General features: G+C 37.0%; 56 protein-coding genes, 1 pseudogene and 2 other annotated features (1 of these 59 only partly in view). Of the genes and pseudogenes, 46 read left to right on the top strand and 11 right to left on the bottom strand.

The features are described from left to right. Positions 1-223, bottom strand: the 5' portion of a protein-coding gene (ytvI, locus tag QBK89_RS04455; protein ID WP_284139817.1) for a sporulation integral membrane protein YtvI. It extends 893 nt beyond the left edge of the window; the window shows 223 of its 1,116 coding nt (coding positions 1-223); the start codon lies at positions 221-223; the stop codon falls past the left edge of the window. A gap of 308 nt (positions 224-531) precedes the next feature. Here ytvI and citZ point away from each other — a divergent pair, with 308 nt between their 5' ends. From citZ to QBK89_RS04345, 22 genes are all read left to right on the top strand, one after another. After that, complete coding sequence (citZ, locus tag QBK89_RS04450) at positions 532-1,650, top strand: citrate synthase (protein WP_284139816.1); 1,119 nt, start codon at positions 532-534, stop codon at positions 1,648-1,650. A 163-nt stretch (positions 1,651-1,813) separates the two neighbouring features. Next, positions 1,814-3,085 carry an NADP-dependent isocitrate dehydrogenase gene (gene icd, locus QBK89_RS04445; RefSeq protein ID WP_284139815.1) on the top strand — a complete coding sequence of 424 codons (1,272 nt, stop codon included), beginning with the start codon at positions 1,814-1,816 and terminating at the stop codon, positions 3,083-3,085. A 21-nt stretch (positions 3,086-3,106) separates the two neighbouring features. Continuing rightward, positions 3,107-4,045: a malate dehydrogenase gene (mdh, locus tag QBK89_RS04440; protein ID WP_284139814.1), complete on the top strand. Its 939-nt coding sequence runs from the start codon at positions 3,107-3,109 to the stop codon at positions 4,043-4,045. Between the two features lie 211 nt (positions 4,046-4,256). Beyond that, on the top strand, positions 4,257-4,733 hold the full coding sequence (locus QBK89_RS04435; RefSeq protein WP_284139813.1) for a MaoC/PaaZ C-terminal domain-containing protein: 477 nt from the start codon (positions 4,257-4,259) through the stop codon (positions 4,731-4,733). Between the two features lie 128 nt (positions 4,734-4,861). Further along, positions 4,862-5,554 carry a response regulator transcription factor gene (locus tag QBK89_RS04430; RefSeq protein ID WP_284139812.1) on the top strand — a complete coding sequence of 231 codons (693 nt, stop codon included), beginning with the start codon at positions 4,862-4,864 and terminating at the stop codon, positions 5,552-5,554. After that, positions 5,551-6,927, top strand: a complete 1,377-nt coding sequence (gene pnpS / locus QBK89_RS04425) for a two-component system histidine kinase PnpS (RefSeq protein ID WP_284139811.1) — start codon at positions 5,551-5,553, stop codon at positions 6,925-6,927. The genes QBK89_RS04430 and pnpS overlap by 4 nt, the downstream gene beginning before the upstream one ends. 69 nt (positions 6,928-6,996) lie before the next feature. Beyond that, positions 6,997-7,134, top strand: coding sequence for a hypothetical protein (locus QBK89_RS04420; RefSeq protein ID WP_284139810.1), 138 nt, complete (start codon positions 6,997-6,999; stop codon positions 7,132-7,134). Between the two features lie 75 nt (positions 7,135-7,209). Continuing rightward, positions 7,210-9,846: a DNA polymerase I gene (gene polA, locus QBK89_RS04415; protein ID WP_284139809.1), complete on the top strand. Its 2,637-nt coding sequence runs from the start codon at positions 7,210-7,212 to the stop codon at positions 9,844-9,846. Positions 9,847-9,858: 12 nt separating this feature from the next. Continuing rightward, positions 9,859-10,683: a DNA-formamidopyrimidine glycosylase gene (gene mutM / locus QBK89_RS04410; RefSeq protein WP_284139808.1), complete on the top strand. Its 825-nt coding sequence runs from the start codon at positions 9,859-9,861 to the stop codon at positions 10,681-10,683. A 37-nt stretch (positions 10,684-10,720) separates the two neighbouring features. Further along, on the top strand, positions 10,721-11,320 hold the full coding sequence (gene coaE, locus QBK89_RS04405; RefSeq protein WP_284139807.1) for a dephospho-CoA kinase: 600 nt from the start codon (positions 10,721-10,723) through the stop codon (positions 11,318-11,320). A gap of 182 nt (positions 11,321-11,502) precedes the next feature. After that, on the top strand, positions 11,503-12,531 hold the full coding sequence (locus QBK89_RS04400) for a glyceraldehyde-3-phosphate dehydrogenase (RefSeq protein ID WP_284139806.1): 1,029 nt from the start codon (positions 11,503-11,505) through the stop codon (positions 12,529-12,531). 198 nt (positions 12,532-12,729) lie between these two features. Further along, a complete protein-coding gene (locus QBK89_RS04395; protein ID WP_284139805.1) occupies positions 12,730-13,113 on the top strand; it encodes a cytosolic protein in 384 nt (127 codons plus the stop codon). 40 nt (positions 13,114-13,153) lie between these two features. Then, positions 13,154-13,618, top strand: a complete 465-nt coding sequence (gene nrdR / locus QBK89_RS04390) for a transcriptional regulator NrdR (RefSeq protein WP_284139804.1) — start codon at positions 13,154-13,156, stop codon at positions 13,616-13,618. Between the two features lie 39 nt (positions 13,619-13,657). Next, entirely contained in the window at positions 13,658-15,019 is a 1,362-nt protein-coding gene (locus QBK89_RS04385; RefSeq protein ID WP_284139803.1) for a replication initiation and membrane attachment family protein, read from the top strand. 20 nt (positions 15,020-15,039) lie between these two features. Continuing rightward, the gene (gene dnaI / locus QBK89_RS04380; RefSeq protein WP_284139802.1) at positions 15,040-15,966 is read left to right on the top strand and encodes a primosomal protein DnaI; all 927 of its coding nucleotides are present in this window, start codon (positions 15,040-15,042) and stop codon (positions 15,964-15,966) included. Between the two features lie 205 nt (positions 15,967-16,171). Beyond that, a complete protein-coding gene (gene ytxC, locus QBK89_RS04375; RefSeq protein ID WP_284139801.1) occupies positions 16,172-17,023 on the top strand; it encodes a putative sporulation protein YtxC in 852 nt (283 codons plus the stop codon). A gap of 62 nt (positions 17,024-17,085) precedes the next feature. Next, positions 17,086-17,314 (top strand) — a binding site (T-box leader). 96 nt (positions 17,315-17,410) lie between these two features. Continuing rightward, positions 17,411-19,354, top strand: coding sequence for a threonine--tRNA ligase (gene thrS, locus QBK89_RS04370; RefSeq protein ID WP_284139800.1), 1,944 nt, complete (start codon positions 17,411-17,413; stop codon positions 19,352-19,354). Between the two features lie 100 nt (positions 19,355-19,454). After that, positions 19,455-19,583, top strand: a sequence feature (ribosomal protein L20 leader region). 52 nt (positions 19,584-19,635) lie between these two features. Beyond that, positions 19,636-20,139 carry a translation initiation factor IF-3 gene (infC, locus tag QBK89_RS04365; protein ID WP_284139890.1) on the top strand — a complete coding sequence of 168 codons (504 nt, stop codon included), beginning with the start codon at positions 19,636-19,638 and terminating at the stop codon, positions 20,137-20,139. Between the two features lie 29 nt (positions 20,140-20,168). Next, positions 20,169-20,366, top strand: a complete 198-nt coding sequence (rpmI, locus tag QBK89_RS04360; RefSeq protein ID WP_284139799.1) for a 50S ribosomal protein L35 — start codon at positions 20,169-20,171, stop codon at positions 20,364-20,366. A 59-nt stretch (positions 20,367-20,425) separates the two neighbouring features. Continuing rightward, a complete protein-coding gene (rplT, locus tag QBK89_RS04355) occupies positions 20,426-20,782 on the top strand; it encodes a 50S ribosomal protein L20 (protein WP_284139798.1) in 357 nt (118 codons plus the stop codon). Between the two features lie 74 nt (positions 20,783-20,856). Beyond that, positions 20,857-21,126: a DUF1294 domain-containing protein gene (locus QBK89_RS04350; RefSeq protein WP_284139797.1), complete on the top strand. Its 270-nt coding sequence runs from the start codon at positions 20,857-20,859 to the stop codon at positions 21,124-21,126. Between the two features lie 110 nt (positions 21,127-21,236). After that, a complete protein-coding gene (locus QBK89_RS04345; RefSeq protein WP_284139796.1) occupies positions 21,237-21,809 on the top strand; it encodes a TVP38/TMEM64 family protein in 573 nt (190 codons plus the stop codon). A 200-nt stretch (positions 21,810-22,009) separates the two neighbouring features. On the opposite strand, the gene QBK89_RS04340 is transcribed toward QBK89_RS04345, so the two are convergent. Continuing rightward, entirely contained in the window at positions 22,010-22,321 is a 312-nt protein-coding gene (locus QBK89_RS04340; protein ID WP_284139795.1) for a hypothetical protein, read from the bottom strand. A gap of 439 nt (positions 22,322-22,760) precedes the next feature. After that, positions 22,761-23,165 carry a sigma-w pathway protein ysdB gene (locus QBK89_RS04335; protein ID WP_349774620.1) on the bottom strand — a complete coding sequence of 135 codons (405 nt, stop codon included), beginning with the start codon at positions 23,163-23,165 and terminating at the stop codon, positions 22,761-22,763. 180 nt (positions 23,166-23,345) lie between these two features. Here QBK89_RS04335 and dut point away from each other — a divergent pair. From dut to QBK89_RS04315, 4 genes and pseudogenes are all read left to right on the top strand, one after another. Beyond that, positions 23,346-23,789 (top strand): annotated as a pseudogene (gene dut, locus QBK89_RS04330) (dUTP diphosphatase); the annotation flags it as partial. A 152-nt stretch (positions 23,790-23,941) separates the two neighbouring features. Then, entirely contained in the window at positions 23,942-25,027 is a 1,086-nt protein-coding gene (locus QBK89_RS04325) for a M42 family metallopeptidase (protein ID WP_284139793.1), read from the top strand. A 229-nt stretch (positions 25,028-25,256) separates the two neighbouring features. After that, positions 25,257-25,637, top strand: a complete 381-nt coding sequence (locus QBK89_RS04320) for a VOC family protein (RefSeq protein WP_284139792.1) — start codon at positions 25,257-25,259, stop codon at positions 25,635-25,637. Positions 25,638-25,693: 56 nt separating this feature from the next. Continuing rightward, on the top strand, positions 25,694-26,257 hold the full coding sequence (locus QBK89_RS04315; protein WP_284139791.1) for a dihydrofolate reductase family protein: 564 nt from the start codon (positions 25,694-25,696) through the stop codon (positions 26,255-26,257). A 136-nt stretch (positions 26,258-26,393) separates the two neighbouring features. Here QBK89_RS04315 and QBK89_RS04310 read toward each other — a convergent pair whose 3' ends face one another. The 6 genes from QBK89_RS04310 to sspI all read right to left on the bottom strand — a co-directional run bounded on the left by QBK89_RS04310 (position 26,394) and on the right by sspI (position 32,318). Further along, positions 26,394-27,023, bottom strand: a complete 630-nt coding sequence (locus QBK89_RS04310) for a lytic transglycosylase domain-containing protein (RefSeq protein WP_284139790.1) — start codon at positions 27,021-27,023, stop codon at positions 26,394-26,396. Between the two features lie 95 nt (positions 27,024-27,118). Beyond that, on the bottom strand, positions 27,119-27,793 hold the full coding sequence (locus QBK89_RS04305) for an ABC transporter ATP-binding protein (RefSeq protein ID WP_284139789.1): 675 nt from the start codon (positions 27,791-27,793) through the stop codon (positions 27,119-27,121). Then, the gene (locus QBK89_RS04300) at positions 27,768-28,925 is read right to left on the bottom strand and encodes an ABC transporter permease (protein WP_284139788.1); all 1,158 of its coding nucleotides are present in this window, start codon (positions 28,923-28,925) and stop codon (positions 27,768-27,770) included. Before QBK89_RS04300 ends, QBK89_RS04305 begins: the two co-directional genes overlap by 26 nt. Further along, a complete protein-coding gene (locus tag QBK89_RS04295) occupies positions 28,925-30,145 on the bottom strand; it encodes an ABC transporter permease (protein ID WP_284139787.1) in 1,221 nt (406 codons plus the stop codon). Before QBK89_RS04295 ends, QBK89_RS04300 begins: the two co-directional genes overlap by 1 nt. Positions 30,146-30,193: 48 nt before the next feature. Further along, positions 30,194-31,792, bottom strand: a complete 1,599-nt coding sequence (locus QBK89_RS04290) for a flagellar basal body-associated FliL family protein (RefSeq protein ID WP_284139786.1) — start codon at positions 31,790-31,792, stop codon at positions 30,194-30,196. Between the two features lie 301 nt (positions 31,793-32,093). Beyond that, a complete protein-coding gene (sspI, locus tag QBK89_RS04285) occupies positions 32,094-32,318 on the bottom strand; it encodes a small acid-soluble spore protein SspI (protein WP_284139785.1) in 225 nt (74 codons plus the stop codon). A gap of 104 nt (positions 32,319-32,422) precedes the next feature. On the opposite strand from sspI, the gene QBK89_RS04280 reads away from it, so the two are divergent. The 3 genes from QBK89_RS04280 (at position 32,423) to pheT (ending at position 36,997) form a co-directional block, all read left to right on the top strand. Further along, entirely contained in the window at positions 32,423-33,172 is a 750-nt protein-coding gene (locus QBK89_RS04280) for a TrmH family RNA methyltransferase (RefSeq protein WP_284139888.1), read from the top strand. A gap of 346 nt (positions 33,173-33,518) precedes the next feature. After that, entirely contained in the window at positions 33,519-34,553 is a 1,035-nt protein-coding gene (gene pheS, locus QBK89_RS04275) for a phenylalanine--tRNA ligase subunit alpha (RefSeq protein WP_284139784.1), read from the top strand. A gap of 14 nt (positions 34,554-34,567) precedes the next feature. After that, entirely contained in the window at positions 34,568-36,997 is a 2,430-nt protein-coding gene (gene pheT / locus QBK89_RS04270) for a phenylalanine--tRNA ligase subunit beta (protein WP_284139783.1), read from the top strand. 134 nt (positions 36,998-37,131) lie between these two features. Here pheT and rnhC read toward each other — a convergent pair whose 3' ends face one another. Continuing rightward, a complete protein-coding gene (gene rnhC, locus QBK89_RS04265) occupies positions 37,132-38,064 on the bottom strand; it encodes a ribonuclease HIII (protein WP_284139782.1) in 933 nt (310 codons plus the stop codon). Positions 38,065-38,257: 193 nt separating this feature from the next. Between rnhC and zapA the strand changes: the two genes are divergently transcribed. The 12 genes from zapA (at position 38,258) to uvrC (ending at position 51,540) form a co-directional block, all read left to right on the top strand. After that, positions 38,258-38,521 (top strand): cell division protein ZapA, encoded by a 264-nt coding sequence (gene zapA / locus QBK89_RS04260; protein ID WP_284139781.1) that lies wholly within the window; start codon positions 38,258-38,260, stop codon positions 38,519-38,521. Between the two features lie 3 nt (positions 38,522-38,524). Next, positions 38,525-39,076: a CvpA family protein gene (locus QBK89_RS04255; protein WP_284139780.1), complete on the top strand. Its 552-nt coding sequence runs from the start codon at positions 38,525-38,527 to the stop codon at positions 39,074-39,076. A gap of 177 nt (positions 39,077-39,253) precedes the next feature. Continuing rightward, positions 39,254-40,972 carry a DNA polymerase/3'-5' exonuclease PolX gene (gene polX / locus QBK89_RS04250; protein WP_284139779.1) on the top strand — a complete coding sequence of 573 codons (1,719 nt, stop codon included), beginning with the start codon at positions 39,254-39,256 and terminating at the stop codon, positions 40,970-40,972. A 30-nt stretch (positions 40,973-41,002) separates the two neighbouring features. Further along, entirely contained in the window at positions 41,003-43,342 is a 2,340-nt protein-coding gene (locus tag QBK89_RS04245; protein ID WP_284139778.1) for an endonuclease MutS2, read from the top strand. 16 nt (positions 43,343-43,358) lie between these two features. Continuing rightward, on the top strand, positions 43,359-43,772 hold the full coding sequence (locus QBK89_RS04240) for a DUF350 domain-containing protein (protein ID WP_284139777.1): 414 nt from the start codon (positions 43,359-43,361) through the stop codon (positions 43,770-43,772). 178 nt (positions 43,773-43,950) lie between these two features. Continuing rightward, positions 43,951-45,639, top strand: a complete 1,689-nt coding sequence (locus tag QBK89_RS04235; RefSeq protein WP_284139776.1) for a long-chain-fatty-acid--CoA ligase — start codon at positions 43,951-43,953, stop codon at positions 45,637-45,639. Between the two features lie 194 nt (positions 45,640-45,833). Further along, positions 45,834-46,421, top strand: a complete 588-nt coding sequence (locus tag QBK89_RS04230; protein WP_284139775.1) for a TetR/AcrR family transcriptional regulator — start codon at positions 45,834-45,836, stop codon at positions 46,419-46,421. Positions 46,422-46,498: 77 nt separating this feature from the next. Beyond that, positions 46,499-47,272 (top strand): enoyl-CoA hydratase, encoded by a 774-nt coding sequence (locus QBK89_RS04225; protein WP_284139774.1) that lies wholly within the window; start codon positions 46,499-46,501, stop codon positions 47,270-47,272. Between the two features lie 58 nt (positions 47,273-47,330). Continuing rightward, positions 47,331-48,104, top strand: coding sequence for an electron transfer flavoprotein subunit beta/FixA family protein (locus QBK89_RS04220; RefSeq protein ID WP_284139773.1), 774 nt, complete (start codon positions 47,331-47,333; stop codon positions 48,102-48,104). Positions 48,105-48,130: 26 nt separating this feature from the next. Continuing rightward, on the top strand, positions 48,131-49,105 hold the full coding sequence (locus QBK89_RS04215) for an electron transfer flavoprotein subunit alpha/FixB family protein (protein WP_284139772.1): 975 nt from the start codon (positions 48,131-48,133) through the stop codon (positions 49,103-49,105). 175 nt (positions 49,106-49,280) lie between these two features. Further along, complete coding sequence (trxA, locus tag QBK89_RS04210; RefSeq protein WP_284139771.1) at positions 49,281-49,595, top strand: thioredoxin; 315 nt, start codon at positions 49,281-49,283, stop codon at positions 49,593-49,595. A 166-nt stretch (positions 49,596-49,761) separates the two neighbouring features. Beyond that, the gene (gene uvrC / locus QBK89_RS04205) at positions 49,762-51,540 is read left to right on the top strand and encodes an excinuclease ABC subunit UvrC (protein WP_284139770.1); all 1,779 of its coding nucleotides are present in this window, start codon (positions 49,762-49,764) and stop codon (positions 51,538-51,540) included. Positions 51,541-51,836: 296 nt separating this feature from the next. Here the strand turns inward: uvrC and QBK89_RS04200 are convergent, their stop codons facing one another. Beyond that, entirely contained in the window at positions 51,837-52,274 is a 438-nt protein-coding gene (locus tag QBK89_RS04200) for a DUF2507 domain-containing protein (protein WP_284139769.1), read from the bottom strand. A 310-nt stretch (positions 52,275-52,584) separates the two neighbouring features. Here QBK89_RS04200 and QBK89_RS04195 point away from each other — a divergent pair, with 310 nt between their 5' ends. The 5 genes from QBK89_RS04195 to adhP all read left to right on the top strand — a co-directional run bounded on the left by QBK89_RS04195 (position 52,585) and on the right by adhP (position 57,517). After that, a complete protein-coding gene (locus QBK89_RS04195) occupies positions 52,585-53,196 on the top strand; it encodes a succinate dehydrogenase cytochrome b558 subunit (protein ID WP_284139768.1) in 612 nt (203 codons plus the stop codon). A 68-nt stretch (positions 53,197-53,264) separates the two neighbouring features. Further along, positions 53,265-55,016: a succinate dehydrogenase flavoprotein subunit gene (sdhA, locus tag QBK89_RS04190; protein WP_284139767.1), complete on the top strand. Its 1,752-nt coding sequence runs from the start codon at positions 53,265-53,267 to the stop codon at positions 55,014-55,016. A 22-nt stretch (positions 55,017-55,038) separates the two neighbouring features. Continuing rightward, positions 55,039-55,806, top strand: coding sequence for a succinate dehydrogenase iron-sulfur subunit (gene sdhB, locus QBK89_RS04185; RefSeq protein WP_284139766.1), 768 nt, complete (start codon positions 55,039-55,041; stop codon positions 55,804-55,806). An 83-nt stretch (positions 55,807-55,889) separates the two neighbouring features. Next, a complete protein-coding gene (locus tag QBK89_RS04180) occupies positions 55,890-56,330 on the top strand; it encodes an acyl-CoA thioesterase (protein WP_284139765.1) in 441 nt (146 codons plus the stop codon). Between the two features lie 164 nt (positions 56,331-56,494). Continuing rightward, a complete protein-coding gene (adhP, locus tag QBK89_RS04175) occupies positions 56,495-57,517 on the top strand; it encodes an alcohol dehydrogenase AdhP (protein ID WP_284139764.1) in 1,023 nt (340 codons plus the stop codon). The last annotated feature ends 154 nt before the right edge of the window (positions 57,518-57,671 follow it).

The raw sequence follows: 57,671 nt of genomic DNA, 5'->3' as shown, positions 1-57,671 counted from the left end.
ATGAAGCAACGAAAAACATAACAATGATCGTTGCAAACGTCCGAGGGAATTTAAGTGATTGTTCTAAAAAGGAAACGATAGGATGAATAATAAACGCAATGATCACAGCAATAACAAATGGATAAACATATGGAAGGGTAGAAGTGATGAACAATATCAATATTACAATGCTGATTAAAACTAAAAAGCTTCGATAAATTTGTCCTAATGAATGCTTGTACATTTTAACACCTCGTTTTATAGAACCCCTTATAATCTTACATATGAGAAATCAAGCTCATTTAGAATCGTTGTCCAACAATTGATCGTTGATTTTCTTTCGTCATCCATTCAGAAACGTCTAATAAAAGATAAATCGTTTAAGGGAACGAACTTATCGGAAAATAATCGCTTTCAATTCACATTGGTTGAATAATCATTTATAATGGTGGATGGGGATGACAATGTCGTTTTTTCGTAAATATATTGTCAAAAAAAAGTAACATCTTTATTTGTTACAGTACAATTTATAGAAAAAGGAGAGGGTTGGTTATGACATCAACAAAAGGTCTTGAAGGGGTTGTAGCTACTCAATCATCAATAAGCTCAATTATTGACGATCAGCTTACGTATGTTGGTTATCGGATTGATGATTTAGCCGAGCACGCTAGCTTTGAAGAAGTAGTTTATTTGTTATGGAACCAAAAGCTCCCAAATAAAGCACAGTTAGATGCTATCAAACAAGAGCTTGCATCGAATATGGAGCTTCCAGAAGGGGTACTGGAGCATTTACAATCTTATGACCTATCATCCGTGCATCCGATGGCGGCATTGCGCAGTGCCATATCCATTCTTGGATTATATGATAATGAAGCAGATCTAATGACGGATGAAGCAAATAAAAGAAAGGCTATTCGTCTCCAAGCTAGAATTGCAACAATCGTAGCAGCATTTGCTAGACTTAGAGATGGCAAGGAGCCTGTAAAACCAAAGAAGGACTTAAGCTTTGCGGCGAATTTCCTTTATATGCTTAACGGGAAAGAACCAGAAGCGATTGAAGAAGAAGCAATAAACAAAGCACTTGTGCTTCATGCGGATCATGAATTAAACGCATCGACTTTTACAGCAAGAGTGTGTGTAGCAACACTCTCTGACATGTATTCCGGTGTTACCGCAGCAATCGGGGCATTAAAGGGACCACTTCACGGTGGAGCAAATGAACAGGTAATGAAAATGCTTTCTGAGATTGGTGAAGAAGAAAATGCGATTCCTTTTATCCAAGAACGGTTAGCTCGTAAAGAAAAGATAATGGGGATGGGGCATCGTGTTTACCGTAACGGGGATCCACGGGCAAAGCATCTAAAGAAAATGTCTAAACAGTTAACAGAGCTTACTGGGCAACCAAAATGGTATAACATGTCTGTTGAAATTGAAAAGTATATTAAGAATGAAAAAGGATTACCTGCAAATGTAGATTTTTATTCTGCATCGGTTTATCACAGCTTAGGTATTGCGCATGATTTATTTACACCGATTTTTGCTGTAAGTCGTATTTCTGGTTGGATTGCACACATTTTAGAACAGTATGCTAATAATCGCCTTATCCGTCCGCGTGCTGATTATAATGGGCCAAATACACAAGAGTACATTCCTGTTGAAAAGCGTAATTAATACTTAAAAAGCCGGTATTCCGGCTTCTTGCATGATTTTTGGATAATGCTTGCTTAGATAAGTCATCTGTTTGGGTGCTGCGCTTAAATGAGTAAGGACAGCAACAAGCATGGTAGCATTATGATAAAATAGTTGTGAATTTATTTAACTAGGAGGATGTAGCATGACAAAAGGAGAAAAAATTACTGTAAATAATGGAAAGGTTCAAACTCCAAATCAGCCAATCATTCCGTTTATTGAGGGGGACGGAACTGGTCCGGATATTTGGGCTGCTGCAAGCAAAGTATTAGAGGCGGCGGTTGAAAAAGCATATAACGGAACGAAAGAAATTGTTTGGAAAGAAGTATACGCTGGTCAAAAAGCGTTTGATAAAACCGGAGAATGGTTACCGAGTGAAACCTTAGACGTAATTAGAGATTATAAAATTGCTATAAAAGGTCCGTTGACAACACCAATTGGAGGAGGAATTCGTTCCTTAAACGTGGCACTTCGTCAAGAACTAGATTTATTTACTTGCCTGCGTCCTGTTCGCTACTTTGATGGTGTACCATCACCAGTTAAGCATCCTGAAGATGTAGATATGGTCATTTTCCGTGAAAACACTGAGGATATCTACGCTGGTATCGAATGGCAAAAAGGTTCCGACGACGTGAAAAAGGTCATTGATTTCTTGAAAAATGAAATGGGTGTACATAAAATCCGTTTTCCTGAAACGTCTGGTATCGGAATTAAGCCCGTTTCTGAAGAAGGAACGAAGCGCCTAGTCCGCTCTGCAATTGAATACGCATTAACAGAAGGACGTAAAAGCGTTACACTTGTTCATAAGGGAAATATTATGAAATTTACCGAAGGTGCTTTTAAAGCATGGGGCTATGAAGTAGCGGAAGAAGAATTCGGTGATAAAGTATTTACATGGGCAGAATATGACCGCATTGTAGAAAAGGACGGCAAGGATGCCGCAAACAAAGCACAAGAAGCAGCAGAAGCAGCAGGAAAAATCATTATTAAAGATGCGATTGCGGATATCTTCTTACAGCAAATTTTAACACGTCCGAAAGAGTTTGATGTCGTTGCAACAATGAACTTAAATGGCGATTATATTTCAGATGCATTAGCTGCACAAGTAGGAGGAATCGGAATTGCTCCTGGTGCAAACATCAATTATGATACAGGGCATGCGATTTTTGAAGCAACACATGGTACAGCACCAAAGTATGCTGGATTAGATAAGGTAAATCCATCATCTGTTATTCTATCTGGGGTGTTAATGCTAGAACATCTTGGCTGGAGAGAAGCAGCAGATTTAGTTACGAAAGCAATGGATAAAACAATTGCTTCGAAAGTCGTCACATATGACTTTGCTCGTTTAATGGATGGGGCAACAGAAGTAAAATGCTCTGAATTTGGAAATGAACTTATTAAAAACATGGATTAAACACAAAAGGGGGATTACATCATGGCGAACAAGCGTAAAAAGATATCGGTAATCGGCTCTGGATTCACTGGTGCAACAACAGCATTAATGTTAGCACAAAAGGAATTAGGGGACGTTGTGCTTGTGGATATTCCGGATATGGAGAATCCTACAAAGGGGAAAGCGCTTGATATGGTTGAAGCTAGTCCTGTTCAAGGATTTGATGCATCAATTATCGGGACATCAAACTATGAAGATACAAAGGATTCCGACTTAGTGATTATTACTGCTGGTATTGCTAGAAAGCCTGGCATGAGTAGAGATGATCTTGTTAACACGAATGCGAAGATTATGAAAGCTGTTACGAAAGAAATTGTAACCTATTCACCTAATTGTATTATTGTCGTGTTAACGAACCCGGTAGATGCTATGACATATACCGTATTCAAAGAGTCAGGGTTTCCGAAAGAGCGAGTGATAGGTCAGTCTGGAGTTTTAGATACTGCTCGTTTTCGTACGTTTGTAGCGCAGGAGCTTAACCTCTCTGTAAAAGATATTACTGGATTTGTTTTAGGTGGGCATGGCGATGATATGGTACCTTTAATTCGCTATTCCTATGCTGGTGGGATTCCTTTAGAAACATTAATACCAAAGGACCGATTAGATGCAATCGTCGAACGCACGCGTAAAGGCGGGGGAGAGATTGTAAATCTATTAGGCAATGGAAGCGCATATTATGCTCCGGCTGCTTCTTTAACTGTGATGGCAGAATCGATATTAAAGGATCAACGACGTGTAATACCTTCTATCGCATATCTCGAAGGAGAATATGGATACACTGAAATCTATTTAGGCGTACCGACAATTCTTGGCGGTAACGGAATCGAAAAAATTATTGAGCTTGAGTTAACTGTTGATGAGAAGGAAGCGTTAGATAAATCAGCAGACTCTGTTAAGAAAGTCATGCACGTATTACAGTAAAAACACGCTATCAAAGGGTTGTGCTATAAGTCTGGAAAAAGACTTATAGGCAGCCTTTTTTATTGGTAATGGATAATCTTGGATCTTGCATTAAAAATCCATCTTAGTTTATTTTAATAGATGAAAATCACGTTTGTTTCAAGGGGGACGGTAGTATAATGGCTCAAAATTTGATACAATAGTAAGCGCTTACATTAAAAGGGGTGAATTTATGATAGGAAAAAAGAGAAATCTAGGAAAACAAATTAATATGCTCGCCATTGGTGATCGTTATAAGTCCGTATATCGAATTGAGGATAAGGATCTCCTGTTATATTTAGGGTTAACGAACGATGCAAACCCATTATATATCCAGCATGATTATGCTTCCCAGACATCTTATAGCAAACCGATTGTTCCTTCTGTCATGTTATGTGGAATGATTTCCGCAGTTATTTCCATGCATCTTCCTGGACCTGGGAGTCACATCGTGAAGCAAGACATGACGTACCCTAAACCAGTATTTCATTATACAGAGATCACATTCGTAGTTGAAATAATTTCTATTGATCACGCCAACCATATGGTTGAAATATCTGCAGTAGGCTTTGATGAAGAAGGGGATGAGGTCATTTCTGGGAAGATGTATGTTTGCCCTCCGCATAAGCTAAATTCGCTCACTGCAAATTCATTGGAGAATTTTTTCTAATAGCGTTTTCTTTCAGACAAACGTAAATTTTTCTTTACAATCAGTAACTTATGTTCCTTTTATTGCCGTTTCATTGTAAGATGAATGTGATAGGATAGAAAGAACATTTGTTGGAGTGAGGTGGCATATTGGGACAAAAAGTATTAATTGTTGATGATGAACAATCAATTGTAACGTTGCTAACATTTAACTTGCAAAAATCTGGCTTTGAAACAGAGATTGCGTACAATGGACTTGATGCAGTGAGAAAAGCGGAGAATAATGAATATGATTTAATCATATTAGATTTGATGCTTCCAGAGATGGACGGAATGGAAGTTTGTAAACGTCTACGCCAAAATAAAATCGACACCCCGATATTAATGCTAACTGCACGTGACGAAGAGCTAGATAAAATCCTCGGACTTGAGCTTGGTGCGGATGACTATTTAACGAAGCCATTTAGTCCGAAAGAAGTTGTCGCTAGGGTAAAAGCAATATTACGACGAACGAATAAAAAGGTGCAAGAATTTACATCTTTGCAAATCGGTGATATTACGATATATCCAGAGCGTTACGAAGTAGAGAAAGATAGTAATACGATTCTATTTACTCGAAAAGAATTTGAACTTCTCTATTATATGGCAACAAATAAAGACAAGGTGCTTTCCAGAGATCAATTATTAAGTGCGGTTTGGAATTATGACTTTGCTGGAGATACGCGTATAGTAGATGTGCACGTAAGTCATTTACGTGAAAAAATTGAATCAAATACACGAAAGCCAATGTACATTAAAACAATAAGAGGGCTGGGTTATAAAATGGAGGATCCGACATCATGAAAGCAATATTTTCTAAATCTCTGTTTGGTTATGCCATCGGTTTATTTGTCGTTATTGTACTTAGTGGAGTATTTTTAAGCTTTATCATGGAGGATATTTTATTATTAATCTCTATTTTGGCAGTAGAATTTATTATTTTGATTTTAGGATTACTTCATATCTTTGACCGTTATATTAAACCAATACATAAAGCATCACGAACAATGGATGAACTTGTTCGGGGAAATTATCGTGCACGCATTCACCATCCGATAAATGGAATTGTAGGGGAGCTTACACGAAAAATAAATGTACTTGCACGAAATTTAAGTGAATTATCGATTCAGGAACAAATTCAATCAGAACAACTTTCTACGGTAATAGATAATACTGAAAGCGGACTTGTTTTAATAGATGGAAAAGGCTATATCCATCTAGTGAATCGAAAGTTCCTTTCTATGTTTGGAAAAACACAGAAAGATTATATCGGTTATTTATATTATGATGTGATTGAAAACGAAAAGATTCATCGTACTGTACAGGATGCGTTTCTATATGAAAGAAATGTGAAACAGTCCTTTACAAAGGCAAGTGGACAAGGAGAACGTCACATAGAAATAGTTGGAGCCCCGATATTCAATGAACGGAACTTACTAAAAGGTGCAGTGCTTGTATTTTATGATATTACAGAATTAAAGCGGCTAGAGGTCATGCGGAAGGATTTTGTTGCCAATGTATCTCATGAGCTAAAAACACCAATCACTTCTATTAAAGGTTTTGCAGAAACGTTATTGGATGAAGAATCCGGAAACGATGAAACAAATGGACAATTTCTTAACATCATTTATGAGGAAAGCACACGACTGCAAAATTTAATAGATGATTTACTCACCTTATCTCGATTAGAGAAGGATGAAATCCAATTATCTGTGTCACCAGTTGAAATTCGAAATTTAGTGGATGAAGTAATTCCTGTTATTAAACAAAAAATAGAGGAAAAAAACATTCAATTGACCATTAAAATGGATGATAATATTACATTTACAGCAGATCGTTATAAAGTAAAACAAATTTTAATCAATTTACTGGAGAATGCTGTGAATTACACAGGACCACAAGGGAAAGTGGAGCTCACTGTATTAGATTCAGATGATTTTGTCACGTTTGTTATAAAAGATAGCGGTATTGGAATTCCACAGGAAGCAATTGGCAGGATTTTTGAGCGTTTTTATCGTGTGGATAAGGCGCGGAGTCGAAATACTGGTGGAACAGGATTGGGTCTAGCAATCGTAAAGCATATTATCGAAGTTCATAAAGGGAAAATTACCGTTGAAAGTGAGCATGGAAAAGGCTCTACTTTTACAATTTTGCTTCCAAAAAAGCAACACGAATAGAAAACATCCTCCTAAGAGGGTGTTTTGCTTTATAATAAGAGAAAGAGAACGAATAAGGGGGAATACTTAATGAAAGCAGCAGAAATTGCTTTAATTATTATCGTAATTATTATTGCATATTTACCGACTATTTATCGTATGCAACGAAGAATTCGAATTTTAGAAGATGAAGTAAGAGAATTGAAAAAAAGCGATAAGAGCGGTTAAAGTAATTGTTTTTAACTTCACGAAAAATAGTGATAAAATAAACAGCAGATATTAGTGAAAGAGGAGGCAGTACGCTTGACGAAAAAACTCGTTTTAATCGATGGAAATAGTATTATATACCGCGCATTTTTTGCTTTACCATTGTTAAATAATGATAAAGGTGTTTATACAAATGCAGTCTATGGTTTTACTACAATGCTTTTAAAAATATTGGAGGAACAAAAGCCTTCACATATCCTTGTCGCTTTTGATGCAGGAAAGACAACCTTTCGACATGCTACTTATCAAGAATATAAAGGCGGAAGACAAAAGACGCCACCTGAATTATCAGAACAATTTCCTCTTGTGAAAGAACTGCTTGATGCATTTCAGATTAAGTACTATCAGCTTGATCAATATGAGGCAGACGATATTATTGGAACATTAGCAAAGCAAGGGGATGAGAAAAAATGGGATGTCGCTGTTATATCAGGAGATAAAGACCTTCTACAGCTTGTATCAGACCATGTAAATGTTGCATTAACTAAAAAAGGGATAAGTGACGTTGATGTTTATACACCTGCCTTTATGAAAGAGAAGATGGAACTTTCAGCAGACCAGATTGTGGATATGAAGGCATTAATGGGAGATGCTTCAGACAATATTCCCGGTGTTCCAGGTGTTGGTCAAAAAACAGCTACTAAATTATTAAAAGAGCACCATACCTTAGAAAACATTTATCAAGCATTGGATCAAATAAGTGGGAAAAAGTTAAAAGAAAAGTTAATTACACATAAATCGGATGCCTTTATGAGTAAAGAGCTCGCAACGATTAATTGTGCTTCTCCTATCACAATTTCTATAGATGATCTAGTTTATGACGGTTTCCATCCTCAGCAGGTTTCACCAGTTTTCAAGGATCTCGGTTTTCAGTCGCTATTAACGAGAATTGATGTGGAAGAAGATTCTGGTGACAATGCAGAAGCGCTAGAGGAAATATCGTTTACTATTTTAGAGCATATCAATGATGACGCTTTTACCGGGAAAGAAGCTATTTTTTTGGAGACGTTGACAGATAATTATCATCAGACACCAATTGAAGGAATCGGAATTGTAAATGATAAAGAAGCCTACTTTATCCCGGTTAAAGTAGCATTAGCATCAGATACCTTTAAACGATGGGCAGCAGATAAAACGAAAGAAAAATATGTGTTTGATGCCAAAAAAACATTAGTAATGCTTAAGAATAAAGGAATTAACATGGAAGGAATCGTATTTGATATGCTTCTTGCCTCCTATTTATTAAACCCTTCAGAAAATAACCATAGCATTCCGGCGATTGCGTATCGTATGGATCGAAAGGGAGTACATTTCGATGAAGAGGTTTATGGCAAGGGAGCAAAGCTAAAGGTTCCAGAGCAGGAAATATTAGCAGAACATGTTGTTCGTAAAACAAAGCTATTATTTGATTTACAAGCTGACATCAGAGCACAGCTGGAGAATAATGAGCAGTATGCGCTTCTAATGGAGCTAGAACTACCGTTAGCGCTCATTCTTGGTGAGATGGAGCATACAGGTGTTATGGTTGATGTAGATCGCTTAAAGAAAATGAAAGCTGAATTAAAAGATCGATTGTCAACGATAGAGGAAGAAATTTATGATCTTGCAGGAGAAACCTTTAATTTAAATTCTCCAAAGCAGCTTGGTCCCATTTTATTTGAAAAGCTTGGCCTTCCAGTTGTTAAAAAGACAAAAACCGGCTATTCAACGGCGGCAGATGTGTTAGAACAGCTTGAGAATGAACATGCGATTATTCCTAAAATTTTGCTATATCGTCAGCTTGGTAAATTACAGTCTACTTACGTAGAAGGTTTATTAAAGGTAGTGGATAAGGACACTCATAAAATCCATACGCGATTTAATCAAGCCTTAACACAAACAGGAAGATTAAGTTCGATTGATCCTAACCTACAAAATATCCCGATTCGACTGGAGGAAGGCAGAAAGATTCGCCACGCCTTTGTTCCTTCAGAAAAAGACTGGATCATGTTTGCGGCGGATTATTCCCAAATCGAATTACGGGTATTAGCACACATTGCCAAGGATGAAAAGTTAATTGCTGCTTTTAATCATGATGTGGATATCCACACGCAAACTGCAATGGATGTATTCCACGTTGAAAAAGACGAAGTAACTTCAAATATGCGCCGACAAGCGAAAGCAGTTAATTTTGGAATTGTTTATGGCATTAGTGATTACGGATTATCACAAAATCTTGGGATAACCCGTAAAGAAGCAAAACAATTTATCGAGCGTTATTTTGAAAGCTATCCAGGGGTAAAACAATACATGGAAGAAATCGTTCAACAAGCAAAGCATCAAGGCTATGTCACTACATTAATGCATCGCAGAAGGTATTTACCTGACATTACAAGCAGAAACTTTAATCTGCGTAGCTTTGCAGAACGGACAGCAATGAATACCCCTATTCAAGGGAGCGCGGCTGACATTATAAAGAAAGCAATGCTTGATCTTAATGAGAAGCTAAAAGAAGAAAAGTTAGAGGCTCGAATACTGCTGCAAGTGCATGATGAATTAATATTAGAAGCACCACAAAAGGAAATTAATCAATTAAAAGAAATAGTACCAACCAGTATGGAACAAACTGTAGAATTAGAAGTTCCTTTAAAAGTCGATTATGCTTATGGACAAAGCTGGTTTGATGCGAAGTAAGGGGAAACGAGAATGCCAGAATTACCTGAGGTAGAAACCATTAGAAAAACTTTACAACGATTTGTTATTGGAAAAACAATTGCTTCGATTCAAGTGCACTGGCCCAAAATTATTAAAAGTCCAGACGATAGTGAGATATTTAAGCAGATACTTTGTGGACAAACGATACAAGCTATCCGAAGAAAAGGGAAGTATTTGTTGTTTGATCTAGATGATTATACACTTGTATCCCATTTGCGTATGGAAGGCAAATATAGTGTGGATGATACGAACGACCCAATTAAAAAACATACCCACGTCATTTTTGCTTTTACGAATGGGCAAGAGCTCCGATATAATGATGTTCGTAAGTTTGGTACCATGCATGTTTTGAACAAGGGCGAGGAAATGAAGCAAAAGCCCTTGATTCAACTTGGACCAGATCCATTTGATGTCGAATTTTCCTTCGCTTACTTTTACGAAAAATTAAAGAAGACAAATCGAGTTATTAAAGCGGTCTTACTTGATCAAACGGTTGTAGCAGGACTTGGTAACATATACGTTGATGAAACATTATTTAAAGCTGGTGTACATCCGTTAAGAAAAGCGAACAAGCTAACCAAAACAGAAGCACGTGCTATTCAACAGCAAGCTATTATTACGCTAGAGGAAGCGGTAAAGCAAGGCGGAACAACGATAAGATCTTACGTAAACGGGCAAGGTGAAATGGGGTTGTTTCAACAGCAGCTATTTGTTTATGGACAGGAGAATACACCATGTAAAAATTGTGGTAAAGCGATTGTAAAGCTAAAAGTAGGCGGTCGTGGAACACATGTATGTATGACATGTCAAAAATAAATAAGTTATGACATCGATCGTGAAAAGGAGTATATCTATGACATTAGTTATCGGATTAACCGGAAGCATTGCTAGTGGAAAGAGTACGGTTTCTTTAATGTTTGATGATTTTGATATTCCTGTTATTGACGCAGATAAAATTGCACGTGAGGTTGTCATGCCAGGAGAGAAGGCTTACAAATTAATTATCAAAGCCTTTGGAACAGAAGTATTACGTCCAGATCATACGGTTGATCGACCGAAGCTGGGTACGATTATATTTGCAGATGAGGAAAAGCGAAAACAGCTTAATGCAATTGTTCATCCTGCTGTAAGAGAAAAAATGCTTCTGCGTCGGGATGCATTAATAAAAAATGGAGCTTCTTGTATCGTCCTTGATATTCCACTTTTGTTTGAAAGTAAGTTAACACAACTTGTTGATAAAACGATGGTTGTTTATGTTGATGAGGAAATACAATTAGAACGCTTAATGGCGAGAAACGCTTATTCGAGGGAAGAGGCAATGCAACGTATCCAAGCACAAATGCCTGTGGCTGAAAAGGCGAAGCTTGCCGATGCAGTCATTGATAATAACGGATCAAAATTTGAATCTTATCAACAGTTACGTGAAATCTTAGTTAGTTGGAATATTTTATAAGACATGGAGAGCTCCCCAATGTAGAACATAAGGAGCTCTTCAATTTATGTTATCGTAATCATTTTTTTCTGAATAATTAAACATATTAAAAATGCAAAAGTTACCCGCATTTTTATAATGAATATGTTATACTATTGGTGGAAAAAGCTGAAAAAAGTATGACATATATAGGGGGACTATAAATGAAGAAAACGCGTATCGCAATAAATGGATTTGGTCGTATTGGTCGAATGGTTTTTCGCCAGGCTATACAAGATGATCAATTGGAAGTCGTTGCAATTAATGCTAGTTATCCTCCCGAAACATTAGCACATCTCATAAAATATGATAGTGTCCATGGTATTTTTAACGGAAAAGTGAAAGCGCTTGATTCTAGCTTAGAAATCGATGGACAGCATATTGCGCTAGTTAATTCACGTCAACCAGAAGATCTCCCATGGGGGCAACATAATATTGACATTGTTGTGGAAGCAACTGGAAAATTTAAAACAAAGGAAGAAGCGGGTCGACATATTATCGCTGGTGCAAAAAAAGTGGTAATAACAGCACCTGGAAAGCAAGTAGATAAAACGATTGTAATGGGGGTCAATGAACAAACGTTAAACGAGGAGGATGTGATTATATCTAATGCCTCTTGTACAACGAACTGTTTAGCACCTATCGTAAAGGTATTAGATGATAACTTTTCGATTGAGAATGGTTTAATGACTACGGTACATGCTTTTACAAACGATCAAAAAAATTTAGATAATCCACATAAAGATTTGCGTAGAGCTCGAGGATGCACCCAGTCTATTATTCCAACTTCAACAGGAGCGGCAAAGGCCTTAGGAGAGGTTATCCCTCACCTGAACGGAAAGCTTCATGGGATGGCACTTCGGGTACCTACACCAAATGTGTCACTCGTAGATTTAGTTGTAGACGTCAAGCAAATGGTAACAGTAGACAAGGTGAATTTAGCTTTTAAACAAGCTGCTGATACTCATCTAAAGAACATTATCCATTATAGTGATGAACCACTTGTTTCTATTGATTATACAACAACGGATTATTCTGCTGTCGTAGATGGTTTGTCAACAATGGTTATGGACGGAAAAAAAATTAAAGTTTTAGCGTGGTATGATAATGAATGGGGGTACTCACGTCGAGTGCTTGATTTAGTAAAATATGCAGGAAGCCATTTACATCAAAAACAAATGAAAATTTCTTAAATCGATTTTGAACATGAAGATAGGCAGTTGTTTGATTATCTGTATGCAGATATAATCGAACAACTGCTTTTTTATACATATACTAGGGGAAATTAAAAAAACATGTTAAAATAAAATGAATACATTTTTTCGTCATAAATAGACACATGTGATACATTTTTTTCTATTAATTATGATATGATGACGGGGTTGAATAAATTGTCCTTACGAGATAAACTATCAAAATATATGAATAATCATGCGGAGACAAATGATACGCATTGGGATAATCAGCTTCAAACGAGGTATTATAAATCAAATAAAGACAAGGCGATGGATGCTGTTAAGGGATTGTTTCAAGATAATTCGTTATACGAGATAAATGCGATTTCGGAAGAACATGGAGAGATAAGTGTTCATGTTAAAAAAGGAAAAAAAGCGTTTATCGTTGCGACGGTTATTATGGTGCGTCCATTTCGAACAGCGGTTGATTTTTCTGTGACAACAGAATCTGTACTTCCCATTGATTTTGGTTATAGTGCAAGACTAATCACTCAACTTTATGAACAATTGAATAATGAACTACCATTACTAAATAATTAATTATTTAATCGATCACTGGATAACTGTGGGGGTGAAGCAATTGAGATGTGCAAATTGCCATAATAAAAATTCTAAGGTTTTGGATTCACGCCCTATTGAAGAAGGACGTGCCATTCGAAGAAGACGAGAATGCGAGGAATGTGGATTCCGCTTTACTACATTTGAACGTTTAGAAGAAGTACCATTAATTGTAGTTAAAAAAGAAGGTGCGCGACAAGAATTTAGTAGAGAAAAGCTTATCCGCGGTTTAATTAAAGCTTGTGAAAAACGTCCAGTTTCCATGGAAACCATTGAAACTATAGCACTTGATGTTGAGAAAGAATTGCGAAACACAGGGGCATCTGAAATAGATAGCAAGGAAATCGGGGAAATGGTAATGGAAAGATTATCAGAAGTGGATGAAGTAGCCTATGTCCGGTTTGCTTCTGTATACCGACAGTTTAAAGATTTAAGTGTATTTCTAGATGAATTAAAGGATTTAATTAATTCAGATAAAGAAAAATAAAAAAACGATTGAATTACTTTTAGATAAAGGAAGGGTTATATGAACTATATTGGTAAAATATTACCGATCGATGGGTACTATATTTGTTCAAACGGGAGTTTTCCTGTTAATTATGCCATATCATTGACCCATCTTTATCAGCCGTTAATTGGAATGCAAGCAATCATGCTCTATCAAACATTAATGCACGATGAAGCATTACAAGATGAAGCAGATGCTCAAACCCATCATACATTGATGAATTATTTAAATATCCCATTGGATGAAATATATGAAGCTAGACTTAAGCTTGAAGGAATTGGTCTTTTAAAAACGTACGAGGATAAGGATGAGAAGCAAACAACTTACATATACATGCTTCAGCCTCCGTTTGCTCCAGAACGTTTTTTTCAAGATGCTATGCTTTCACAGCTTCTATATCATCATATAGGCGAACAAAAATATACATCGTTACGACACCGCTTTTCTAAAAAAACGTTGCCTTTGTCATCAGCAAGAAACATAACAGCTTCATTTAATGATGTCTACCAAACCTACTCACCTACGATGGAAAATATTGTTCCAATTTCTAATAATGATGAAAAGCAAGGACCTGAACTTATTGAATTGGATTTTAGTTGGATAGAACAAATGCTGAAGCAACGGATGATTCCTACTAAGCGTGTATTAACCGGATATAACAAACGGATTATGCAGCAAATGATGGTTTTATATGATTTAGAGCCGATGGAGATAGAAAAATCAGTTCTATGGGCATTAACAGAGGAGAATGAACTAGATACAGAAGAATTTAAGCAAGCTTGTCATGATTTGTTTAATGGAAAAAATCATGGTTCATCTGTACAATTAATGCGAAAAATAGAGAAAAGTCGTCCTGATCAACAAGTAGAAAAGCCGACAACGAAAGAAGAACAGCTTATTCATGAGCTGGAGCATATTTCACCGAAACAGTTATTGGCTGATTTATCAAGTGGAAACCGTGCTTCAGAGCAAGATATGAAAGTGATTCGAGAAGTGATGGTAGCGCAAGGATTACCTGCGCCGGTAATGAATGTTTTGATACATTATGTTTTATTACAGTCAAATATGAAGCTCTCAAAAGCGTATTTAGAAAAAATTGCTAGTCATTGGTCAAGAGCTAACTTAACGTCAGCGAAGGAAGCAATGGCATTTGCTAAAAAAGAAAAGCAACGCTATCAGAATCAGAATGGAACAAAAACGAAACAACCGTATCGAGGACGCACATATAATACAGAGAAAAAAGAAGTTGTGCCTGATTGGTTTAAGGATCGGAAAAAGCAACAAGCCTCTCCCGTTGCTTCGAATTCGATTGATGTGGCAAAGGAAAAACAAGCGATGGCTAATTTCCTAGAAAAGTTTGCTAGAGAGCAAAATAAATAATTTTTTTAAGGGTGAATGTGATGGAACCAGTCCAATCAGCACTTAAAAAGTGGATGCAATCAAATGGTAATTTTAAGGAAAACTATGAAAAAATAAAGCAAGAGGTGCTACAGGATCCTGAAATTAAGGCATTTCTTTCTACATATCCCGACCTTACACGACGAGAGATAGATAAAAATCTAATTAAGCTGTATGAATATAAAACACAGACAAAACAATGTAAAGATTGTTCTTCCTTAGGCTCGTGTAAAAATATGTTAAAAGGATATTCACCTGTTTTGGACGTATTGAATAATGAAATTCATTTGTCCTATGAAAAGTGCCATCACCGGGTTGTATATGAGAAAGAAATTAATCAGCAAAAGCTTATTCAGAGCTTGTATATGCCAAAGGATATTTTGGAGGCAAATTATAATCAAATTGACGAGGATCCAAATCGAAGTGCGGCAATAGTAGAGATTAATAAATTTATGATGCAGGCAAAGGATGGTATTCCACAAAAAGGCCTTTATTTTTACGGGCCGTTTGGTGTCGGAAAATCCTATTTCTTAGGTGCTGTGGCTAATTTGCTTAAAACGTTTCACATTTCATCTATGATGATCTATATGCCAGAGCTAGCTAGAGAGATGAAAGCCTCTTTAAAGGACGATTCTTTAAATAGAAAAATTGATCTTTTTAAAAAAGTAGATGTACTTATGTTGGATGATATCGGTGCTGAAATGCAATCTGCTTGGTTCCGCGATGAAATACTTGGTTCTATTTTACAATATCGAATGATGGAACGACTCCCTGTATTTTTTACAGCTAATTATAGTATGGAGCAGCTAGAGGAACTTCTATCAACAACAAGGAATGGGATTGAAACAGTAAAGGCTGGAAGGATAATTGAACGCATTCGTCAAGTTAGTACAGAAGTTCCTGTATTCGGAAAGAACCGACGATCTTAATAATAAAGACTAGAGTTGAAATTTTCTCTAGTCTTTTTTGGTGGCCATTAGAAAAGGATAGGAAATTACTATTCACTAGCTTTGGCGAATGGATACAAAGTGGAAAGAAAGAAAACTATAATTGCTAGTTTTAGCAGACCATACATTTTTTTAAGACCATGTCCATATAATGTAACAGTTTGGTTTGGATGAGGGTGATGTAGGTTTGCTGGAGCTTTATTTTGAGTCAAATGAAGAGGTTATAAGCTTTTGTGAGTATTTATTTCATTATAGTAAGCGGATTGAATTGCATTGGAAAACCGACGAAGATTGGGGGAATCGACTGCAAATTGCGTATCAATTAACCGAGCATGAAATGGTAAATGCAATCGCAAAGGCAATGACAGATGTATTTGTAGAACATCGTTTAACAAAATTGATTAACACGATTATTACAGATTGTTATTATTATTCAGATGCAATTGAAATTGAACGAATAATGGATTTAACACAATGGATTTTTTCTGGTGAAGATATTGATCGGAAGTGGATGCAAGATGAGAAAGATTCCAAACGCTTGCTGTTGTCCCTATTTATTGCCAATATAAAAAATAATACTACTGTTCATTATGATTCCATTGTTAATTTTCGACTTCGTGCTTTTCGTGATCAATTAATTCATTTGGTCGGTGTAGCAATTGATGAATTTAAACGAGAGGAGGAGCATCAAGAATTTATTAACACACTTCGTGAATATATTTTAAAAAAAGAAACACGCTATCCAATAATACATGTTTTACAAGGAAGTTCATTTCTATTTTTTAAAAAGGATGGAAAACGTTTTTCAGAAAATGAGCTCCGATCCATTATGAAGAAGGAGCCATTATACATTGTTGGTTTGGATGGAGACGAATTTAATTTAGCGCCATTAATAGCACTTTCTCCTAATAAAATTAAAATCTATGGAGACCATCCATCAGAACCGAAAACAATGACCGTTATTAATGTTTTTCAGGAAAAAGTCGAATTTGTACCATATCATGATTTTCCATTCCCAATTCAATTGAAAAATCAATAAATATACCTTGATTTTAAAGCGTGTTCAGGCTATAATAAATTTTATATTTCATTGTAAATGAAAAACAAGTAATGATGAGGACGAAATCGTTTGGTCTCTGCGTAGTTTAGAGACGGAAGTCAAGGCTGAAAGCTTCCGCTACCCAGCAAATGATTACCACCTCTGAACTCTACTGTTGAACGAAAGAGTAAATAGTAGCGTCATCTCTGCGTTAAGGAGATAAAGCCGTAAGCATCGAAAGCTGTTTGCGGGAAATAGGGTGGAACCACGTGACCAACGCTCGTCCCTTTGCTTTAAGCAGAGGGATGGGCGTTTTTTAATTTTTATGCTTTTCTCTGTTTATGAAAGGAATACGAATAGATCAAAAAATAAGAAGGAGTGTAGAACATGGCAGAAATTAAACTCATATTTCCAGATGGTGCAGAAAAGCAGTATCCACAAGGAATTACTGGAGAAGAGGTAGCAGCATCTATTTCCCCAGGACTAAAAAAACAAGCCCTGGCTATCAAGTTAGACGGGCAGCTTGTTGACTTACGAAGAAAGCTAGACAAGGGTGGAAAGCTAGAAATTATTACGTATAAGGATGAGGAAGGCATTGAAGTAATGCGGCACTCTACTGCCCATTTATTAGCGCAAGCGATTCGTCGTTTATACAAAGAGGTGAATTTTGGAGTAGGTCCTGTAATAGAAGAAGGATTTTATTATGACATGGATATGGAGCATTCCATTACTCCAGAGGACCTACCAAAGATTGAAAAAGAGATGAAGCGGATTATTGATGAAAATCTTGAAATTGAACGGATTGAGGTATCCCGTGAAGTAGCAAAGCAAATGTTTCAAGATATTGAAGATCCGCTCAAGCTTGAATTAATCGATGCTATTCCAGAAGATGAACAGGTAACTATTTATAAGCAAGGAGAGTTTTTTGACCTTTGTCGTGGTGTCCATGTGCCATCAACCAGTAAAATTAAAGCATTTAAGTTATTAAGCATATCTGGTGCATACTGGCGTGGGGATAGTAATAATAAACAACTGCAACGAATCTACGGAACAGCGTTTGAAAAGCCAAGTCAGGTAGATGAGTATTTGCGTATATTAGAAGAACGGAAGGAACGCGATCACCGTAAGCTTGGGAAAGAATTGGAAATCTTTACGGTAAATCAAAAGGTTGGCCAAGGGCTACCAATGTGGCTTCCGAAAGGAGCAACCATTCGTCGTATTATAGAACGCTATATTGTCGATTTGGAAGAACGATTAGGCTATGATCACGTGTATACTCCTGTATTAGGCAGTGTGGAGCTGTATAAAACAAGTGGCCATTGGGATCATTATCAAGACGATATGTTCCCTGAAATGCAAATGGATAACGAGGACCTTGTGCTAAGACCCATGAACTGTCCACATCATATGATGGTGTATAAAAATCAACTGCATAGCTATCGAGAATTGCCTATTCGCATAGCTGAATTAGGAATGATGCACCGTTATGAGATGTCTGGTGCTTTAGCAGGCTTACAACGTGTGCGTGCGATGACATTGAATGATGCGCACATATTTGCTCGTCCAGATCAAATGAAGGAAGAATTTATTCGCGTTGTAAACCTTGTTCAGCATGTTTATAAGGATTTTGGCATTAAGGATTATTACTTCCGTCTTTCCTATCGTGACCCGAATGATAAAGAAAAATATATTGATAATGATGAAATGTGGGAAAAAGCACAAGCAATGTTAAAGGAAACAATGGAAGAAATGAACCTACCATATGTGGAAGCAGAAGGAGAGGCTGCATTCTATGGACCTAAGCTTGATGTCCAAGTAAAAACAGCGTTAGGAAAAGATGAGACACTTTCTACTGTTCAGCTTGATTATCAGTTGCCAGAACGGTTTGATTTAACGTATATTGGCGAGGATGGTAAAGAGCATCGCCCGGTTGTTATTCATCGCGGAGTTGTCTCAACGATGGAACGCTTTGTTGCCTTTTTACTTGAAGAGTACAAAGGTGCATTTCCGACTTGGCTTGCACCTGTGCAAGTAAAAGTTATTCCTGTTTCACCTCAAATTCATTTAGATTATGCAAAAGAGGTAGCAGAAAAGCTTCAATTCCAAGGAATTCGAGTTAGTGTCGACGAACGAGATGAAAAAATCGGCTATAAAATTCGCGAAGCACAAACAGAAAAAATACCTTTTTCTTTAGTTGTTGGTGATAACGAAATGCAGGATAAGTCAGTAAATGCGAGAAGATATGGTGAAAAGCAATCTGATACAATGGCATATCATGCTTTTGAGGATTTGATTGTGGAAGAAATAGAAAAGCGTACGTTAAGAAAATAGTTCTGAAAAGATTAGAACAGTACAATGAATTTCTAAAGCGCAGTTGACGAAGCAGAATTCGTATGCTATGATGTATAAGTTGAATAAATTATATAAGATCTGAGACAAGTAGAAGCACCCGCTTCTCACCTGTTCAACGCATGTTGCTGTTGACTGGTTTTATTTTCTTTAACATATACAATTATGGAGAAGTGTGGGTGCAATTTTGTACCTGCACTTTTTTACTTGTCATAGGATCGGTGTTAATTATTATTTGGAGGTGGCTGGCTATTAGCAAAGATATGAATGTCAATGACAAAATACGTGCTCGGGAAGTACGTCTAATCGACTCAAATGGTGATCAGCTTGGCGTGAAATCTCGTCAGGATGCACTGGAGATTGCACAAAAACGGAATCTTGATCTCGTTTTAGTTGCTCCGACTGCAAAACCACCTGTTTGTCGAATCATGGACTATGGAAAGTTTCGTTATGAGCAACAAAAGAAAGACAAAGAAGCTCGTAAAAAACAAAAAATTATTAATGTAAAAGAAGTACGATTTACACCAGGTATTGGTGAACATGATTTCAATACGAAATTGAAAAATGCTCGTAAGTTCCTTGAAAAGGGAGATAAGGTAAAAGCAGCAGTTCGTTTCCGTGGACGCGCGATTACGCATAAAGAGCTTGGACAGGAAGTATTGGATCGTTTAGCAGAAGAAGTAAAAGATATCGCAACTGTTGAGTCAAAGGCAAAAATGGAAGGCCGTAATATGTTTATTATGTTGGCTCCTATAGTTGAAAAATAATTTAATGTTTTAATGAGGAGGAAAACAATATGCCAAAAATGAAAACCCATAAAGGGTCTCAAAAACGCTTTAAAAAGACAGGTTCAGGAAAACTAAAACGTTCACACGCATATACAAGTCATATGTTTGCTCATAAATCTCAAAAGCAAAAGCGCAAGCTTCGTAAAGCGTCTATCGTATCTTCAGGAGATTTCAAACGTATTAAAACAATGCTTCCATACAAGTAAGCACTAATTCAATGAAAAAAACATTAATGATACAGATTGTAATTTAGGAGGGAATTATTATGCCACGTGTTAAAGGTGGAACAGTTACACGTCAACGTCGTAAACGTGTATTAAAACTTGCAAAAGGTTATTATGGTTCAAAAAGAACGTTATTTAAAACAGCAAAACAACAAGTAATTAAATCAGGTCAGTATGCATATCGTGACCGCAAACAGAAAAAACGTGAATTCCGTAAGCTTTGGATTGCGCGTATTAATGCGGCAGCACGTATGAATGACCTTTCTTATAATAAGCTTATGCACGGTTTAAAGCTAGCAGGAATTGAAATCAATCGTAAAATGCTTTCAGATCTTGCAATTCATGATGAAAAAGCATTTTCTCAATTAGCAGAAAAAGCAAAAGCAGCACTTAAATAATGACAATGTGGGGCCAAATCTGGAGAAAATAACAGGTTTGGCTTTTCTAGTTTTTTGACAGGGGAGAACTGACTATGACAACAATTATAATTTTGTATTATCTTAGTTTGAATGTTTTAGGATTTGTTTTAATGGGAGTAGATAAGGAAAAAGCGAAAAAGCATAAATGGCGGATTCCAGAACAACAATTGTTAACACTTGTTTTATTAGGTGGAGGTGTTGGGGTATGGAGTGGGATGCGTTTCTTTCATCACAAAACAAGACACACGAAGTTTACGATTGGCATACCGTTTCTTCTTCTCATCCATATCGGTGTTGTTATTTATATGAGTCGTGTCTTATAATTATGAAGAATATAGTAACCTAAATAGCTGTCATAATCGCTCGTCTTCTGTCATATAGGTGTATAGGAGGAGGTGTGAAGTGAACGACTTCATATAGAGGGAGGAGCATCATGGAACTGTTTCGCAATTATATGATGGCTTTTTTGGAAACCGGCGGATTGTTTGCACCTATTCTATTTATTAGCTTTCACCTGCTTCGACCGTTATTTTTCTTGCCAGTTGTTTTTATTTGTGTATCAGGGGGGATATTGTTTGGTGCGATAGCAGGAACCTTTTATTCATTGATTGGAATAACCCTTTCAAGTATTTTATTTTATATAATCGTTCAGCGAATGCCAGGAACATCCCAAAAACTGCTTGTTTTACGAAGAAAATTAATTGGCAAACACGCCGAATTAACTACATCCCAAATTGCTTTATTGCGGTTAATTCCGTTTATACATTTTCATTTACTTTCATTATGTTTAATTGAAATAACTGCTAGCTTCAAAGAGTATACAAAATTCTCTTTCCTATCAAATATACCACTGGCATTCATCTATACTTCTTTAGGTCAATGGCTATCGAATTTGTCTCCTCTTTATATTGTCTCCGTATTAATGGCATTGTTACCACTTATATATTTGCTCCGTCGAAAAGAAATCAGCATTAAATGGAGAGAGTTTTTTGAAGCAACAACTTAAAAAAACGCATCTCAATATAGGGAAGTAGTTCCAATATCGTGGAGAAAATCTAAAAACGTAATCCAAATAACATATGATTACGTAGCATAAATAGTTAGGCAAAAAAGAATACAAATAGCAAACAAGAAGCTTGAGGGAATTTTTATAGCTCTCAAGCTTTTTCATCTTTAATATAATGTACTTGTAAAACGGAAGCCCCTTTAGTTAAATTCGGATAGTTCCGAAAAGAACACCCTCACTTCCTCTGGTAATTCCTCTACCGCAAGGATTTTTAGTCGCTCCGTTCCTGGAGTAGTCATCACTACATAGGACTTACCCCTATAATCAAATATCGTAAACTGCCCTATCCAATCTGCGGAGTTATTTTGAATATAATGAAAGTCTTCTTCTGTAAAATTATCCTCATACCCATCTAACATATGTTTTTGTACTTCCTCAAAACTTTCTGCGAATGTCAATTCTTGATACAGTTCCAGTGAGTCCTTAGGTGTAAATAAATATACGTAGTACAATGAACCTCCAACTATTATTAAGACGAATGCTATGAAGGTAATCCATTTTTTAAGCGTCTTTTTCTCCCCCTTTTCCTCTTCAGCTAACTTGCCCGATAGTTGAAGAACTAATTTTTCTTAATTTAACTATATTTTACTATGTAATCAAATAAAGCCCTTGAAGTTTTTGGATAAAAATTCTATGCCAAATAACAAGTAAAATGACACCCTCTAGCGCATGTTAACATTATCCATTGTCAATATGCTTTTAGGGGTGCTAGTTACAGTGTTATCTTTGGATTTTTTCACTTGAAATGTTGATGTATCAACATAAATAGGTCTGCTATTTATTATGGGACAAGCTATTCGAATTCACATGCTATTTACTGTGCTTCTCCACAAATACGGAACTACTCACAATAAAGGGATGCGTCTTTTTTATTGACAAAAGTGAACATAGTTACTGCTCTTTTTCAATTTGTTTTAACAATAGTTGATTAATTGGATGTTTCCAATTAATCTTTGCGAAAGGATAGCGAATTAATAGCTCTTCTTCCAAAAAGTACAGATCCTCACGTGTTAATCCTTTTAATTGTAGTGGATTGTTAACAATGACTTGAATATTTACGACTTCAAATGAATTTTCTGTTGTGCCTAAATATTTTTCACCTTCAAATAAGCACCCTTTATAAACAAAGTGAAGATTCTTTTTACTGTTTGTTGGATCATCTAGCAAAAAGAATTCATTTGTACTTTGCGCTATGTGCAACCGCCTCTTCGGATTACGATAATATTGAATTCCCGTATAAATTAATATGAGAAGTGATATGATTATTAGAATACGAAATAACACAACCACCATCATTTCCACACGTCTCCTTGCTGCAAGTTAGTACTCTTTATACGTATCAAAGCAAATAGAGGTTTCACTTTTATAAAAAAACAATGGTAAAATGATATTATGTGCATAGAAAAATAGATTAAAGGGAAGACGTTTGCTTTGAAAGCAGCATACGATCTAGAATAATGCAGCTTACAAGAAAAGGGGATAGACATGGAATATAATGTAAAAATTAATTTAGTACATGAAGATGCAAAGCTACCATATCGAGCAAATGAAGGGGACGCTGGTTTAGATTTATTTTCAATCGAAGAGAAAATAATCAAAGCAGGAGAGGTCGAGTTAGTAAATACAGGAATACAAATCGAATTACCAAAAGGGACAGAAGCGCAAATTAGACCACGAAGCGGATTAGCATTAAAACATTCAATAACTGTTCTAAATAGTCCGGGCACTATTGATGAAGGATATCGCGGTGAAATAAAAATTATCTTAATCAACCATGGAAAAACGGATTTTAAAGTAACAAAGCATATGCGAATTGCACAAATGATAATCGCCCCCGTCTTAAAAGTGAATTTGATACAATCAGATGGCTTGTCTAAAACGGATAGAGGAATAGGCGGCTTCGGTTCATCTGGAAAATAACGTTTATGAATAATAGAAATCGTAAACGATTATAATAGCATGTTCACTTGTTTAGAATAGTAATAGCTAGTCAAAAACAATTAAATACTTTGTGAATCGAAATAAAACAGCTATAATATTAATCATAGAATGAAAAGGAGGTCATCATACATATGGCTAAATTAGATGAAACATTAACAATGCTGAAAGATTTAACGGATGCAAAAGGGATTTCTGGAAATGAGCAGGAAGCAAGAAAGGTGATGGATCACTATATTCGTCCTTATGCAGACGAAGTGTATACCGACAATCTTGGGAGTCTTGTAGCGAAAAAGACTGGAAAAGAAGATGGCCCTAAGATTATGGTGGCCGGGCATTTAGATGAAATTGGTTTCATGGTGACACGGATTGACGATAAAGGCTTTATTTATTTTCAAACTATTGGCGGCTGGTGGAGCCAGGTGATGCTTGCACAACGTGTAACTATCATGACGAGTGAGGGAGATGTCACTGGAGTGATTGGCTCGAAGCCACCTCATATTTTATCCGCAGAAGCACGTAAAAAGCCAGTAGACATTAAAGATATGTTTATTGATATTGGAGCTTCAAGTAAAGAGGAAGCAGCGGAGTTTGGTGTGAAGCCTGGTGATTCAATTGTTCCATATTTTGAATTCACACAAATGAAAAATGAAAAAATGCTATTAGCTAAGGCATGGGATAATCGAATCGGCTGTGCAATAGCTATTGAAGTATTAAAACAATTAAAGGACGCTGACCACCCGAATATCGTCTATGGTGTAGGAACCATTCAAGAAGAGGTTGGTCTCCGTGGGGCACGTACGTCCGCTCATTTAATTCAACCAGACATTGGCTTTGGTGTAGATGTAGGCATAGCAGGAGATACACCAGGAATATCTGATCATGAGGCTGACTCAAAGCTTGGAAAGGGACCTCAGCTCGTTCTTTATGATGCTTCGATGATCTCACATAAAGGCTTACGTGATCTTGTCGTTGAAACAGCAGATAAGCATGATATTCCATACCAATACACATCCATTGCTGGTGGTGGCACGGATTCTGGTTCCATTCATTTAACAGCAAACGGCGTTCCATCCTTATCTATTACGATTGCAACAAGGTATATTCATTCTCATGCCGCTATTTTGCATCGTGATGATTTTGAAAATGCGGTGAAGTTGATTGTAGAAGTGATTAAGCAGCTCGATCATGATAAAGTGAAAGAAATAATTTTAGCTTAATTTTAAGCGACTAACTTTTTTAAAATATATTAGAGGATAATATGTTTCGGTCTCGGACATATTATCCTTTTTTATTATTGAAAATATTAAGAAATCAATGTAAAATAAAAAAAGAACATATGATCGCTGCATCTGGAAATAAATCGAAGTCGGAGGTGAAAAAAGGTTATTGAGTAAAAGCAAATGTTGATTGTTATGTTTACTCTAATAATAAGGAGGAGAACAGCCAATGATTTATAAAGTTGGTCAGATTATGTTGTATGTGAAAAACCAAGATGAGGCCGTTCGTTTTTGGACTGAGAAACTAGGATTTAGTGTAATTGCGGAAGAAAATAATAGTCAAGGAATGAGGTGGATTGAAATTGCCCCTTCGGAAAATGCAGAAACAACAATTATCCTTCATAACAAAGAAATGGTTGCTAAAATGTCACCAGGCTTAAATCTTGATACACCTTCCTTGATGTTTTTCTCAGAAGATATTGAACAGATGCGGAACGAATTAATCGGTAAACATATTACAGTAGGTGATATAGTAAATATGCCTTCAGGAAGAGTTTTTAATTTTGCAGATGATGAAGAAAACTATTTTGCTGTTATGGAACGAAGGTAAAAGCAATTAAAGAAGTGAAATATATCCCATTATTATGAAGGAAGAGGTGAGTCATTGTGTCTACGAAGGGAAAACAAAGAAGAATAATTTTGGATTTAGCAGTGACTTTGGATGGCTTCGTTGAAGGGAAGAACGGAGAAGTTGATTGGTGTATTATGGATTCAGAAATGGAATTCACTAATTTTTTAAATCAAATTGATACTATTTTTTATGGGCGAAAAAGCTATGATTTATGGGGAAATTATGCAGCGGAAAATAATGATTCAGAAAAAGAAATGTGGGAAATAATTCAGAGAAAAGAAAAATATGTATTTTCAAAAACTAGAAAAGGCCTCGATAATAACGCAGTTTATATAAATAATAATATTGTCGAAGAAGTAAATAAGTTGAAAAAGAAGCCTGGGAAAGACATCTGGCTCTATGGAGGATCAAGTCTTATAACTACTTTTGTGAATTTGGGACTTGTTGATGAGTTTAGATTATCGATTCATCCAATTATATTAGGAGAAGGAAAACTTTTGTTTAATGATATAAAAAAGAGTTCACATCTCAAGCTGATAAAGTCCCGAACATTTTCTTCTGGAGTTGTTCAGTTAATCTATCATGTAAATGCGAATTAATTGTAAAAAATACGATTACATTTTCTGAGAAGGAAAGATGAGTTGATAGTATAAAGGAGATTACATATCATGTCATGTAATCTCCTTCCTTTAGTTATCCTAATGATCTTGATAGGTTTTTGTAAACCGTATGATATTACGCAAGATAATTTTTCATTACCTTAGATACATAGTTCTTCGTTTCAGAGAAAGGGGGAACACCCTGATATTTGTCGACATTTCCTGGACCGGCATTATAAGCTGCTAATGCAAGTTCAAGATTACCGTTATATTTTTGAAGCATTTGACTTAAATACTTCGTTCCTCCTTCAATATTTTGAATAGGATCGAATGGATTATGTACACCAAGCCCACGTGCAGTGTTTGGCATAAGCTGCATCATACCAATTGCACCCGCACTACTTTTTGCAGAAGGATTGTAATTTGACTCCATTTTTATAACCGCGTGAATAAGGCGGTCATCCACACCATATTTATGAGCGATTGCTTGAATAGAGGAATCTAATTCTTCATTTGAACTAGATAGCATCTTACTTGACGATACATTCGTTGCATAATCTAGCACCGAAGTAGTTCTGTTTCTAGTGTAAGGCTGCATTGATAGTCCATTTAACGATTCCGCTTCGTTAATTTTATCCTGTAGCAATTGTTTAAATGCTAAATCCACCATCGGTGAATACGATGAGAAAGATTTGGTGCTTGAATTCGATGTTAATAAGCTCATCGCCTGCATTTGCATGAATTGCTGCATGTATCGTATATCCATTCCTTAATCACTCCTTCAGCCTACCTAAGTATATTCTACTATAAATATAGATTCTAGCAATTGTTTTTTTTGATAGCTTATATTAATACAAGGGGTTAGGTTAGTAAAAGACAGCTCTTTCCCTCTCGAATTAATAGGTCATGATAAAATTGATCCTCACCAATACAAATAACACGATCACATAAATGGATAATTTCATCCATATCATGAGAGGTATATAAAATTATCTTGTTGTTTTCCTTTGCTTCTTTTTGAAGATAAGCTCCGATTTCTTTGCGTGATTTTAAATCAATTCCTACTGTCGGCTCGTCTAACAATAGAAGTTTAGGATCATGAATCATACTAATGGCCAGGTTTAACTTTCGTTTCATACCACCAGACAAGGTGGAAACTTTTTCTTCCCATTTATCTAACTTCATCTGTGCACAAAGGCTTTGTAACGCAGTTGTTGATTTCTTTGTCCATGATAGTTTTTCAAAAAAGCGCATGTTTTCAGCAACTGTAAAATGTTCCCAAAGAACGATATCCTGCGGAACAAAACCGATTCGCTTTCTTACTTCCTTCAACTGTTTTGTGTATGATTTTCCTTCTAACGTGATGGATCCCGCATCTGGTAAATCTAATGTCGCCAATAGCTTTAGCAAAGTCGATTTACCAGCCCCATTTTCACCAACGAGTCCAATAATTTCTCCATCCACTGCAGAGAATGTGAGCTGATTGAGGACGGTATTTCTTCCAAAACGTTTATGAATGCCATTTACTTGGAGCATTGCTGTTCTCCTTTCGTATGTACCATAGTGCAATGATGAATAAAAATAGTGCTAGCCAGTTCCAAATCGGTTTATTATGAAGTAAATAGGTTATCGGATGGTATGTATAGACCCAACCCATAGAATTTGGAAATAGATCAGTAGGTAGGATTACACCACTTGTAATAGCGAATAATAAAACAATTGCCAATCCAGTTCCATAAAGTGTATATATATTTTTAACACATAATGCAATAATAAAAGATCCAGCTACCGTCATCCATCGAAAGGTTATGATGGAAAGGAATAACTCGGTTGAAATGGAGGAATCGTATATTCGTTGCAGTATGACAAAGGATAGACTGTCAATAATAAGAAAGAGCAACAAGTATAGAAAGGCATTGCCGAGTAAATACGCAGAAAAAGATATCCGCATAAAAGCAAATCTACTCGTTAGCTTTTTTTCACGTTCCTTCACCATCCAATCAAACAAGAAAAACGTACTTAGAATCAGGAACAGACCCCAGATTCCCCAAGGATTTGGATCCCAAAGCCTTGAGCTTGATCCTTGTTTTTTCGTTTCCCCGAAAAAAGAAAAGGTAGATGTTAATAAATCTTCTTCTTTTTGAATCTCCTTGCTCTTAGAAGTAATCTCTTCCCAGCTCCACCTTTTTTCATAAGGGGGATATTTCTCAGCTAATCTCATTACATAGAATGCAGCCTTTGATCTACCTGTTTCTTGTTGTACCAATGATACAACCATTTCTTTGATAGGAGAATATGCAAAGGAAAGGTCGGATCGATAGGCCGTAATGACGTTTTTTCGGTTTCCTTTTTGAATTTGTTCGCCATAGTCTTCTTCAATAACAAATACACTATCTAGATCATGAGCCTCCAGCTGCTTTAAGGCATCTTTTTCTTGAAGAATTTGAACTTGAACAAAGGGGGAGGCAGCAATATCTGAGTATAACTGTTGAGCGAACGGACTATCATCGTGTAGGACAAGTCCTATTGGGATTTGGGCATCCTCTTGAAAAGCGTGAGCTGCCTGAATAATAATTATCGTTCCAAAGAGTGGAAGGAATAACCAAAATAATAGGCTAATCAGTTGCTTTTTCCAATGGAGCCATCTTGTTATCCATATAGATTTCATTAAGATACTCGCTCCTTCCATATCGAAGCTGCAATCAACATACAAGTAGAAACAATGAGCGTTAATAGGAGAGGCTGCCAGACTACACTTATCCGATCATTCAAGACAATTTCTTGTAGCCAATAAAAAGCGTGCTTTGCATATATCCCTTCAATAACAGCTTGGAATTGTATAGGAAAATAAATGGTTGGAATGATAGCACCACTAAAAAACAAGGAAAAGGTGATGAACATGATTTGCAGTAAGATCCGAAATTTTGCAGAACGAATAAGCAGCTCAATTAATGCTAACAGTTTTAGAGCAATCAGAATGTATAGAAATATTATTCCAGAAATCCGGATGTAATCGTTCACCACTAGGTCTAACTTTAAAAAATAATGAATGAAAAAAAGCGATAAACTAAAAAGAATCATTACCGTACCAATTGTAACGATAATTCGTGCTATTACTTGCTGTATTTGAGTAACACCATAGAGCTTCATTCGTTGCCTTAAAAGAACGCTTCCTTCTTGATATAGCAGATTAAAAAGGGAGAAGGTCCACACCGTTAGGGTAATAAACCAGCTAGCCATACTAAAATACAACACGGGGGAAGAAGTAGTTTGATTTATTATCGTTTCTTCAGATACGACACTATCCTTTCCCATCGCATAGAAAACAAATTCTTTAAATTGTTCAAAAAGAAGTGTGTCACGTTCATCCTTTGGCATCCCTAATTCGCGTGCATAATAGTTAATCGTTAAAATATTAGCTTGTGATGCTGTTATGTGTCTCGTAACACTATCAATTAATGATTTTATAAGCTGACTATTTGTCGGCTGTTGCGGATTCCCTAATACGTGAATCTTGACTTTGTCTCCTTCGTAAAGATTTTGCACAAAGTTCTCTGGAAAAACAATGCTTGCACTGAGCGTGTTCTGTGTTAATTGTTCATTGGATTCCAGAGCATCCATGCTTTCTATATCTAAGTAACTTCCTAATTGTGATGCACTTTCAATTAATTGCACAACCATTTTTGTTTCTTTCGATTGGTCTAAGTCAACCAATCCGACACGGATTGGTTCTTTTTCTTGGGGAGAAAAAAAAGTGGCAATGATTAACGTTCCCATCGCAATAAGGAGGATGGGAAAAAGCAAAATAAGAGGAAGTGAGAGCCACTTCCTCTGTAATTGCATGCTATATTGCTTCACAAATAAAATAAGATGTTTGATAAAAACCATGCAACCACTCATTTCTTGCCGTTCAAATTTAAAGATTGAGGAGGGGCCTTACCAAACAGGTCCCATAATCCCCATCATCCATTCTTGAAAACGCGGCATAACTTCTGCTTCAACATAATTCATCATTTCATCAGGCGTCATTTCACCTATATTTTGTACATTATCTTTATTTGGCATTTCGACGCTTTTAATTGTTTTTGCATCCTTGTTCATATAGAGAGTGAACATATCTTGTTCCATATCAGGGCTTTCAAGTGAAAATTCATGCGTTGATTTCATGCTATCTTTTTTATAGGATGCATTTCCTGCCCAAACTAACTTTCCTTCAGTTGAAGAATCCCGTAGTGAAAAAATACGTTCAAAGTCCTTTGTACCATCTTTTAACGTTTCTGAACCTTGATAAGCCATTTCGATTTCATCTACTACTAGTTTAATAGAATCTTCTACCTTTTTGCCATCCCATGCTAAATCACCAGTCAGATTTAATGTTCCTTCTTCATAGGAGTCCTTAAAGTTAAAGTCATAGGAAAAAGACTGTGTTTTTTCTTCTAAAAGCTGTGTTCCATCTAAGGATAGTGTAACAAGCTCTTCCTTCGTTGGTCCTAATTCGATAGTAAAGCTTCGTTTAACAATTAATTCGTCCTTTGTCCATATCGTAGATGTTAAACCATTTGGAATTTGAAAATCCTTTAATTCTTTATCGGCTTCTTTTGTAGCTTTTTCAAATTCGTTAACGAAAGCGTCAGCCTCTTTTTCAATTGCAGGTGTTAAAGTATTGGGAATTGAAATACCTGCACCGAATTGTTGAATTTGATATTGTTCTTTGATCATTTCTTTGAGTTTTTTATCGTTCGCCATTTTTGTAAAAATTGTCGAGAGAAGCTCTTTTACCTCTTTTTCAGAAAGGTTCAGCGTAATTTTCTCTGTTTTTACTGACTTTCCTTCAATTTCAACTTTGTCATCTTCAGACGAGAATGCACCCTCAGGCAGTTCTTCATAAATTAGCTTTAAATACTCTTTTTGAAGATATTCGAGGTCTTCTTCTGGGTAAAGGCTACTTGTATTTTCAAATAGGGCTCCTAGATCAACTGTTGTATCCTCGGAGAACGTTGTTGGGTCGGCTTCATATAGTAGTCTTCCTATGTCATTTCCTTTTACTTGAAGTAATTCATCTAAAAATGGTAACCCAACAAGCATATCTTCTTCGGTAAGATAAAAGTCAATACTGCCAAGGTCCATCTCAGCAAAATTCCCGCTGATTTTAGAAGCCAGCTGCTTTTTCTCTATATCTGTTTCTGTTGTAATCGTTAGCTTTGAATTATTAATGATTTGATCAGGACTAATGAAGCCCCCATAGCTTCCGTACGGATCGTTGTATTCTGCAGTAAGCGCATAAGTTGTACTTGATGGGTCTTCTGTTGTTTTTTCTTTCCAGTCTAGCTCTTGCTCATAACGATTTTCTATTTGTTCTGTCATGAATTCAATCGTTGCTTTCTCCGCTTGGAAATAGTTCGTTTTTGGCGAACCTAATGACAGCATAGCGGCTGCAATTCCACCACCAATAAGGAGCAGGGCAACAAGTACAATAGCAATTAGTTTCTTTGACCCTTTTGATTTCTTTGGTTCTTCTGTAAACGTTTCTTCCATTATGTAATCCCCTTTCGATTTGCGCACACATGATAATGTAATTAGGTATAAAAGCGCATACGATTATTTTATCTGAATCCATCTTATAGTCAATCGATTTTGAAAAAATAATTGGATTTTTTGGAAAGGGGTGGGAAAATTTATATAGGTGAACCATATTTAAAATAATCTGAATGATGAAGCTGTGTTCCAAAATAAGAAAAAGGCCAAAGTAGAGCCTCCCAATGTAATCTAATATTTGGGGGCTATACTAGGACCTTTTTTGGGGAATTTCTAGCTTTAGTTGTAGCAATAACCGTTATTAACTCAAGGATGACGCTTCCTTTACACCTTGTTCTAGTGCGTCCAACATTTCTTGTTTTTCTTGATCGTTTGATTGCTTCCAAATGAGCTCAAATAAAACACCTAGTCCGGGGAGCATCTTTTCTTCTCCATTTTGAATTGCGTCTACAATTGTTGCTTCTAACTGTTCTTGATTGTTTGAAGAAATGTTGGTGATAATTGCTTTTCTTAAATTTAAATTCATTTTTATCACTCCTAATTCACAATTTGCTATAGATAGTTTGACCGGGATAGCAATAAATATGTATGATTAGAATGGCTAATTTGAAGAATAGGAATGATTTTATGGTGATAACCTCTGTACAAAATGATAACGTTAAATATTGGCGCAAGCTGCATAAACGAAAAGAACGTAGTAAAACAAATACGTTTCTAGTAGAAGGATTTCATTTGGTGGAAGAAGCGGTAAAGAGCGATTGGCCTATTATTGAGCTCTTAGTAGATGAAAATATAACAGTACCAGATTGGTGCGCTGGACTCGAAATTACAACGCTTAGCAAGTCTGTGTTTGCTCATATATCACAGACAGAAGCGCCTCAAGGCATTGCGGCTATCTTACAGCAGAAGAAGCAACAAAGTGTGGAAGGAAACCACTTGCTTTTAGTGGACGCGATACAAGATCCGGGAAATTTAGGCACTTTAATTCGTACAGCAGATGCGGCTGGCTTGGATATGGTTGTTTTAGGTAAAGGAACGGTCGACCTGTACAATGATAAAGTAATTCGAGCTACACAAGGTTCTTTGTTTCATTTACCAGTCATTACTGGTGATCTAGTGACTATAGCGCAAGATTTACAGCAACAAGGAGTTGCGATTTGGGCGAGTGCTTTAAAAAATGCAAGTTCTTATCATACTGTTCATCCTAAAGAGAGAACAGCATTGATTGTTGGAAACGAAGGGTCCGGTATACAGGAGGATCTGTTTAAGCTGGCAACAACACGGGTAACAATTCCCATTTATGGGGATGCAGAATCATTAAATGTGGGGATTGCAGCAGGAATTTTAATGTACCATATTAAAACCATTGCAAACGAGTAATAAATTACTTATAATCATAATACAATGTGAATTGCATATTATGAGCGAAGAAGGAGCTAGCAGCAATCCGATTTGTTCTGTGTAAAAGGGAGGAAATGTCATAGACTGAGAGCATTTCCAATACAGAAATTGCTGTCATTTCACTCTGGAGCTGACACTTGGACCTTGATATAACAAGTAAAGGTGTTCCGGATTATAATCCGTTATCATTAAATTGAGTGGACACGAAAATGTGTCAACAAGGGTGGTACCGCGAAACCAAGCTTCGTCCCTTACAAGGGATTGGGGCTTTTTTTTATGCAATTGTATTAACGTTCTAATTCATTATTTAAGGAGGTAGTTGTTAGTGAAGGAACAATTATTGGCTCTGCAACAGAATGCACTTCAACAAATTAATGAAGTGGATAATCAGAAGGAGCTACAAGACATTAAAGTAGCATTTCTAGGGAAGAAAGGATCCATAACTGGTGTATTACGTGGGATGGGGAAGCTTTCTAAGGAAGAACGTCCAGTCGTAGGTGAAATAGCAAACCAAGTACGTGAAATAATTACAAAAGCAATTGAAGAAAAGAATGATGTATTAGAAGAGGCGGCTTTAAATGAAAAATTAAATGCCGAGTCTATTGACGTCACGCTTCCAGGTCGTCCAGTGGAAATAGGTGGCCCACATTTATTAACAAAAATTGTTGAAGAAATTGAAGACTTATTTATTGGTATGGGCTTTGAAGTTCGCGAGGGACCGGAAGTGGAAACCGATTATTTCAATTTTGAAGCGTTAAATTTACCTAAGAACCATCCAGCACGGGATATGCAAGATTCGTTTTATATTACGAATGAATTACTTTTGCGCACCCATACATCACCGATGCAAGCACGAACAATGCGTGAATATAAAGGTGAAAAACCAGTAAAAATGATATGCCCAGGAATTGTTTACCGTCGTGATACGGATGATGCAACACATTCCCATCAATTTACGCAAATAGAAGGCCTATATGTAGATAAAGATGTGCGGATGAGCGATTTAAAAGGTATTCTTAATGTTTTTGCGAAAAAGCTTTTTGGTGAAGACCGCAAAATTCGATTGCGTCCGAGCTTCTTTCCATTTACGGAGCCATCGGTTGAAATGGATATTTCTTGTAAAACATGTAATGGTGAAGGTTGTTCTGTATGTAAAGGAACGGGATGGATTGAAATTCTTGGGGCAGGAATGGTTCATCCAAAGGTACTGTCAATGGCTGGATATGATCCAGATGTTTATTCTGGATTTGCCTTTGGAATGGGTCCAGATCGAATCGCCATGCTAAAGTATGGTGTGAATGATATCCGTCAATTTTATTTGAATGACACACGATTCTTAAAACAATTCCATCAAGCATAAGGAGGTAGCGTGCATTGTTAGTTTCATTAAACTGGTTAAAAAATTATGTCAATATCGAAGGAATTAGTCCAGAGCAACTGGCTGAAAAAATAACGAAATCCGGGATTGAAGTAGATAAAATCGAATATATTGCTGAACAAAGCTCGAATGTGGTTGTCGGCTATGTGGAATCCTGTGAACAGCATCCAAATGCAGACAAGTTAAATTTATGTCAAGTGGATGTTGGAGAGGAGGAAAAACTGCAAATCATTTGTGGTGCTCCTAATGTTGCAAAAGGTCAAAAGGTCGCTGTTGCAAAACCAGGGGCTATTTTACCGGGTAACTTTAAAATAAAAAAAGTTAAATTAAGAGGAATAGAATCAAACGGTATGATTTGTTCTCTCCAAGAATTAGGAATCGAAGAGAAATATGTTCCTAAGGATGTATCAGAAGGGATATTCGTCTTTCCCGAAGATGTAAAAGTAGGGGAAAGTGTAGAGCCATTACTTAATTTAAATGATGCTGTGCTTGAATTTGATCTAACACCTAATCGAGCGGATTGCTTAAACATGCTTGGGGTAGCATATGAAGTAGCTGCCATTTTAGATCAACCGCTTGATTTACCAGATGAATCGGTATCTACAATAGCGGAAAAGGCATCCGATTATATATCGGTTGAAGTAAAGGACAAAGAGATCAATCCATATTATGGAGCTTTTGTAATAAAGGATATTACAGTAAAGCCGTCGCCACTTTGGATGCGGAACTATCTAATTGCCGCTGGAATTCGACCAATAAATAATGTGGTTGATATTACTAATTATGTTTTACTTGAATATGGTCAGCCTTTACATGCATTTGATTACGATCGGTTAAATACAAAACAGATTGTCACACGAAAAGCAAATTCGAATGAAAAAATCATTACACTCGATAATGAAGAAAGATCCCTTTCAACAGCCGATTTTGTTATTACAAATGGTACAGAAGCCGTTGCACTTGCAGGTGTAATGGGTGGAGCAAATACGGAGGTTCATAGTGGAACAAAAACCATTTTATTAGAAGCAGCCTTTTTTGATGGTGGAACTGTACGTCAAACAGTGAAACAAACTGGTCTTCGCAGTGAGTCAAGTACACGCTTTGAAAAAGGGATAGATCCAGAACGTGTAAAACGAGCTGGAATGCGTGCTTGTCAGTTGATGGAACAATATGCTGGAGGAAAGGTACTTCAAGGAGTTGTGGAAGTTGATAATCTAGATCGTTCACAAAAAGTTGTCGAAATAGAAGTTGATGAAGTTAATAAACGATTAGGAACAGATATGGTAGCAGAAGAAATTCGTGATATTTTACGAAGACTTCGTTTTGATTTTAAGCAAGAGGCATCTCATTTTACGGTACACGTTCCGACAAGACGTGGTGATATTACGATTTTTGAAGATATGCTAGAAGAAATTGCTCGTATTTATGGCTATGACCGTTTACCTTTTACATTGCCGGCAGGTGCGGCGCAAGCAGGTGCCTTAACAGAACGTCAACGTGTAAAGCGTGAAGTAAAGCGGTTTTTACAAGGTGCGGGTTTAATGGAGACAATTACGTATTCATTAACAAGTGAAAGCTTTGTTTCGAAGCTAATCAGCCCAGAAATTAAAGCGTTAAAACCAGAAGCAATCCGTTTAGCGATGCCAATGACAGAGGATCATAGCTATCTTAGACTGAGCATCTTGCCAGAGCTTTTAAAAACACTCTCGCATAATGTGGCGAGAAGCCAGCTGAATCTTGCTTCCTATGAGCTCGGTACGATTTTCGTTTCTCAAGAAAAAGCGTTATCAAAGCAGCCGGATGAAAAATTGCGACTTTCTGCAGCTTTATCTGGTATGTGGTTAGAACAGCCATGGCAACAAGAAAGAAAACGAGTCGATTTTTATGTTGTAAAAGGAATTGTCGAGGCGCTTTTTGACCATTTAAATTTATCTGTACGGTTCGAGCAGGCAGTATTGCCAGATATGCATCCTGGCAGATGTGCGACACTAAGTTATGGGAACCAAACGATTGGATTTATTGGACAGCTTCATCCACGTCTTGAAAAGGAGCTCGGATTAAAGGAGACCTATGTATTTGATATTAATATGGAAGAGGTTTTAAATGGGTATCAGCATGTCCCTAGCTATACAGATATCCCTAAGTATCCTTCCGTTACACGTGATGTTGCTTTCATAATGGATGACTGTGTAGCTGCTGGAGCTGTCAAAGAGTCCATTCAAGCAATTGGCGCTCCACTCGTGAAGCATGTTAGTATTTTTGACCTTTATACTGGAGACAATTTACCAGCAGGGAAAAAGTCAGTTGCTTTTAAATTAGTTTATCAGGATCCTGATAAAACATTAAAGGATGATGAAGTAGAAGCATCCTTTGAACAAATTATTCAAGAGATAAATACGAAATATGATGCGTATATCCGCTCTTAACTGAAAAAATCCACCATTCTTCTGTTTTTACGAAGTGTGGTGGATTTCGTTTATACTGACTTTGTAAAGGACCCTAGCTGGATAACGCTTACCTTTATTAGATGCAAATGTGCTTGCTTTAACTTCTGTCCAAGCTACAAATATTTAGTAGCTTTTTTTGTGTTCGCAAAATGAACCTTTGCACATGTATGCAACGTGTCCGCAGATTTATTTTTAATAATGGTTGCAATGGTACGATCCACTTTATCAGATGCTCCTTTCGGAAGCGGAATTCCAAGTTTTTCTGAAAGTAGATCCATTTCTCTTACAAAGCTTGCTCTAGCAATAATCGATCCCGCAGCAACAGCGATAGAGTAGCTTTCTGCTTTTGTCATAAAATAAGTCTGATTATTGACGAATTCGTTTTCTGTTCGAAGATGGTTGAAATATACATTTGGTTCACAAAACTGATCAATTAGAATCCCGTCTAATGGTGCATTGCCAATTTTTTTTAGTAAGGATTGGATGGCGTGATGATGAAGCATGGCCTTCATTTTCCCTTGTGACCATCCTTGCTTTTGCAGCCGATTATACTTTTCGTTCCGCATAACAAGAAGCGAATATGGAATCTTTCGTATCGCTAATTCCTTGGCGATTTCAACAATGATATTATCAGTTAGGTGCTTTGAATCTTTCACACCCATTTTTTTTAGTTCCGGGATGTCCTTAGGTTGAACATATGTACATGCAACGGTAATCGGCCCAAAATAATCCCCTGTTCCAGCTTCATCTGAGCCAATGTGTGCGGCATGAAATAGGGCTTCTTTTGGTGCATAGGAATGTGTTTTCTTCTTTAGGTTCTCTATTTTAGGAGTTCTTTCATCCTTGTTTAATAACCATTTATCAGCTTCTACCTCAGGTGAAGCCCCTTGGAATAATACCTTCCCTGAACGGTAGGCAGTAATTACAGCATTAGCCGTTTTAGCCTGAAAAACCGCCCCTTGTGGCGTATTCGTAATATGGCTAGCATAATACTGCTTCATCGATTGAATCGTTTGTTCCGAGAAAACTTGCACGTATTGTGGCAAAATTATCGCTCCTATCATCAATATATATAGACTATATCAAAGCAACCATAAGAAATAAATGAAAAAATTTCACAAGACAATAGTTCCCTAAATTCATAATTTCATGTTAAGATATAGACAGTTATTGGATTGTCGAACCTCAAACCTCTCAATATGAGAGGAAATCAAGCAATATATTTAGGAGGATATACGTGTGAGTCAAAATGAAAAAACACGGATAACCGTTGAAATACATAATAGACCATATACAATTGTAGGAAGCGAGTCTTCGAGTCATGTTAGACTAGTTGCTAGTCTCGTAGACCAAAAGATGCGTGAAATACAGGAAATGAATAGACAGCTAGATACATCTAGTTTAGCTGTATTAACTGCGGTCAACGCGATGAACGATTATTTGAAATTAAAAGAAGACTACGCTACATTGCTAGGCTCATTAAAAAAGAAAGAGGATAAATAAAGAATGATCAATTTCATAATAATTTTATTACTCATATTTGGATTCTTGATGGGATTAAAAAGGGGGCTAATCCTACAAGCGATTCATTTAATTGGATTTATTGTTGCTTTTATCGTAGCAGCAATATACTATGATGTGCTAGCTTCTAAGCTTCCACTATGGATTCCGTATCCAGACATATCTAATGATGGTTTATGGGCAGAACTTTTGCAATCGATGCCACTAGAGACTGCGTTTTATAATGTTATTGCCTTTGCTGCTATTTTCTTTGCGACTAAAATATTATTACAAATAATTGGTTCAATGCTTGATTTCGTTGCATCTTTACCAGTTCTTAATTCTGTTAATAAAGGGCTAGGAGCAGTGCTTGGTTTTTTAGAAATTTATTTAATTGTTTTTATTGTATTATATATTTTAGCACTGGCGCCAGTTCCAAGTGTGCAAGCATATGTGAATGATTCTACGGTGGCATTGTTTATTTTAGAACATACACCTTATTTATCAGGGAAAGTAAGTGAACTTTGGTTTTCGTATGTAAATGCAATCGTAAATTAATTAGAAGGAAACCATGAAGACTGATTCAAAATGTTGGGGATGCTATTGTATAACATGTACAATAAGGATAACCGCTGCTGAATTAGTCTTTTTTCTTGATATAATATGTTGGTTTGTACTAGAACTCAACTGAAAATAAATAAATGTTTCTTAAGAGAATAAAGTAGGTGAATATGGATGACAAAAAACAAAAAAGATGTGATAAAGCTATTAGAAAATATAGCAGTCTATATGGAGCTTAAAGGAGAGAACCCGTTTAAAATTGCAGCTTATCGACGAGCAGCACAGGCACTTGAAAGGGATGAAAGGTCATTAACAGATATTGATGACTTTACGAAGATTAAAGGAATCGGCAAAGGAACGAGTGCAGTTATCGAAGAATATTTGCAAGAGGATACATCGGAAACATTGCGCCAATTACAAGAAGAAGTACCAGAAGGATTAGTTCCTTTATTAAATATACCTGGGCTTGGCGGAAAAAAATTAGCAAAGCTGTACCAAGAACTTCAAGTGATAGATGGAGAATCTTTAAAGGCGGCACTTGAGGATGGACGTGTAGAAAAGCTAGCTGGTTTTGGAGAAAAGTCAGCAAAGAAAATATTAGCCGCTCTAGACGAGGTAGGTTCACGCCCGGAACGTATTCCGATTGCTATTATGCTTCCTATTGCTGAAAAGATAGAAGAAAGGCTGGCTAGAATTCTAGAAATAGATCAATTTGCACGTGCTGGCAGTTTACGAAGAATGCGTGAAACAATAAAGGATCTTGACTTCATCATAGCAACGAAGAAACCTTCGGAGGTTCGCGATGCTTTATTGAACATACCAGGAATAAAAGAAGTTATTGCAGAGGGAGAAACAAAGGTATCGATTACATTAGCGGACGTTTATGATATTAATGTTGACTTTCGATTAGTAAATCCTCCAGCATTTGCAACTACATTGCATCATTTCACTGGTTCAAAAGATCATAATGTAGCAATGCGTCAGCTGGCAAAATCAAAAGGTCAAAAGATTAGTGAATATGGGGTGCACGTGGATGAAACGGATGAAACGTTGACCTTTGCAAATGAAGTTGAATTTTTTCATCATTTTGATTTGCCTTATATACCACCAGAGATTAGAGAAGGAGATAAAGAGTTTCATTCATTGAATAACGAAAAGCCACTCATTGCGTTAGAAGATATTCAAGGAGATTTGCATATGCATACTACTTGGAGTGATGGGGCACAATCAGTCGAAGAAATGGTAGCGAAAGCAAGGGAAAAAGGATATGCATATATTGCGATTACTGATCACTCCAAAAATTTACGTGTTGCGAACGGTCTGAATGAGTCACGTTTAAGAAAACAGCGTGAAGATATTGAACGACTTAATGCGAAGTATCGGGATATTCATGTATTTGCGGGCGTAGAAATGGATATTCTCCCAGATGGGAAGCTTGATTTCTCCACTGATTTTTTAAAAGAAATGGATTTTGTTATCGGTGCTATTCATTCGGCTTTTAATCAAACCGAGGATCAAATCATGTATCGTTTGTTTACCGCACTGGAAAATCCTTTTGTAAACCTGATTGCACATCCAACAGGAAGGCTGATTGGAAGAAGAGAAGGATATGCTGTTAACATGGAGTCGCTTTTAGCGCGTGCAAAAGAAACAAATACGGCGCTTGAAGTAAATGCAAATCCGAATCGATTGGATTTATCGGCACGTTGGGTAGAAGAAGCAATACAACAGGGAATCCCCATTGCAATAAACACAGACGCGCATAATTATGCCATGCTTGATCATATGCAATATGGAGTTGGCATCGCTAAAAAAGGATGGGCTAATAAGGAGCTTGTTATTAATACTTGGTCAAAAGAGAAACTTTTCTCTTTCTTTAATCGTAATCGTTAATATTAAGCTGTATTCAAAGGAGCAAGTAGAATGAACAAACGGATATATCGAGTGTTAGAATTTACAAAAATCATAGAACAGCTTCGCGAGCAAGCAGCAACATCATTGGGAAAAGAACTTACTGCCCAGTTGACTCCTGATACGGAGCTCGAGGAAGTAGAATTAAGACAAAATGAAACCGATGAAGCGGTTAATATTAGGCGACTAAATAAGGAAATTCCACTAGGTGGCATCTCCGATATTAAGCCGAGCATTAAACGAAGTGTAATTGGTGGAATGTTACATTCGGGTGAGTGCCTGGATGTTGCTAATACAATTTATGGCGGGCGAATGGTGAAGGAATTTTTTGAAAAGTTAGAGGTGGATGTACCAATACTTCAAGGATTAGCAATTAGTATAACACCTCTTCGAGACCTTGAGAAACAAATAAAGAGCTGTATTGATGATCATGGACATGTAATGGATAGTGCCTCGGAAAAGCTACGCAGTATTCGTACATCAATAAGGACATTAGAGAGCAAAGTTCGAGATAAATTAGATAATTATACGAGAACGAAAAGTAATATGTTATCTGATGCAATCATTACAATTCGAAACGATCGGTATGTTTTACCTGTCAAACATGAATATCGAGCAGCAATTGGTGGAATCGTACATGATCAATCTGCATCAGGTCAAACGTTATTCATGGAACCGAAAGCTGTTGTAGAGATGAATAATCGGCTTCAAGAAGCTAGCTTAAATGAGCAACAAGAAGTTGATCGAATTTTAATGCGTTTAACTGGACAAATTGCTGAAAACGAAGCGGTATTAATGGACAATCTTTCTATTTTAGCGACCATTGATTTTATTCATGCGCGTGCCAAGCTAGCAGAGATAATGAAAGCAGCAAAGCCAAAGATAAATGATCAAGGCATAATTAAGATGCAGCAAGCAAGACATCCATTAATTCCACATGACCAAGTTGTTGCTAATGATATTGAAATCGGTTCCTCCTTTACAACCATTGTTATAACTGGTCCCAATACAGGGGGAAAGACGGTTACATTAAAAATGATCGGTTTATGTACATTAATGGCACAATCAGGGTTGCAAGTACCTGCTTTAGATGGTTGTGAGCTTGCCGTGTTTAAGCATGTGTATGCAGACATTGGTGACGAACAATCCATAGAACAAAATTTAAGTACGTTTTCATCGCATATGACAAATATCGTGCAAATTATGGAGCAGGTCGACCATCAATCCTTAGTTTTATTTGATGAGCTCGGTGCAGGAACAGATCCACAAGAAGGCGCAGCACTCGCCATGTCTATCTTGGATGAAGTCGTAAATAGAGGTGCTCGTGTAATCGCTACAACGCATTATCCAGAGCTAAAGGCATATGGCTATAATCGCGAAAATGTTACGAATGCGTCGGTAGAATTTGATGTAGAAACTCTACAACCAACTTATCGCCTATTAATTGGGGTACCAGGTAGAAGTAATGCCTTTGAAATATCAAAAAGACTTGGTTTAAATACGCGAATTATTGAACATGCGAGAAGTCTTATTGGTGTGGATTCTAAGAGTGTGGAAAATATGATTGCTTCCCTTGAACGTTCACAGCATGAAGCAGAAAAGGATTATGAGGCTGCACAGCGAATTCTAGAAGAAAGTGAACAGCTTAAACATCAACTGGAACAAGAATGGAAGAATCTTGATGAAAAGCGTGAAAAGCTATATAAAAAAGCTGAGGAGAAAGCTGAGAGAGCAATTCAAAAGGCGAAAGATGAAGCAGAACAAATTGTTCGCCAACTAAGAGAAATGAAGGCTGGTGCAGTCTTAAAGGAGCATGAATGGATTGAAGCTAAAAAAGCATTGGACGATGCATTACCTTCACTAGGAGCAGAAAAAAGGGAAGAACCGAGGACAGTGGAATCTCAAGGGGATTTACATGCTGGTGATGATGTTACATTATTAGCTTATAACCAAAAGGGTACGGTTATTGAAAAGGTAAGTGATGATGAATATCTTATTCAAGCAGGAATTATGAAGGTGAAAGTAAAACGAAAGGATTTAAAGCTTGTACGGACAAAGAAAACGAGCTATGAAAAACCGATGGCCACAGTAAAGGGTGCAAACTATCATATACGAACAGAGCTTGATTTAAGAGGAGAACGTTTCGAGGACGCGCTTATCCGATTAGAAAAATATATCGATGATGCATTGCTTGCAGGATATCCGAGAGTATCTATTATTCATGGGAAAGGAACAGGTGCTTTAAGAAAAGGGGTTCAGGATTTTGTGAAAAAGCATCGCTCTATATCGAATTACAGAGAAGGAACCATGGAGGAAGGCGGAAGTGGCGTTACTGTAATTGAATTGAAATAGGAGAGGAGGATGCTAAATGGGAGCTTTTTGGGAAAATGTTTTTGTGGAGACAGTGGCTCGATATAGTGTTGTTATCTTGTGTTCTTTTGTATTTTTAGCTATTTTTGAGCTTGTTACATCTTATAAAAATTGGGAACAAATAAAAAAAGGAAATTTTGCAGTCGCGATGGCAACTGGAGGAAAGCTTTTTGGAATTGCAACCATATTTAGGTATTCGATTGAGCATAATGATACGCTGTTACAGAGTATTGGATGGGGAGCCTTTGGATTTCTATTATTATTAATAGGTTATTTTGTTTTTGAGTTTATGACACCTTCGATTAAAATTGATGAGGAAATCGGGAAAGGAAACATTGCAGTAGGGTTTATCTCAATGACCATTTCAATCGGACTTTCTTTCGTCATTGGAGCAAGCATTATTATTGGATAGGGGAGAAAAGAATACGTGGAAACATTGGCCAAGGTATTAATAGTTGTAGCAGCTGTTTTCGTCATTATTGGTATTATTTATCTAATGTAGATTATTTTAAAAAAAGTTAAATAAAATTTCAAAAAATATCAATTAGTCGGTATAATGGAATAAATATAGTAAAAAAGGAGGAATAAGGATGGGAGAAGCGAAAAGATGGCACTCGCATTATCCAACGGAAATACCGACTACGATTGCGTATGAAAAAGAACCATTATATGTTTTTTTAGAGCAGGCTGCATCTCGTTACGGGAAAAAGAAAGCGCTTCATTTTATGGGGAAAGAGCTAACCTATGATGAGTTGTATACAGCTGCAAAGAAAATGGCAAATTATTTGCAATCGCTTGGATTGACAAAAGGAGATCGCATTGCGATTATGCTTCCGAATTGTCCGCAATCTGTTATTAGCTACTATGGTGCTTTATTTGCAGGAGCAACTGTTGTACAAACAAACCCTTTATACACCGAGCGGGAATTAGAATATCAATTAAATGATGCTGGAGCAACCTTTATCGTATGTTTAGATATCCTGTTACCAAGGGTAACGAATATTCGGGAGAAGACGGCATTAAAGCATGTTATTGTTACTGGCATAAAGGATTATTTGCCATTCCCTAAAAATGTTGTATATCCTTTTATACAAAAAAAACAATATAATATTGTCGTAAAGGTTGAACAAAGTGAAACGACACACAAATGGAGTCACATTTTATCAAATGCAAACGCAGAATATAAGAAAGTAGAAATTGATCCGATGACTGATTTAGCTCTACTTCAATATACTGGTGGAACAACTGGATATCCAAAGGGTGTAATGCTTACACATTATAATCTAGTTGCAAATGTTCAAATGTGCCAAGCTTGGATGTATAAAGCGAAACAAGGGGAAGAAGTAATAATGGGGATCCTCCCTTTTTTCCACGTGTTTGGTATGACTGCGGTGATGAATCTTTCCATTATGTTTGGAGCTAAGATGCTCTTGATGCCTAAGTTTGATGTAAAGGAAGTTTTAAAAACAATTGAAAAAGAAAGACCGACCTTATTTCCGGGGGCTCCAACGATTTTTGTTGGTTTGTTAAATCATCCTGATATAACAAATTATGATCTATCTTCGATTGAGGCTTGTATTAGCGGATCTGCTCCATTACCAGTTGAAGTTCAAGAAAGCTTTGAAAAAGTAACGGGAGGAAAGCTTGTAGAAGGTTATGGGCTGACCGAAACATCTCCAGTTACACATGCCAATTTTATATGGGAGAAAAGAGTTCCAGGTAGTATTGGCGTTCCATGGCCGGATACAGATGCTAAAATACTTGATATGGACACAATGGAGGAAGCAGAATTAGGAGAAGTTGGAGAACTTGCAGTTAAAGGGCCGCAAATTATGAAGGGGTATTGGGAAAAACCAGAAGAAACAGCACTTGTGTTTAAAGATGATTGGTTTTTAACAGGTGATCTTGGATACATGGATAAGGATGGATATTTTTATATTGTCGATCGCAAGAAAGACATGATTATTGCCGGCGGCTATAATATTTATCCTCGCGAGATTGAAGAAGTGCTTTATGAGCATGAAGGAATCTTAGAGGCTGTCGTAGCTGGCGTTCCTGATCCATATCGCGGTGAAACAGTAAAAGCATATATTGTTCCAAAGACTGGATTTGAGCTTCAAGAAGAGGAATTAAACACGTATTGCAGAAATAATCTAGCTCCATTTAAAGTACCAAGAATATTTGAATTCCGTGATGAACTTCCAAAAACAGCTGTTGGTAAAATATTACGAAGACAGCTAATCGATGAGGAAAAAAGACGTCAGACAGAAAAAGTATAATTAATAAGTCAAGGTTGTCGTTTTAGTAAAGAAACGTTTTATATAAGCTCGCTCTATATTCGTATTTATTTACGAATAGCTCTTTTTAACCAAATAATGGACAGGCTTCATATTGACAATTTTTTTTCTAATCAGTACAATATAAAATGAATGATTACTCATTCATTTTATGTAAGGATTAAAAGGAGATCAATATGAAAAAAAATAAACCGAAGTATAAAATGATTATTGAAGCTGCAGTTGAAGTCATTGCGGAAAATGGCTACCATGCTTCACAAGTCTCAAAAATCGCAAAGAAGGCTGGTGTGGCAGACGGTACAATATATCTGTATTTCAAGAACAAGGAAGATATATTAGTATCCGTATTCGAAGAGAAGATGGGGCAATTTATAGATAAAATTGCTGCCGCTATTGCGGAAAAAGAAAATGCAAATGATAAATTATTAACACTAATAAAAATGCATTTTCAACAGTTAGCTGAGGACCATCATCTGGCGATTGTCACACAGCTTGAGCTTCGTCAATCAAATTTAGCGTTGCGTCAAGAAATTAATAAGGTGTTAAAGTCTTATTTGACGGTAATGGATTCGATCGTTAACGAAGGAATACAGGAAGGTCTGTTCCGTTCGGACATGAACATTCCACTCGTTAGACAGATGATTTTTGGAACGTTGGATGAGACGGTAACAAACTGGGTAATGAAGGATGAAAAGTATGATTTAGTTCAACTTGCGCCAAATGTTCATGATTTGATAACAAAAGGACTTTCAAAAAAAGATTAAAACGCTTTCATTTTTTTGATAGAATGAAAAAGGTGGGAATTTTTTAAAAAGATGCATGATGTGCAATGAGGAGGGGTATGTTGAGTACAGTTGATTATAAGCAAGATGGGAGTATAGCGATTCTTACGATTCAAAGTCCACCTGCCAATGCATTATCCAGTTCATTATTATCTGATTTGAATAAGAAACTTGATGCTATTGAAAATAATGGGGTGGCTAAGGCTATTATTTTACGTGGAGATGGGAAATTCTTCTCTGCTGGGGCGGATATAAAGGAATTCACCTCTTTACAAAATTCGCTAGACTACGAAGCATTGTCGCGCAGTGGACAGGAAATTTTTTCGCGAATTGAACACTTTTCAATCCCTGTAATTGCTGCTATTCATGGGGCGGCACTTGGTGGTGGATTAGAATTGGCAATGGCTTGTCATATAAGAATTGCAGAAGAGAACACAAAGCTTGGATTACCAGAATTAAACCTAGGAATAATACCTGGCTTTGCAGGAACACAACGGCTACCACAATATGTTGGAATGGCAAAAGCATATGAGATGATTTTAAGCGGGGAACCAATATCGGGAAAAGAAGCAGCACAATTTGGATTAGTTAACCAAACAGTTGATACTGGCGAAGCTTTTCATGAAGCTAGTAAACTAGCAACAAAATTCGCTGCCAAAAGCAAAGCTTCTATTCATCGGATTATGCAACTTTTGCCATATGCGAAGACATCTCGATTTGATGAGGGAGCAAAAGCAGAGGCACATTTATTTGGAGAAATTTTCGGCTCTGCTGATGCGAAAGAAGGTATTCAAGCATTTATGGAAAAACGAAAACCGAATTTCAAAGATTAATTGATTTAAGCATGCGTGTATGACTAGTTTAAAAACATTCAATGAAGGAGGAGCGTACATGAACATTTATGTACTACTAAAAAAGACATTTGATACGGAAGAAAAAATTGCTGTGTCAAATGGACATATTGAAGAAGACGGTGCTGAATTCATTATCAATCCTTATGATGAATATGCAGTGGAAGAAGCAATTAAGCAACGTGATGAGCACGGTGGCGAGGTGACAGTCGTTACGATTGGTGATGAAGATTCTGAGAAACAACTACGTACTGCATTAGCGATGGGAGCAGACAAAGCGGTATTAATTAATACAGAAGATGATTTAGAGGAAGGCGATCAGTTTACAACAGCTAAAATTTTGGAGGCATTCTTTGATGGAAAAGATGCTGATTTGATTTTAGCAGGTAATGTTGCAATTGATGAGGCAAGTGGTCAGGTTGGCCCTAGGCTAGCAGAAAGATTAGGAATTCCTTACGTGACGACAATTACGAGCTTAACAATTGATGGTGAGAAGATATTCTTAGACAAGGATGTGGAGGGTGACGTAGAAAAGGTCGAAGCATCGTTACCGATACTCGTTACTTGTCAGCAAGGATTAAACGAGCCACGATATCCTTCCTTGCCTGGAATTATGAAAGCGAAGAAGAAGCCTTTAGAAGAGCTTGAAATTGATGATCTTGATTTAGATGAAGATGACTTAGCACCGAAAACAAAAACATTAGATATATTTTTACCAGCGGAAAAAGAAGCTGGTCGAGTATTAGAAGGTGACATAGGTGATCAAGTAAAAGAGCTTGTATCATTGCTTAAGAATGAAGCGAAAGTACTTTAACTACATGCTAGAAAGGAGAAATACCAATGAGTGAGAAAATTATTGTAATTGGAGAAGCAAGAGAAGGGATGCTACGAAATGTCACCTTTGAAGCAATAGCAGCCGCAAAACAAATGAATGCCAATGCAGAAGTTGTCGGTGTGATATGTGGTGCAAATGGATTAGACCAACAGGCACAGGAAATGATCTACCATGGAGCCGATCGTGTTATTACCGTGGAACATGAGAAATTAGATAAATATACATCTGATGGCTACGGCCAGGCTGTTTTAGCAGCTATTGAAAAAGAATCACCAAACGGAATTATCATGGGGCATACTGCAATCGGAAAGGATTTAACTCCCAAAATAGCTAGTAAGTTAGAAATTGGTTTGATCTCTGATGCAACTGCAATCGAGATGGATGGAGATAATCCCGTATTTACAAGACCGATTTATTCAGGAAAAGCGTTTGAAAAGAAAGTCGTAACAGGTGGTATCGTATTTGTTACGATCCGTCCAAATAACATACCTTCGCTTGATAAAGATGAATCTAGAACAGGATCCATTGAAGCAATAGATGTGGATATTACAGATCTTCGCACAGTAATTAAAGATGTTATTCGTAAAGCTTCCGAAGGTGTAGATTTATCAGAAGCGAATGTTATTATCGCTGGCGGGCGCGGTGTAAAAAGTGCGGATGGCTTTAAGCCATTATACGAGCTAGCAGAGGTTTTAGGCGGTGCAGTTGGCGCATCTCGTGGAGCCTGCGATGCCGACTATTGTGATTATTCCTTGCAAATTGGGCAAACTGGAAAGGTAGTAACACCAGATTTATATATTGCAGTTGGTATTTCTGGAGCTATTCAGCACTTAGCAGGAATGTCAAATTCAAAAGTAATTGTAGCGATTAATAAAGATCCAGAAGCAAATATATTTAATGTTGCTGATTATGGAATAGTCGGTGATTTGTTTGAGGTAGTACCAATGCTTACTGAGGAAATTAAGCAGCTTAAAGCATAGTGAATGGTCTCTCTATATTCCTTTTTCATAAATAGATGTGAAGGCTTTTGTTTCGTTTCTTTTTACTATTTTAGTTATGTATAAGCAAAGTGTTAGTATGGAATTCTTATTAATGATATACTCACTTTAATGGTTTTGCATTATAAGATTTAAGCTTAAATGAGGAGGATTATAGATGGCAATTGTTACTGCTACAGATCAAAGCTTTACTAAAGAAACTTCAGAAGGACTTGTATTGGTGGATTTTTGGGCACCTTGGTGTGGACCATGTAAAATGATCGCTCCAGTATTAGAAGAAATTGATGGAGAAATGAGCGATAAAGTTAAAATCGTAAAGCTTGATGTGGATGAAAATCAAGAAACAGCAGGAAAATTTGGAGTAATGAGTATTCCAACATTGTTGCTGTTCAAAGACGGCAATGTAGTTGACCAAGTAATTGGTTTCCAACCAAAAGAAGCTCTTGTTGATTTAATTAACAAGCACGCTTAATACGTCTTTATCAAAAAAGAAGAGATCCCTTGTTACAATTTGTAACAGGGGATTGTTTTTTTACAACGTGCGGATTATGATTTATGTATACTTTCGTTTCTTTCATTGAGAAGTGGAAGAGGAGTAAATATAGGAAGCATGTGTGATTAAAAGGAAGGAATAATAAATGAACCAAATCATAAAAGAAAAGCTATCCGTCCTACCAGCACAACCAGGATGTTATTTGATGAAAGATAAGCACGGTACCATTATTTATGTAGGAAAGTCGAAGTTATTAAAAAATCGAATTAGATCTTATTTCACTGGTGCACATGATCAAAAAACACAGCGTCTTGTTCAAGAGATTGTTGATTTTGAATATATTGTTACTTCATCTGAAATTGAAGCATTAATTTTAGAAATGAATTTGATTAAAAAATATGATCCCAAGTATAACGTGATGCTAAAGGATGATAAATCCTATCCATACTTAAAAATTACGTCTGAGAGACATCCAAGGCTGTTAATAACTCGAAAAGTAAAAAAAGATAAAGGGAAATATTTTGGCCCATACCCGAATGTTATTGCCGCTAGAGAAACAAAAAAGCTATTAGATCGTTTATATCCGCTAAGGAAATGCAATAATCCGCCTGGAAGGTACTGCTTATATTATCATATGAATCAATGCTTGGCTTGTAGTGATGATCCGCCTTCTAAAGATACGTATAAAGAAATCGTTCAAAGTATTTCTTCTTTTCTTCAAGGTGGTTATAAAGATATTAAATCGCGATTAAAAGAAAAGATGCTTGAAGCAAGTGAGCAACTAAACTTTGAACGCGCAAAGGAGCTTCGAGATCAAATACAGCATATCGAGGTTGTTATGGAACAACAAAAGATGATGTTAAATGATCTAGTCGATCGAGATGTGTTCGGTTTCAGTTATGATAAAGGATGGATGTGTGTACAGGTTTTCTTTGTACGCCAAGGAAAGCTAATTGAACGAGAAGTATCATTATTTCCTTTCTTTGATAGTCCAGAGGAAACGTTTGTTAGCTTTATTGGTCGTTTTTACCTGCATAAAAATCATTTGCAGCCAAAACAAATATTTGTTCCGATTGGTACAGATATTGATGTTCTTCAAGAGCTTCTAAGTGCAGATGTGCATATTCCTTTCCGTGGACGAAAAAAGGAGTTAGTTGAGCTTGCAATGGAAAATGCGAGAATTTCATTACATGAGAAGTTCTCATTAATTGAAAGAGATGAAGAACGAACGATTGCTGCAGTAGAAAAGCTTGGACAAGCATTGCATATTGAAACACCGCACCGGATTGAAGCCTTCGATAATTCCAACATTCAAGGGACAGACCCCGTCTCTGCCATGGTTGTTTTTATTGATGGAAAGCCGAACAAAAAAGAATATCGCAAGTTTAAGGTAAGAGATGTTCTCGGGCCAGATGATTATGAAACAATGCGCGAGGTCATTAGACGTCGTTATAGCCGGGTATTAAAGGAAGCTTTACCATTACCTGATTTAATAGTCGTAGATGGTGGAAAGGGGCAAATGAATGTAGCAAGAGATGTGTTGGAAAATGAGTTGGGCTTAGATATTCCATTATGTGGACTTGTCAAAGATGATAAACATAAAACAAGTGAATTGTTGTATGGCGAACCTCCAGAAGTAGTTTCTTTATCTAGACAATCACAGGAGTTTTATTTAGTGCAACGTGTTCAAGATGAAGTGCATCGTTTTGCCATTTCATTTCATCGACAGCTTCGAGGTAAAAGCTTGTTCCAGTCCGAATTAGATAATATTCCAGGTGTTGGTGAAAAGCGGAGAAGATTGCTGTTAACTCATTTTGGATCATTGGATGAGATTAAGCAAGCCGATATAGGAGATATTACAAAGCTTGGTATTCCAGCAAATATTGCAAAAGCAATTATTGAGGCTTTAAATAAATCGCATTAGAAGGTGTTAAGATAAATCGCTAGCATTTGTCTTAAATTATGAATAATCGCAACAGCGTTTAAAAAGGGGGAGCGCTTCTGCGGCATGGCCTCGGGCTAACACGAAAAGAAAATGTGCTTTTCCGTGCTAGCCCGAGGTTTGTACTGTTCCACTAGCGTCTCACCCATTTCAACAGCTAGAAAACACATTATGAAAAAAATCATATTTAAATCGAAAACTCAACGATATTATTCGATTTTTTCAATAAAGAATTCTGTGTCTAGTCCAGTTATTACACATCATTGCATAAGCGTCTTTTAATCTGTAAATACTACCTTAAATGCAACCTGATGAATTTTATAATTCACTTCTTCCATACATTCACATTCGATTCCTTTTACTGCTTGAATGGCTTCTGCTAAAAAGCCTGCTTCTAGACGAAACTCCGCTTGAATATCAGAAGTTAGTCTTCTTGCGACAGCATCTGACATCATATAGAAGACAAGTTCTTTTCGTTTCTCTTTTATCAGCTCTAATTTTCCCCAGCCGACTGTTTCAAAAAAGTATAAGATATCTCCAAAGGCTTGGAACTCAAAGTTTCTTGCAAGCGATTTCCCCATAAAATAAAGCAAGCTATCCTTTTCCTTTCCTAATAGTTCAGGAAGAGCAAGATATCGTAACACATCATAGCCGGCACCAGAAGTATGTAAATTGTCCAGTATGGATAAGGAATGTAGATTTTGTTTTTTCGTCATGAAGTTCATCCTTTCTAAAGAGGAAAAATATGCAGGCTACTTAATCGTAAAACCGCTTAATGATTAGCTCTATTATCCAACTATTTTAGCATTCATGCAATAGGCTTTTCTTTTCAAAATAGATTACGCGTTAGAAGGAGAATACTCCCATTAATTTGTGATTCGTTTCCTTGACGCTCCTATCAGATAGAAGTACAATAAATATGTCACAAAATGTACATTTTGTGACTGATACGGCAATAAATCTTTTTATTATTGCTCTAATATGTCATGCCATTAAAAACAACATCAAATCTGAGGGGGGTAACACATGGCGGAGCATCGTGAGTTTGTTTGGAGAAGATTACACTCACTATTAGGCGTAATTCCAATTGGGATCTTTTTGGTTCAGCACTTGGTGGTGAATCATTTTGCTGTGTATGGAGAAGAAAGTTTTAACGCAGCAGCGGGAGTTTTGGAAAGCCTTCCATTCCTTTTAGCGCTTGAAATCTTTGTTATTTATTTACCAATTTTGTTTCATGCAATTCTAGGGGTCTACATTGCTTTTACTGCGCGAAATAATACAGTGAAATACTCATTTTTTCGAAACTGGTTATTTTACCTACAACGAATAACAGGTGTTTTCACATTAATTTTTATTGCGTGGCATGTATGGGAAACGCGTGTGCAAATTGGGCTAGGAAATGAAGAACTAAGCTTTGGATTAATGGAGAACATTTTATCGAATCCAATCATGCTCTGGTTCTATATTGTAGGTGTGCTGGCTGCAGTTTTCCATTTTTCAAATGGCCTTTGGGGCTTCATGGTACATTGGGGCTTTGCACAATCACCAAAATCACAGAAAATTGTTACATATGTTACATTAGCGGTGTTTTTAGTTGTTAGTTTTATAGGTATTAGAGCGCTATTAGCATTTGTATAACACTGACATTGTTTAGATGAAAGCATTGACGAGAAGTTATTTAATAGAATAGAAGGGGTGAGCATTCAATGAGTAATCGTAAAGTTGCTGTAGTTGGCGGTGGTCTAGCTGGGCTCATGGCAACCATAAAAGCTGCTGAAGCTGGGGTAAGCGTCGACTTATTTTCCATTGTACCTGTAAAACGCTCTCACTCTGTTTGTGCCCAAGGCGGAATCAATGGTGCGGTTAATACGAAGGGAGAAGGAGATTCTCCATGGCTACATTTTGATGATACGATTTATGGTGGGGACTTTCTTGCTAATCAACCCCCTGTAAAAGCAATGTGTGAAGCTGCTCCCAAAATTATTAATCTCATGGATCGTATGGGAGTTATGTTTAACCGAACACCTGAGGGGTTATTAGATTTTCGTCGTTTTGGAGGTACACAAGTGCATAGAACGGCCTACGCTGGGGCTACAACTGGCCAACAGCTTTTATACGCACTTGATGAACAAGTGCGTCGGTATGAAGTAGAAGGATTAGTTACTAAATACGAGGGCTGGGAATTTATTGGTGCCATACTTGATGATGATGGTGTAGGAAAAGGAATTGTTGCCCAAAATCTTAAATCGCTTGAAATTAAAGCATTTCCATCGGATGCTACAATAATTGCAACTGGTGGACCAGGTATTATTTTTGGGAAGTCCACGAATTCGATCATTAATACCGGTTCAGCTGCAAGTATTCTATATCAACAAGGTGCAAGATATGCGAATGGCGAATTTATTCAAATTCATCCGACTGCCATTCCTGGTGATGATAAATTACGATTAATGAGTGAATCTGCTCGTGGAGAAGGCGGGCGCGTTTGGACATATAAGGATGGCGAACCGTGGTATTTCCTAGAAGAAAAGTATCCTGCTTATGGGAACCTTGTTCCTCGTGATATTGCAACACGTGAAATATTTGATGTGTGTGTAAATCAAAAGCTTGGTATTAATGGAGAAAACATGGTTTACTTGGATCTTTCACACAAGGACCCGAAAGAGCTCGATGTAAAGCTAGGCGGAATTATAGAAATTTATGAGAAGTTTGTTGGTGAAGATCCACGTAAGGTCCCAATGAAAATATTCCCTGCTGTCCATTATTCAATGGGTGGACTTTGGGTTGATTATGATCAAATGACCAGTATCCCTGGAATTTTTGCAGCAGGTGAATGTGATTATTCACAGCATGGTGCCAATCGACTTGGAGCAAACTCTTTATTGTCCGCTATTTACGGTGGAATGGTTGCTGGGCCGAAAGCAATTGAATATATTGATGGGCTTGCTGTTCATGTGGAAGATTTACCATCCAAACTGTTTGAAGACAAAGTAAAAGAAGAAGAAGCAAAGTTTGAAGCTTTAATGAAGATGGATGGAAATGAGAACGCATACCGTATTCATCAGGAATTAGGAGAATGGATGACAGATAATGTTACTGTAGTTCGTCATAATGACAAGCTCCTAAAGACAGATGAGAAGATTAAAGAGCTATTAGAACGTTGGAACAACATTAATATTAATGATACATCACGTTGGAGTAACCAAGGTGTTATGTTTACTCGTCAGCTACAAAGCATGCTAAATCTAGCTCGAGTGATTACGCTTGGTGCATATAACCGTAATGAAAGTCGTGGGGCACACTATAAGCCAGAGTTCCCTGAACGCAATGATGAAGAGTGGTTGAAAACGACGGTCGCAGCATATGATCCGGTAACAAAATCACCAGTATTTACTTATGAAGATGTTGATACGTCATTAATTGAACCACGTAAGCGTGATTACACGACGAAGCACTAATGAAGCGGAGGGAGTTAGTGAAATGGCTGAAAATCAAAAAACGGTTACTTTTATAATCACACGTCAAGACAGTCCGGATTCGGCTCCGTATAAGGAAACATTTCATGTTCCATATCGTAGAAACATGAATATTATATCCGGTTTGATGGAGATTCAAAAAAATCCGGTCAATGCCAAAGGGGAAAATGTAAGTCCTGTACAATGGGAAATGAATTGCTTGGAAGAAGTTTGTGGAGCGTGTTCGATGGTAATTAATGGTACAGCAAGACAATCTTGTTCTACCTTAGTTGATGAGCTTGAGCAACCGATTCATCTAGCACCAATGGATACGTTTCCAGTTGTACGTGATTTAGTGATAGATCGATCTCGTATGTTTGATGCATTAAAACGAATTAAAGCATGGATTCCAATTGATGGAACCTATGATCTTGGACCTGGACCGCGCATGCCTGAAAAGAAACGACAATGGGCGTATGAATTGTCTAAATGTATGACTTGTGGTGTGTGCTTAGAGTCTTGTCCAAACGTTAATGATAAATCCGACTTTATCGGACCGGCACTTTTATCGCTGCCGCGTTTATACAATGCGCATCCAACAGGTGCAATGAATAAGAGTGAACGTTTAAATGCGTTAATGGAAGATGGTGGAATTACCGGCTGTGGTAACTCGCAAAACTGTGTACAGGTTTGTCCGAAAGGAATTCCATTGACTACATCTATTGCAGCAATGAACAGAGCTACAAATATTCAAGCCTTTAAGAATTTCTTTGGTAGTGATAACGCACATTAATTTTTTTTACAACAAGACCCTTGCCTCTTAGATGGCGAGGGTTTTTTGATAATTCGTTAAAAGATATAAAGGGGAGGATACGCATGAAAGCATCCTATATAAACGACTTAGAAGCTTGGAAATCAGAATTTTCATTTTATATCCCGATTACTATTCGTTTTTCTGAGACAGATATGTTTGGGCATGTAAACAATGTATCGCCATTTATTTATTTTGAAGAGGCGCGAATTGCTTATATGAGATCATGCGGTTTATTCACGGATCTAAAAGGAAATGAAGGAATTCCAGTTGTCGCTGATTTACATTGTGATTATCATAAGCCGTTATATTTTGGAGATTCGGTTCAATTATTTGTTAAAACAGATGAAGTAGGGAATTCTTCTTTTGACTTGCATTATATGGCTTTGAATCAACACGGTGACATTTGTCTTACTGGTCGGGGAAGGTTGGTTTATGTAAATGCGACGACAGGACAACCCATTCCATTGGACGAGGAAAGTAAAGAAAAGTTATTAGGAGATTAAAGGAGTCGGAAAAGGGTTAAATTTATCCGCGCTATAAATGTCTACTATTTGTTGTTTTTGTCGTGTAATTTATATCGTATTGGGTATTACTATAATGAACCTTTATACGTATTATCATTGAAATATATATGATAAAAATCACAAGAAAAGGTGGATGATACTGAATGAGAGCAGCTGTTGTAAGTTCTGATAAAGACAAGCTTGTAGAAGTGAAGGATGTTACATTGCGCCCGTTGGAGCCTGGCGAAGCACTTGTAGATATTGAATTTTGTGGTGTTTGCCATACCGATCTGCATGTTGCACAAGGTGACTTTGGTGAAGTGCCAGGACGTATCCTTGGCCACGAAGGAGTAGGAATTGTAAAAGAAATCGCCGATGATGTAACGAGTTTAAAGGTAGGAGATCGTGTTAGTGTAGCCTGGTTTTTTGAAGGCTGCGGAGCATGTGAATACTGTGTGACAGGTCGCGAAACGTTTTGTCTATATTCAAAAAATGCAGGGTATAGCGTTGATGGAGCAATGGCAGAACAATGTATTGTCGCAGCAGACTATGCCGTTAAGGTGCCAGAAGGGTTAGACCCAGAACAGGCAACAAGTATTACGTGTGCTGGTGTTACAACTTATAAGGCAATTAAAGTATCCGATATTCGTCCAGGTGAGTGGATCGTAATATTTGGTGCAGGAGGACTTGGAAACTTAGCTATTCAATATGCAAAGCGTGTATTCAATGCTAAAGTAATTGCCGTTGATATTAATGATGATAAGCTACAGCTGGCGAAAGAAGTTGGCGCTGATTTAACATATAACGTAAAAACAGTTCCGAATGTTGATGAGGTGATTCAAAAAGAGGTGGGAGGAGCACATGCTGCTGTTGTAACAGCTGTGTCAAAGGCAGCTTTTAATCAAGCGGTTAACTCTGTACGTCCGACCTCCAAAGTGGTTAACGTTGGTTTACCTCCTGAAACAATGGATTTAGACATAATTAAGAGTGTTCTCAACGGGATTGAAGTAATTGGTTCTCTTGTTGGGACGAGAAAAGATTTAGAAGAAGCATTTATGTTTGGTGCAGAGGGGAAAGTTGTACCTGTTGTCCAATCCCGTAAGCTTGATGAAATTAACGACATTTTTCATGAGATGGAAAATGGTACGATCCAAGGGAGAATGGTTATTGATATGCGCTTGAAATAGTTGTGAAGATACACTTTTTACTCTTTTTTAACGAATAAAAATGAAGCGCAAGCTAATTGAAAAATCGTGAGAACAGTAAACAGAATGAAACGATGAGAAAACCGACTATCCATAAAGGTAGTCGGTTTCATAAAATAATCTAATGAAGCATTTC

The organism is Virgibacillus sp. LDC-1, from assembly GCF_030137545.1.
Classification (GTDB): Bacteria; Bacillota; Bacilli; order Bacillales; family Amphibacillaceae; genus LDC-1.
This window is presented reverse-complemented; position numbering and strand designations above follow the sequence as displayed.

Coding starts and splice junctions, on each gene's coding strand:
- citZ (WP_284139816.1), top strand. CDS start 532: ATGACATCAACAAAAGGTCTTGAAGGGGTTGTAGCTACTCAATCATCA.
- icd (WP_284139815.1), top strand. CDS start 1,814: ATGACAAAAGGAGAAAAAATTACTGTAAATAATGGAAAGGTTCAAACT.
- mdh (WP_284139814.1), top strand. CDS start 3,107: ATGGCGAACAAGCGTAAAAAGATATCGGTAATCGGCTCTGGATTCACT.
- QBK89_RS04435 (WP_284139813.1), top strand. CDS start 4,257: ATGATAGGAAAAAAGAGAAATCTAGGAAAACAAATTAATATGCTCGCC.
- pnpS (WP_284139811.1), top strand. CDS start 5,551: ATGAAAGCAATATTTTCTAAATCTCTGTTTGGTTATGCCATCGGTTTA.
- QBK89_RS04420 (WP_284139810.1), top strand. CDS start 6,997: ATGAAAGCAGCAGAAATTGCTTTAATTATTATCGTAATTATTATTGCA.
- mutM (WP_284139808.1), top strand. CDS start 9,859: ATGCCAGAATTACCTGAGGTAGAAACCATTAGAAAAACTTTACAACGA.
- coaE (WP_284139807.1), top strand. CDS start 10,721: ATGACATTAGTTATCGGATTAACCGGAAGCATTGCTAGTGGAAAGAGT.
- QBK89_RS04400 (WP_284139806.1), top strand. CDS start 11,503: ATGAAGAAAACGCGTATCGCAATAAATGGATTTGGTCGTATTGGTCGA.
- QBK89_RS04385 (WP_284139803.1), top strand. CDS start 13,658: ATGAACTATATTGGTAAAATATTACCGATCGATGGGTACTATATTTGT.
- dnaI (WP_284139802.1), top strand. CDS start 15,040: ATGGAACCAGTCCAATCAGCACTTAAAAAGTGGATGCAATCAAATGGT.
- thrS (WP_284139800.1), top strand. CDS start 17,411: ATGGCAGAAATTAAACTCATATTTCCAGATGGTGCAGAAAAGCAGTAT.
- infC (WP_284139890.1), top strand. CDS start 19,636: ATGAATGTCAATGACAAAATACGTGCTCGGGAAGTACGTCTAATCGAC.
- rpmI (WP_284139799.1), top strand. CDS start 20,169: ATGCCAAAAATGAAAACCCATAAAGGGTCTCAAAAACGCTTTAAAAAG.
- rplT (WP_284139798.1), top strand. CDS start 20,426: ATGCCACGTGTTAAAGGTGGAACAGTTACACGTCAACGTCGTAAACGT.
- QBK89_RS04350 (WP_284139797.1), top strand. CDS start 20,857: ATGACAACAATTATAATTTTGTATTATCTTAGTTTGAATGTTTTAGGA.
- QBK89_RS04345 (WP_284139796.1), top strand. CDS start 21,237: ATGGAACTGTTTCGCAATTATATGATGGCTTTTTTGGAAACCGGCGGA.
- QBK89_RS04335 (WP_349774620.1), bottom strand. CDS start 23,165: ATGATGGTGGTTGTGTTATTTCGTATTCTAATAATCATATCACTTCTC.
- QBK89_RS04325 (WP_284139793.1), top strand. CDS start 23,942: ATGGCTAAATTAGATGAAACATTAACAATGCTGAAAGATTTAACGGAT.
- QBK89_RS04320 (WP_284139792.1), top strand. CDS start 25,257: ATGATTTATAAAGTTGGTCAGATTATGTTGTATGTGAAAAACCAAGAT.
- QBK89_RS04310 (WP_284139790.1), bottom strand. CDS start 27,023: ATGGATATACGATACATGCAGCAATTCATGCAAATGCAGGCGATGAGC.
- QBK89_RS04305 (WP_284139789.1), bottom strand. CDS start 27,793: ATGCTCCAAGTAAATGGCATTCATAAACGTTTTGGAAGAAATACCGTC.
- QBK89_RS04300 (WP_284139788.1), bottom strand. CDS start 28,925: ATGAAATCTATATGGATAACAAGATGGCTCCATTGGAAAAAGCAACTG.
- QBK89_RS04295 (WP_284139787.1), bottom strand. CDS start 30,145: ATGGTTTTTATCAAACATCTTATTTTATTTGTGAAGCAATATAGCATG.
- QBK89_RS04290 (WP_284139786.1), bottom strand. CDS start 31,792: ATGGAAGAAACGTTTACAGAAGAACCAAAGAAATCAAAAGGGTCAAAG.
- sspI (WP_284139785.1), bottom strand. CDS start 32,318: ATGAATTTAAATTTAAGAAAAGCAATTATCACCAACATTTCTTCAAAC.
- QBK89_RS04255 (WP_284139780.1), top strand. CDS start 38,525: ATGATCAATTTCATAATAATTTTATTACTCATATTTGGATTCTTGATG.
- polX (WP_284139779.1), top strand. CDS start 39,254: ATGACAAAAAACAAAAAAGATGTGATAAAGCTATTAGAAAATATAGCA.
- QBK89_RS04245 (WP_284139778.1), top strand. CDS start 41,003: ATGAACAAACGGATATATCGAGTGTTAGAATTTACAAAAATCATAGAA.
- QBK89_RS04240 (WP_284139777.1), top strand. CDS start 43,359: ATGGGAGCTTTTTGGGAAAATGTTTTTGTGGAGACAGTGGCTCGATAT.
- QBK89_RS04235 (WP_284139776.1), top strand. CDS start 43,951: ATGGGAGAAGCGAAAAGATGGCACTCGCATTATCCAACGGAAATACCG.
- QBK89_RS04230 (WP_284139775.1), top strand. CDS start 45,834: ATGAAAAAAAATAAACCGAAGTATAAAATGATTATTGAAGCTGCAGTT.
- QBK89_RS04225 (WP_284139774.1), top strand. CDS start 46,499: ATGTTGAGTACAGTTGATTATAAGCAAGATGGGAGTATAGCGATTCTT.
- QBK89_RS04220 (WP_284139773.1), top strand. CDS start 47,331: ATGAACATTTATGTACTACTAAAAAAGACATTTGATACGGAAGAAAAA.
- QBK89_RS04215 (WP_284139772.1), top strand. CDS start 48,131: ATGAGTGAGAAAATTATTGTAATTGGAGAAGCAAGAGAAGGGATGCTA.
- trxA (WP_284139771.1), top strand. CDS start 49,281: ATGGCAATTGTTACTGCTACAGATCAAAGCTTTACTAAAGAAACTTCA.
- uvrC (WP_284139770.1), top strand. CDS start 49,762: ATGAACCAAATCATAAAAGAAAAGCTATCCGTCCTACCAGCACAACCA.
- QBK89_RS04200 (WP_284139769.1), bottom strand. CDS start 52,274: ATGACGAAAAAACAAAATCTACATTCCTTATCCATACTGGACAATTTA.
- QBK89_RS04195 (WP_284139768.1), top strand. CDS start 52,585: ATGGCGGAGCATCGTGAGTTTGTTTGGAGAAGATTACACTCACTATTA.
- sdhA (WP_284139767.1), top strand. CDS start 53,265: ATGAGTAATCGTAAAGTTGCTGTAGTTGGCGGTGGTCTAGCTGGGCTC.
- sdhB (WP_284139766.1), top strand. CDS start 55,039: ATGGCTGAAAATCAAAAAACGGTTACTTTTATAATCACACGTCAAGAC.
- QBK89_RS04180 (WP_284139765.1), top strand. CDS start 55,890: ATGAAAGCATCCTATATAAACGACTTAGAAGCTTGGAAATCAGAATTT.
- adhP (WP_284139764.1), top strand. CDS start 56,495: ATGAGAGCAGCTGTTGTAAGTTCTGATAAAGACAAGCTTGTAGAAGTG.